50 protein-coding genes, 2 tRNA genes and 1 other RNA gene are annotated in these 54,713 nt (G+C 68.0%); 28 read left to right on the plus strand and 25 right to left on the minus strand.

The window, feature by feature from the left end:
* Positions 1-58 precede the first annotated feature (58 nt).
* Complete coding sequence (locus ON21_RS00985; RefSeq protein ID WP_051020142.1) at positions 59-1,069, minus strand: prephenate dehydrogenase; 1,011 nt, start codon at positions 1,067-1,069, stop codon at positions 59-61.
* Here ON21_RS00985 and ON21_RS00990 point away from each other — a divergent pair.
* From ON21_RS00990 to ON21_RS01005, 4 genes are all read left to right on the plus strand, one after another.
* Positions 1,068-1,607: a tRNA adenosine deaminase-associated protein gene (locus tag ON21_RS00990; protein WP_039794395.1), complete on the plus strand. Its 540-nt coding sequence runs from the start codon at positions 1,068-1,070 to the stop codon at positions 1,605-1,607. The genes ON21_RS00985 and ON21_RS00990 overlap by 2 nt on opposite strands.
* A 43-nt stretch (positions 1,608-1,650) precedes the next feature.
* Entirely contained in the window at positions 1,651-2,085 is a 435-nt protein-coding gene (locus tag ON21_RS00995) for a nucleoside deaminase (protein WP_039794447.1), read from the plus strand.
* Positions 2,086-2,145: 60 nt separating this feature from the next.
* Positions 2,146-2,236: transfer RNA gene (locus tag ON21_RS01000), tRNA-Ser, on the plus strand.
* Positions 2,237-2,310: 74 nt separating this feature from the next.
* Positions 2,311-2,766: a deaminase gene (locus ON21_RS01005; protein WP_039794397.1), complete on the plus strand. Its 456-nt coding sequence runs from the start codon at positions 2,311-2,313 to the stop codon at positions 2,764-2,766.
* Here the strand turns inward: ON21_RS01005 and ON21_RS01010 are convergent, their stop codons facing one another.
* The 5 genes from ON21_RS01010 to ON21_RS01030 form a co-directional block, all read right to left on the minus strand.
* A complete protein-coding gene (locus ON21_RS01010; protein ID WP_245562405.1) occupies positions 2,767-3,486 on the minus strand; it encodes an antibiotic biosynthesis monooxygenase in 720 nt (239 codons plus the stop codon). It abuts the gene before it with no gap.
* A 234-nt stretch (positions 3,487-3,720) separates the two neighbouring features.
* Positions 3,721-5,127, minus strand: a complete 1,407-nt coding sequence (locus tag ON21_RS01015; RefSeq protein ID WP_039794399.1) for an amidohydrolase family protein — start codon at positions 5,125-5,127, stop codon at positions 3,721-3,723.
* Between the two features lie 52 nt (positions 5,128-5,179).
* A complete protein-coding gene (locus tag ON21_RS01020; protein ID WP_039794400.1) occupies positions 5,180-5,797 on the minus strand; it encodes a carboxymuconolactone decarboxylase family protein in 618 nt (205 codons plus the stop codon).
* A 1-nt stretch (position 5,798) separates the two neighbouring features.
* Complete coding sequence (locus ON21_RS01025) at positions 5,799-6,110, minus strand: hypothetical protein (RefSeq protein ID WP_157170678.1); 312 nt, start codon at positions 6,108-6,110, stop codon at positions 5,799-5,801.
* A gap of 68 nt (positions 6,111-6,178) precedes the next feature.
* A complete protein-coding gene (locus tag ON21_RS01030) occupies positions 6,179-6,466 on the minus strand; it encodes a DUF6191 domain-containing protein (protein WP_039794404.1) in 288 nt (95 codons plus the stop codon).
* Between the two features lie 170 nt (positions 6,467-6,636).
* On the opposite strand from ON21_RS01030, the gene ON21_RS01035 reads away from it, so the two are divergent.
* Positions 6,637-6,837: a hypothetical protein gene (locus ON21_RS01035; RefSeq protein WP_039794406.1), complete on the plus strand. Its 201-nt coding sequence runs from the start codon at positions 6,637-6,639 to the stop codon at positions 6,835-6,837.
* Positions 6,838-7,128: 291 nt separating this feature from the next.
* Positions 7,129-7,311 carry a hypothetical protein gene (locus ON21_RS01040; RefSeq protein WP_039794449.1) on the plus strand — a complete coding sequence of 61 codons (183 nt, stop codon included), beginning with the start codon at positions 7,129-7,131 and terminating at the stop codon, positions 7,309-7,311.
* Positions 7,312-7,371: 60 nt separating this feature from the next.
* Here the strand turns inward: ON21_RS01040 and ON21_RS01045 are convergent, their stop codons facing one another.
* Positions 7,372-9,666, minus strand: coding sequence for an MMPL family transporter (locus ON21_RS01045; RefSeq protein WP_039794408.1), 2,295 nt, complete (start codon positions 9,664-9,666; stop codon positions 7,372-7,374).
* Positions 9,667-9,869: 203 nt separating this feature from the next.
* Here ON21_RS01045 and ON21_RS01050 point away from each other — a divergent pair, with 203 nt between their 5' ends.
* The 5 genes from ON21_RS01050 (at position 9,870) to ON21_RS01070 (ending at position 15,509) form a co-directional block, all read left to right on the plus strand.
* A complete protein-coding gene (locus tag ON21_RS01050; protein WP_039794409.1) occupies positions 9,870-10,460 on the plus strand; it encodes a TetR/AcrR family transcriptional regulator in 591 nt (196 codons plus the stop codon).
* A 37-nt stretch (positions 10,461-10,497) separates the two neighbouring features.
* Positions 10,498-11,001: an RrF2 family transcriptional regulator gene (locus ON21_RS01055; protein ID WP_039794411.1), complete on the plus strand. Its 504-nt coding sequence runs from the start codon at positions 10,498-10,500 to the stop codon at positions 10,999-11,001.
* Positions 11,002-11,088: 87 nt separating this feature from the next.
* Positions 11,089-12,822 (plus strand): ABC transporter ATP-binding protein, encoded by a 1,734-nt coding sequence (locus ON21_RS01060; RefSeq protein WP_039794412.1) that lies wholly within the window; start codon positions 11,089-11,091, stop codon positions 12,820-12,822.
* On the plus strand, positions 12,819-14,723 hold the full coding sequence (locus ON21_RS01065; protein WP_039794414.1) for an ABC transporter ATP-binding protein: 1,905 nt from the start codon (positions 12,819-12,821) through the stop codon (positions 14,721-14,723). Before ON21_RS01060 ends, ON21_RS01065 begins: the two co-directional genes overlap by 4 nt.
* A gap of 351 nt (positions 14,724-15,074) precedes the next feature.
* Positions 15,075-15,509 carry a DoxX family protein gene (locus tag ON21_RS01070; RefSeq protein ID WP_039794416.1) on the plus strand — a complete coding sequence of 145 codons (435 nt, stop codon included), beginning with the start codon at positions 15,075-15,077 and terminating at the stop codon, positions 15,507-15,509.
* A 168-nt stretch (positions 15,510-15,677) separates the two neighbouring features.
* Here ON21_RS01070 and ON21_RS01075 read toward each other — a convergent pair whose 3' ends face one another.
* Positions 15,678-16,184: an SgcJ/EcaC family oxidoreductase gene (locus ON21_RS01075; protein WP_039794417.1), complete on the minus strand. Its 507-nt coding sequence runs from the start codon at positions 16,182-16,184 to the stop codon at positions 15,678-15,680.
* A 61-nt stretch (positions 16,185-16,245) separates the two neighbouring features.
* Here ON21_RS01075 and ON21_RS01080 point away from each other — a divergent pair, with 61 nt between their 5' ends.
* On the plus strand, positions 16,246-16,713 hold the full coding sequence (locus ON21_RS01080) for a MarR family winged helix-turn-helix transcriptional regulator (RefSeq protein ID WP_039794418.1): 468 nt from the start codon (positions 16,246-16,248) through the stop codon (positions 16,711-16,713).
* Between the two features lie 70 nt (positions 16,714-16,783).
* Positions 16,784-18,037 carry a tRNA guanosine(34) transglycosylase Tgt gene (tgt, locus tag ON21_RS01085; protein ID WP_039794419.1) on the plus strand — a complete coding sequence of 418 codons (1,254 nt, stop codon included), beginning with the start codon at positions 16,784-16,786 and terminating at the stop codon, positions 18,035-18,037.
* Positions 18,038-18,107: 70 nt separating this feature from the next.
* On the opposite strand, the gene ON21_RS01090 is transcribed toward tgt, so the two are convergent.
* The gene (locus ON21_RS01090; RefSeq protein WP_086006335.1) at positions 18,108-18,887 is read right to left on the minus strand and encodes a queuosine precursor transporter; all 780 of its coding nucleotides are present in this window, start codon (positions 18,885-18,887) and stop codon (positions 18,108-18,110) included.
* Between the two features lie 29 nt (positions 18,888-18,916).
* On the opposite strand from ON21_RS01090, the gene ON21_RS01095 reads away from it, so the two are divergent.
* Positions 18,917-19,435 (plus strand): DUF4190 domain-containing protein, encoded by a 519-nt coding sequence (locus ON21_RS01095; protein ID WP_039794452.1) that lies wholly within the window; start codon positions 18,917-18,919, stop codon positions 19,433-19,435.
* 76 nt (positions 19,436-19,511) lie between these two features.
* On the opposite strand, the gene ON21_RS01100 is transcribed toward ON21_RS01095, so the two are convergent.
* From ON21_RS01100 to ON21_RS39815, 3 genes are read right to left on the minus strand one after another with little or no spacing between them, the layout of a single operon-like run.
* Positions 19,512-20,207, minus strand: a complete 696-nt coding sequence (locus ON21_RS01100) for an RDD family protein (RefSeq protein ID WP_039794420.1) — start codon at positions 20,205-20,207, stop codon at positions 19,512-19,514.
* Between the two features lie 46 nt (positions 20,208-20,253).
* Positions 20,254-21,171 carry a tRNA glutamyl-Q(34) synthetase GluQRS gene (gluQRS, locus tag ON21_RS01105; protein ID WP_039794421.1) on the minus strand — a complete coding sequence of 306 codons (918 nt, stop codon included), beginning with the start codon at positions 21,169-21,171 and terminating at the stop codon, positions 20,254-20,256.
* Between the two features lie 56 nt (positions 21,172-21,227).
* A complete protein-coding gene (locus tag ON21_RS39815) occupies positions 21,228-21,710 on the minus strand; it encodes a DUF309 domain-containing protein (RefSeq protein ID WP_039794423.1) in 483 nt (160 codons plus the stop codon).
* Between the two features lie 421 nt (positions 21,711-22,131).
* On the opposite strand from ON21_RS39815, the gene ON21_RS36670 reads away from it, so the two are divergent.
* Entirely contained in the window at positions 22,132-22,341 is a 210-nt protein-coding gene (locus ON21_RS36670; RefSeq protein ID WP_083880336.1) for a DUF397 domain-containing protein, read from the plus strand.
* A 100-nt stretch (positions 22,342-22,441) separates the two neighbouring features.
* Here ON21_RS36670 and qcrB read toward each other — a convergent pair whose 3' ends face one another.
* Complete coding sequence (gene qcrB / locus ON21_RS01115) at positions 22,442-24,082, minus strand: cytochrome bc1 complex cytochrome b subunit (protein ID WP_039794424.1); 1,641 nt, start codon at positions 24,080-24,082, stop codon at positions 22,442-22,444.
* Positions 24,083-24,247: 165 nt separating this feature from the next.
* Here qcrB and ON21_RS01120 point away from each other — a divergent pair, with 165 nt between their 5' ends.
* Positions 24,248-25,723 carry a WS/DGAT domain-containing protein gene (locus ON21_RS01120; protein ID WP_157170679.1) on the plus strand — a complete coding sequence of 492 codons (1,476 nt, stop codon included), beginning with the start codon at positions 24,248-24,250 and terminating at the stop codon, positions 25,721-25,723.
* A 12-nt stretch (positions 25,724-25,735) separates the two neighbouring features.
* Here ON21_RS01120 and ON21_RS01125 read toward each other — a convergent pair whose 3' ends face one another.
* The 4 genes from ON21_RS01125 to ON21_RS01135 all read right to left on the minus strand — a co-directional run bounded on the left by ON21_RS01125 (position 25,736) and on the right by ON21_RS01135 (position 27,818).
* Positions 25,736-26,374, minus strand: a complete 639-nt coding sequence (locus ON21_RS01125; protein ID WP_157170680.1) for a hypothetical protein — start codon at positions 26,372-26,374, stop codon at positions 25,736-25,738.
* Between the two features lie 59 nt (positions 26,375-26,433).
* A complete protein-coding gene (locus tag ON21_RS01130; protein ID WP_039794428.1) occupies positions 26,434-26,913 on the minus strand; it encodes a type 2 periplasmic-binding domain-containing protein in 480 nt (159 codons plus the stop codon).
* Between the two features lie 12 nt (positions 26,914-26,925).
* Positions 26,926-27,060: a hypothetical protein gene (locus ON21_RS40555; protein ID WP_281032623.1), complete on the minus strand. Its 135-nt coding sequence runs from the start codon at positions 27,058-27,060 to the stop codon at positions 26,926-26,928.
* 673 nt (positions 27,061-27,733) lie between these two features.
* Positions 27,734-27,818 (minus strand) — tRNA-Ser (locus tag ON21_RS01135).
* A 127-nt stretch (positions 27,819-27,945) separates the two neighbouring features.
* On the opposite strand from ON21_RS01135, the gene ffs reads away from it, so the two are divergent.
* Together ffs and ON21_RS01140 are read left to right on the plus strand one after the other, a co-directional pair.
* An RNA gene (gene ffs, locus ON21_RS36450) (signal recognition particle sRNA small type) lies at positions 27,946-28,040 on the plus strand.
* A 223-nt stretch (positions 28,041-28,263) separates the two neighbouring features.
* On the plus strand, positions 28,264-29,553 hold the full coding sequence (locus tag ON21_RS01140; protein WP_039794429.1) for an aspartate aminotransferase type Ic: 1,290 nt from the start codon (positions 28,264-28,266) through the stop codon (positions 29,551-29,553).
* A 98-nt stretch (positions 29,554-29,651) separates the two neighbouring features.
* Here the strand turns inward: ON21_RS01140 and ON21_RS01145 are convergent, their stop codons facing one another.
* Both ON21_RS01145 and ON21_RS01150 read right to left on the minus strand, forming a co-directional pair.
* Positions 29,652-30,092, minus strand: coding sequence for an SRPBCC family protein (locus ON21_RS01145; RefSeq protein ID WP_039794430.1), 441 nt, complete (start codon positions 30,090-30,092; stop codon positions 29,652-29,654).
* A gap of 8 nt (positions 30,093-30,100) precedes the next feature.
* Positions 30,101-30,907 (minus strand): methyltransferase domain-containing protein, encoded by an 807-nt coding sequence (locus ON21_RS01150; protein ID WP_039794431.1) that lies wholly within the window; start codon positions 30,905-30,907, stop codon positions 30,101-30,103.
* A 172-nt stretch (positions 30,908-31,079) separates the two neighbouring features.
* On the opposite strand from ON21_RS01150, the gene ON21_RS01155 reads away from it, so the two are divergent.
* The 3 genes from ON21_RS01155 (at position 31,080) to ON21_RS01165 (ending at position 34,108) form a co-directional block, all read left to right on the plus strand.
* The gene (locus tag ON21_RS01155; protein WP_039794432.1) at positions 31,080-31,655 is read left to right on the plus strand and encodes an HhH-GPD-type base excision DNA repair protein; all 576 of its coding nucleotides are present in this window, start codon (positions 31,080-31,082) and stop codon (positions 31,653-31,655) included.
* 125 nt (positions 31,656-31,780) lie between these two features.
* Positions 31,781-32,491 (plus strand): DUF8020 domain-containing protein, encoded by a 711-nt coding sequence (locus ON21_RS01160; protein ID WP_039794433.1) that lies wholly within the window; start codon positions 31,781-31,783, stop codon positions 32,489-32,491.
* A 342-nt stretch (positions 32,492-32,833) separates the two neighbouring features.
* Positions 32,834-34,108, plus strand: coding sequence for an ROK family transcriptional regulator (locus tag ON21_RS01165; protein WP_039794434.1), 1,275 nt, complete (start codon positions 32,834-32,836; stop codon positions 34,106-34,108).
* Positions 34,109-34,169: 61 nt separating this feature from the next.
* Here the strand turns inward: ON21_RS01165 and ON21_RS01170 are convergent, their stop codons facing one another.
* Positions 34,170-35,798: a DUF2207 family protein gene (locus tag ON21_RS01170; protein ID WP_039794435.1), complete on the minus strand. Its 1,629-nt coding sequence runs from the start codon at positions 35,796-35,798 to the stop codon at positions 34,170-34,172.
* 286 nt (positions 35,799-36,084) lie between these two features.
* Here ON21_RS01170 and ON21_RS01175 point away from each other — a divergent pair, with 286 nt between their 5' ends.
* Complete coding sequence (locus ON21_RS01175) at positions 36,085-37,005, plus strand: neutral zinc metallopeptidase (protein WP_039794436.1); 921 nt, start codon at positions 36,085-36,087, stop codon at positions 37,003-37,005.
* A 132-nt stretch (positions 37,006-37,137) separates the two neighbouring features.
* Here ON21_RS01175 and ON21_RS01180 read toward each other — a convergent pair whose 3' ends face one another.
* The 4 genes from ON21_RS01180 to ON21_RS01195 form a co-directional block, all read right to left on the minus strand.
* On the minus strand, positions 37,138-38,454 hold the full coding sequence (locus ON21_RS01180; protein ID WP_039794437.1) for an ammonium transporter: 1,317 nt from the start codon (positions 38,452-38,454) through the stop codon (positions 37,138-37,140).
* Between the two features lie 88 nt (positions 38,455-38,542).
* Positions 38,543-39,232 (minus strand): TetR/AcrR family transcriptional regulator, encoded by a 690-nt coding sequence (locus ON21_RS01185; protein ID WP_039794438.1) that lies wholly within the window; start codon positions 39,230-39,232, stop codon positions 38,543-38,545.
* Positions 39,229-41,475, minus strand: coding sequence for an MMPL family transporter (locus tag ON21_RS01190; protein ID WP_039794439.1), 2,247 nt, complete (start codon positions 41,473-41,475; stop codon positions 39,229-39,231). Before ON21_RS01190 ends, ON21_RS01185 begins: the two co-directional genes overlap by 4 nt.
* A gap of 79 nt (positions 41,476-41,554) precedes the next feature.
* Positions 41,555-42,373 carry a hypothetical protein gene (locus tag ON21_RS01195; RefSeq protein WP_039794440.1) on the minus strand — a complete coding sequence of 273 codons (819 nt, stop codon included), beginning with the start codon at positions 42,371-42,373 and terminating at the stop codon, positions 41,555-41,557.
* A 451-nt stretch (positions 42,374-42,824) separates the two neighbouring features.
* Here ON21_RS01195 and ON21_RS37800 point away from each other — a divergent pair, with 451 nt between their 5' ends.
* The 5 genes from ON21_RS37800 (at position 42,825) to ON21_RS01220 (ending at position 50,716) form a co-directional block, all read left to right on the plus strand.
* Positions 42,825-44,966, plus strand: coding sequence for a DNA polymerase III subunit gamma and tau (locus ON21_RS37800; protein WP_245562408.1), 2,142 nt, complete (start codon positions 42,825-42,827; stop codon positions 44,964-44,966).
* A 29-nt stretch (positions 44,967-44,995) separates the two neighbouring features.
* Positions 44,996-45,703 (plus strand): hypothetical protein, encoded by a 708-nt coding sequence (locus ON21_RS37805; RefSeq protein WP_039794442.1) that lies wholly within the window; start codon positions 44,996-44,998, stop codon positions 45,701-45,703.
* A gap of 318 nt (positions 45,704-46,021) precedes the next feature.
* Complete coding sequence (locus ON21_RS01210; RefSeq protein ID WP_039794443.1) at positions 46,022-47,236, plus strand: acetyl-CoA C-acetyltransferase; 1,215 nt, start codon at positions 46,022-46,024, stop codon at positions 47,234-47,236.
* Positions 47,237-47,350: 114 nt separating this feature from the next.
* Positions 47,351-49,501, plus strand: a complete 2,151-nt coding sequence (locus ON21_RS01215) for a 3-hydroxyacyl-CoA dehydrogenase NAD-binding domain-containing protein (protein ID WP_039794445.1) — start codon at positions 47,351-47,353, stop codon at positions 49,499-49,501.
* Between the two features lie 114 nt (positions 49,502-49,615).
* Entirely contained in the window at positions 49,616-50,716 is a 1,101-nt protein-coding gene (locus ON21_RS01220; protein ID WP_083880337.1) for an esterase-like activity of phytase family protein, read from the plus strand.
* Here ON21_RS01220 and ON21_RS01225 read toward each other — a convergent pair.
* A complete protein-coding gene (locus ON21_RS01225) occupies positions 50,713-51,195 on the minus strand; it encodes a MarR family winged helix-turn-helix transcriptional regulator (protein WP_051020146.1) in 483 nt (160 codons plus the stop codon). The genes ON21_RS01220 and ON21_RS01225 overlap by 4 nt on opposite strands.
* Before the next feature lie 421 nt (positions 51,196-51,616).
* Here ON21_RS01225 and ON21_RS01230 point away from each other — a divergent pair.
* Positions 51,617-54,713, plus strand: a 3,097-nt coding sequence (locus ON21_RS01230; RefSeq protein WP_039794446.1) for a serine/threonine-protein kinase, incomplete at its 3' end; no start/stop codon positions are given.

Consider the following 54,713-nt stretch of genomic DNA (forward strand, 5'->3'; position numbering starts at 1 on the left):
ACGATCAGCAGCGGCCGGACCGACTCCGGCATGCCGGGAGTGGACGGTCCTCGCACGCTCAGTTCAGCCGGGTGAGCACCCCACCGCGTTCGCCCGCCGCCCGCAGCTCTTCCAGCCAATCGCAGTCACCGGGACGGATGTCGGTGATCTCCCAGCGGCGCGCGGATTCGTAGCGTTGCCGCGCGTCGTGCCCGGCTTCGACGAGATCCGCCAGGGACTGCTTGTCGCGCAGGCTATCGCGCGCCGCGCCGAGCACGGTGAGTGTTTCGTCCAGAACTTCCAGTAGCGCCGCCGCATTCGGTTCGCAGATCGCGCGAACCAGGTCGGGTGCCGTGCCCGCGACGCGGGTGCCGTCGCGGAACGACCCCGCCGCGAGCCCGAGCGCGAGATCGCCTCCGGCGGCGCCGGCCACAGCGAGTGCCTCGGCCAGCACATGCGGCAGGTGGGAGATGCGGGCCACAGCGCGGTCGTGTTCCGCGGCCACCACCGGTACCACCACCGAGCCGCAGTCCAGTGCCAGTCGCACCACGCGGGTCCACGGGTCCACCCGCGTGCCCTGGTCGACGCCCACCGCCCACACCGCATCGCGGAACAACGCGGGATCGGTGGCGGCCCAGCCCGATTCGGACGTACCGGCCATCGGATGCCCGCCGACGTACCGCTGGGCGAGGCCGTGCTTGCGCACGGCCGCCGCGACCGGCCCCTTCACGCTCACCACATCGGTGATGGCGCACTCCGGCGCGTAGTCGGCGATCGCCGAGAGCATGTGGTCCACCGCGGGCATCGGCACCGCAATGACGACGAGCGCGTCGGTTTCCGCGGCTCGCCGCAGCGCGGCCGGTAGGTCTTCGGTGACGTCGAATCCGTCGGCGCGGGCGGCCTGCGCGCCCACGGCGGAGCGGTTGTACCCCCAGCTGCCGTACCCCGTGGCGACGGCCGCGCGCAAGAGCGACCCACCGATCAAACCGGTCCCGAGGACGCACACGGGTGCTTTCTTCGCCGAAGTCACCGGAACAGATTGGCATACGACTTCAACATTTCCGCTCGAGCAGACTACCGTTGCGGCCATGGCAGCACAGCGCTCGGGCACGAACAGGGCGGCGTCGGACGATTACGACGACGTGGAAGGGTTCGCAGTGGCGGTTGTCCGCGAAGAAGGCAAATGGCGGTGCAGCCCGCTGAGCCGGGACACGCTCACCGATTTGTCCGCCGCGGAAAACGAACTGAAGGCTTTGCGCAGCTCCGGAGCGGTGTTCGGATTACTCGACATCGACGACGAGTTCTTCATCGTGCTCCGGCCCGCGCCGAGCGGGACCCGGATGCTCCTCTCGGACGCCACGGCCGCGATCGATTACGACATCGCCGCGGACGTCCTAGAGGCCCTGAACGTGGAAATTCCCGACATCGATCCGGATGAGCTGGACGACGTGGAGCCGTGGGAGGAGGGCGACCTCGGTGTGCTCGCCGATCTCGGCCTGCCCGAACCGGTGCTGAGCGTCATCCTGGCCGAGACCGATCTCTATCCGGACGAGCAGCTCGGCATGATCGCCCAGCGTCTCGGCTTCGCCGGTGAATTCGCCGCGGTGCTGGACAAGCTGCCGCGCTGACGTGGGCGTTCTCCCGGACGACCCGTTCCCCTCGGACACCGACATGGTCCGCGCGGCCATCGACGCCGCGGCGGCCGCGGGGGAACGGGACATACCCGTCGGCGCAGTGGTATTCGACTCCGCCGGAAGGGAACTCGCGCGCGCCGCGAACGCGCGGGAGGCACTGGGCGATCCGACCGCGCACGCGGAGATCTTGGCGCTGCGCCGCGCCGCCGCCGTCCACGGCGACGGATGGCGGCTGGAGGGCGCCACGCTCGCCGTGACGCTGGAGCCGTGCACCATGTGCGCCGGTGCGCTGGTGCTGGCGCGGGTGGGCCGCCTGATCTTCGGTGCGTGGGAGCCGAAGACCGGCGCCGTCGGCTCGCTGTGGGACGTGGTGCGTGACCGCCGTCTCAACCACCGGCCCCAGGTACGCGGCGGGGTCCTCGCGGACGATTGCGCGGCCTTGCTCGACGGTTTCTTCCGCGCCCAGCGCTGAGCCCACCCCGGGTCAACAGGCGATTTAGTGATCCGGCGCGGGTCCGGTATGGTTGTCGGCGGTGGCGTGTCCGAGCGGCCTAAGGAGCACGCCTCGAAAGCGTGTGAGGGGTAACCCCCCTCCGAGGGTTCAAATCCCTCCGCCACCGCCACAGCCCCTCATCTGTTCGCTCAGATGAGGGGCTTTTCTCTTCTTTCGCAGGACGAGCCGAAGGAGATCGAACCGGTGACCGAGCCCGACCACCACTACTGGATGAACCGGGCCATCGAACTCGCGCGTTTGTGCCCGGTGGCCGAGGGCGCGTTCTCGGTGGGTGCGGTGATCGTCGCCGACGGTGCGGAGATCGCCACCGGCTACTCTCGCGAGTCCGATCCCAAGGAGCATGCCGAGGAGGCCGCGCTGCGCAAGGTCGACCCGGCCGACCCCCGGCTGGCGCGCGCCACGATCTACAGCACGCTGGAGCCCTGTTCGGAGCGGGGGACAAAGAACCGGCTGCCGTGCACGGACCGGATACTGCGGGCCGGTATTCCGGTGGTGGTGATCGCGTGGCGCGAGCCGTCGACGTTCGTGGTGAACTGCGTGGGAGTGGAGAAACTGCGGGAGGCGGGCGTCACGGTGGTCGAGCTCGCCGATCTGGCCGAGGCGGCGATGTCGATGAACCGGCACCTCGACCTGTCCTGATCAGTCGTAGTCCCAGTACTGCAGCCAGCGCACCGAGGCGAACAGCAGCAGCGTCAGCGCGTAGAGCACGACGACCACCGCCGCCCCGACGACGCTGATCCGCGGGCTCGCGCCGTCGACCGGATCGAGCCACCGGCGGAATCGGCGGGCGACTGCGGGGGAGAGGAAATAGCTCATCAAGCCCACGCTGACGATCTGGCTGAGCCACAACGCCAGCCACGGCTGCACTCCGAGCCGATCGAGCACCGGGCCGAGGAATCGGGACAGCACCATCACCGTCGGGTACAACACCAGCAACACGAGCATGGCGATCTTCCAGGTCGGCGTCATCCTGGTCTCGCCGTCGACCGTGCGCACGGTCGAGCCGAACGGTGTGGTGTGCGCGTCCACGGTGAAGTCTTCGGTCAGCTCCGCGCGCAATTCCGGTAAGGCGGCGGCGCGTTCGTCCGAGGTCAGCCATTCGGTCAACTGCCGTTGCGTGCGGAATCGGAGCACCGAGAACCAGCGTCCTCCGTCGGCCGGGAAGAGCGCGGCGCCTTCGAATCCCGGGAATCTCGAACTCACCGCGACGAGCTGTGCCTCCGTCGCCTCGAATTCGGGTTCTTTGTCGCGCGCGACGCTGTGCCGGAATACGCAGATGCCCGGTGGCGGAGACTCGCCTTCTACGATGATCAGATCCGAGCTCTTGTAATGGAAGCCGCGCGATGCACCGTCGGACATAGTGGCCGCTCGTTCGCCCGAGTCCAGGAATTCGTGCAGTAACGGCTCGGAACTGAATGTGGCGCTGAAACCCGGTTCGAGCAGCGGGCTCTCGGTCACAGCGATGGAGGAAGATATGAATCCATGCATGGCGCGGGCGGTTTCGGTCAACTGCGCCAGCCAGTCCCGGAAAGCCGTGTCGTGCTCCGGTCGATGGAAGACCGTTACTACGGTAGCCGCGGCGTTCATCGACGTTTATGCGATGTCGACGCGACGGCCGCGCACGTATACCTCGGTGATCGCGGGCTCTCGGATACCCATCAGCAAGGCGAACAGTGTCTGATCCCGGGCCAATACGGGGTCGTCGGAGCGAACGCCGTATGCCAGCGTGCTTTCCAGCGCTGGAACACGCGCCGGTTCGACCACGATGAAATCGGCTTCCTTACCGACGTCGAAATTCCCGAAACGGTTCTCCATATCCAAGGCACGTGCACCGGCCAGCGTGCCGGTGAACAGCATTTCCGCGGGATGCATCGACACGCCCTGCTCGCCAGGCTCGGAAATGTGCACTTTGAACGCGGCGGAAAGTACCTGTGGAATAAGCCATTCGTCGCCGCCGCCGTAATCGGTGCCCGCGGCCACCGTGACGCCGGAGGCGAGCGTCCGCTTCCACGGCATCGTGCCGGAACCGAGGAACTGCTGCGACACCGGGCAGTGCGCGACCGACGTGCCGGTTTCGGCCATCCGCCGCAGCTCGGCATCCTGGCAGTGCACGCAGTGGGCGAGAATGGTGCGCTTGCCGAGCATGCTCTTGCCGCCCACCGCCGACCCGGGCAGGAACTTCCCGTCGTAGGTGTCCAGATAGGTCGCCACGTCGTACGCCTGCTTGGTGGCGTCGACTTCGCCGGTGCCAGGGCGGTTGTTCTCGTTGAGGTGACTGTGGAAATAGACGCCGCGTTCGCGTACCGAATCATAGAGGTCGCCCAGGTTTCTCAGCGTCGCGCGAGTGACCGCCAGCGAGAATCGCGGGACGACCGCCACGTGCAGCAGCGCCGTGTCCACGTCACCTGTGTCGGCGGCATGCCATTTGTCGATCTCTTCGCTCGTCAATCGGATGGCGTCGTCTTCGGTGGTGATCAGCGGTGCCGCCGCATCCGCTCCGGTCGTTTGGATTCCCCGGCCGGCGACAATCCGCAGACCACGCCGCCGGGTCTCGGTGAACAGGGCGTCCTGCGCATGCGGGAACGCCGAGCCGAAGACCATCGCCGCCGTGGTCCCCGCGGCGATGCGCCGTGCACAGAACTCGGTGGCCGCCGATAGCGCGAATTCTGGATCGTCATAACGGGATTCTGCGGGGTACATACACAATTCGAGCCACTCCAGCAGCTGGCCGCCGCCGTAGGCATCTCCCGCGAAGGTCTGTGGGAAGTGAATATGCGTGTCGACGAATCCGGGAAGCAGGAATCCTGGACGATGATCGCACACCTCTCCGGCACGATGCTCGGCCGGGATATCGGAGCGCGGTCCGCAGAACACTATCCGGCCGCTTTCTCCGATTATCAGAGCACCGTCCGGCAGGTCGGCCAACGCGTCGGCCGCATCACCGGTAGCGGGACTCCCGGCGATGTGGAAAATGTGCCCCAAGTGGACTTGGCTCACCATTCGAGGAAAACACATATCGACCCGGCACGCGAGCGGATCGGGTGAAATACGGTCAGACGCCGCGCGAGAACAATGTCACCGGAGGCGGCATGCGGTAGCCGGCGAGTTTGATGAAGCGGGCGCTCACGCTGCGCTGCCCGTCTTCCAGCGGGCCCGCTCCGACCGTGTTCATCATCCGGTTGATCACGTTGAAGCAGGTGCCGACCCAGACGGCCTCGTCGAACGCTTCCCGGGAGACACCCGCCAGCCGGACCACCGCGGCGTCCTCGGCGGTCAACCCACCGGGATCACGAGCCATCTTCGCGAGAAAGCCGAGCATGACGCGCGCCTCGGGACGCAGCGGGGAATCCGCGCCGTCGGCCAACGCTCGGGTCACCACGTCGGCGTCGATGTAGGCGCCCGCGATCGCCTCGTGCGAGGTGGCGCAGAACGGGCACTCGTTGGCCTGCGAGGTGTGCGTCGCGAAGATCTCCCGTTCGGCGACGGTCCAGTACGACGGTCCGCGCATGATGTCCTGGATCAACTCCGACAGCGGCGATCCGAAGAACCTGTGCCGGTAGAACAGCACTTTGAGCACGGCGGGAACCTCTACGCCGCTGAACCGCCGCATGGTCCACAACACGAGCTTGGTCGGCCGGTCGTGGCCGGATCGCACCGCCTCGAGCCACATCTCAGTTCCCCTCCCAAGCCAGGCGCGCGGCGCGCAGGCGCCGGTCGGCCGCGCCGTATGCGGCGGCCGCGGTCGCCTCGAAGATCTCGTCGTCACTGTGCCCGGCCGCTTTCAGCGCCGCGATCTCCTGCTCGGTGACCCGATAGGACCGGTCGGCCACCAGGTCGGCGAAGGCGGCGAGTTCCGCCGGCACGTCTTGGCCGGAGTCCACCGTCCCGGCGGCTCTGGCTTTCAGTGCCCGGCGCACGCGGCTCGGCAGCCGCCCCGGGGCGGACTCGAGGTGCTCGCCGAATCGCTGCCATTTCTCACTCATCGAGCCACGCATGAGCGTCATTCTGTCCGACGACGGTCGCCTTCGCTGAGAATCAAGGGCGCGCAGCGCTACTCGCTGCTGTCCCTGCGCAACACGACCTTGCGACCCGCCAGGTCGACCCCGATCAGCGGCGGCGCGCCCTGCTCCTGCTCGTCGCGCATCATCGACACCGATTCGCGGTGGTCGAGCTCCATGCGCTTGGTCGAGTAGAACAGCGCGGTGAACTCGTCGGTGAACGTGCCGGAGATCGGGGTGCGGCGGCGCCTGCGGCGTTTGTTCACGGTCAGCTCGTAGACGGCCACCAGCACGAGCAGGATCACCCAGCCGGGGATCATCCACTGGAACAGCGCTGCCATGCCATCGAAGCTACCAGCCGACGCCTCCGCCGGAGCGGGGCGAAAATTGTCCGTTTCACGACGGGTAACCGACGTGATCGCGGGTATACGCCCGATACGCAAGTGCGGGAAGGACGCGATGCCAGATGCGCCGTCGGACAATCCGCGCGGGAACGATGCGCGAGAGAAACATGAGAATCGGAAGTGTAATCGTCTTGATCTGGTTGCTGATCGGCGTGGTCGCCGCAGCACAACGGCACTATTTCGACAGCGGGCCGGTCAACTGCGCCGGTTTCGGCACGATCGCCGTCACGGTGATCGCGGGACCGCTCAACTACATGGGCGTCAACCCGAAGGTCGCGGATTGCAATGTCCCGCAACCCAGCCCGTAACTCGATCGAGTGAGTCGGACGGCCGGGTGGTACGCCACCCGGCCGTCCTTTTCGTCCGCCGTGCGAGCCATGATCCTCGGCAGTGAACTAAATATTTGCTGATCATGCGAAGTGCCGCCACATACACGGATTTGTTGGATAGCTGTCGGTGTGTCCGGGTATCCCCCCTCGACGGGGAGCACGGAAGGAACCGATGAGATGCGCGATTACGGACGTCGTGAGCGTGATTTCGAACGTCGTGCGCGTGCCGGGCGCGGCCCCGGCGCAGGCTCCCGGCTGCTCGGGTTCCTGATGCTGGCCTGGCTGGTGGTCGGGTTACTCGCGGCCGGTCAGCGGCATTACTTCGACAGCGGCCCCCCGCTGAACTGCGCAGGCTGGGGCACGATCGGTCTCACCGCCCTCGCGGGCCCGCTCAACTACGTCGGCGTGAATCCCAAGGTCGGCGACTGCGAACTGCCGCAACCGAGCGGGTGAGACGCACTCGGCCCCCGCATCCTTAGTCCGGATGCGGGGGCCGAGTCGTGGGCTTTCGGTTCAGCTGACGCCGACCGGCACCTTCGCCGTCTCGGCGGAACGCCGCTGCAACTCACGCAGCTTCGAGCCCTCGACGTCGATGTCGGGCAGGATGCGGTCGAGCCACTTCGGCATCCACCACGACCACTTGCCCATCAGCACCAGCAGCGACGGAATCAGCACCATGCGGACGATGAACGCGTCCAGCAGCACGCCTGCCGCCAGGGCGAAACCGAACGACTTCGCCGTCACGTCGGTCTCCAGCAGGAAGGAACCGAACACCGAGATCATGATGATCGCCGCCGAGGTCACCACGCGCGCGCCGTGGTGGTAACCGGCGACCACCGCCTCCTTGGCCGACTTGCCGTGCACGAACTCCTCGCGCATCCGGGTCACCAGGAAGACCTGGTAGTCCATCGCGAGGCCGAACACCAGGCCGATCAGCATGATCGGCATGAAGCTGACCAGCGGATGCGGATCCTCGATCAGGCCGAGCTTGCCCTCCTGGAAGATCAGCACGGTCGCGCCGAAGGTCGCCGCCATCGACAGCAGGAACCCGAGCGCCGCGGTGAGCGGCACCAGGATCGACCGGAACACCAGGATCAGCAGGACGAACGCCGCGCCCGCCACGATCGCCAGGTAGGGCACGATCTTGCTGAGCAGCACGTGGTCGACGTCGGCGTAGATCGCGGTGGTGCCGGTGATGCCGTACTCGATGCCGTACTCGGCCTTCAGCTGGCCTTCGGCCTCCCTGGCGTCGCGCACCAGGTCCTTGGTGGCCTGGTTGTTGGGCCCGGACTTCGGCACGCCGTTCAACATCGCGCCCTGCTGGTCCTGGCTGAACTGCGGCTCGGTCACGTAGTCCATGTCGGGGTAGGACGCGAGCTTGTCGCGCAGCGCCTTCACTGCGGCGTCCCGGTTCTCGGCGGGGACGGCGCTCAGGTCGGCGACCACGTTCAGCACGCCGTTGCTGCCTTCGCCGAAGCCTTCGGTCCGCAGCTCGTAGGCCTTCCTGATGGTGGAGGTCTTCGGCATGCTGTCCTCGCCGGGCAGGCCCAGGTTGAGGCCGGCCGCGGGGGCGGCGAGCGCGCCGAGCACCACGATGCTCAGGATCAGCGCGGCCCACGGCGCGCGGCCGATCAGGCGGCCGAAACGCATGCCGTTGGTGACCGAGTTCTCGTCCTCGGGATCGTGCTGGGCGACCACCGGCAGCTTCGGCTTGAACAGGAAGCGTCCGAACGCGCCGATCAGCGCAGGCATCAGCGTGATCGCGGTGAGCACCGCGAAACCGGCGGCGATCGCACCGCCCAGGCCCATGAACGTCATGAACTGGACACCGACGATGCTCAGGCCCGCGAGCGCGATGATGACGGTCAGACCGGCGAACACCACGGCGGAACCGGCCGTGCCGAGCGCGATGCCCGCGGCCTCTTCCGGCGAATCCTGCACCACGAGTTCGTGCTTGTACCTGGACACGATGAACAGCGCGTAGTCGATGGACAGCGCGATGCCGATCATCGAGGCGAGGAAGGTGGTGAAGCTGGGAATCTCGATCACCGAGGTGCCGAGCATGATCAGCGAGGTGGCCGCGCCGAGGCCGACGATCGCGGTGACGATCGGGACGAACGCCGCGACGATGGCGCCGAACGCGACGACCATCACGACCAGCGCGACGGCCATGCCGATCATCTCGGACTTGCCGCTGGGCGCTTCCTGCTTCTGCGCGATCGAGCCGCTCATCTCGACCGTCAGCCCGGCGTTGCGCGCGTCGGCGGCGACATCGTAGGCAGCTTCGCGGTGGGCGTCGGTCACGTCGGTGAACTTCGCGATCGTGAACGGGACATTGATCACCGCGACGGTCGCGGGCGCGGTCTTGCTGAGCACGTTCAGCGGGGCGCCACTGCACTGCGCGGGGTCGGGATTGCTCAGGCAGCCCATCTTCTCGGTGGCTTCCACCGGGTTGGTGACGGGCTTGCTGTGGTCGACGATGTCGAGCTGGCCGAGCTTGGCGATGAACGCCTCCAGCGCCGCACGGTTCGCCGGATCGGTCAGCTTCTGCCCCTCCGGCGCGGCGGCGACGTAGGTGCCGGTGACCGCGTCGAATTTGAACGCGGCGGAAGCGCCGGGGAAGTGCTTGTCGAGGATTTCGTTGGCACGCTCGGAGGGCAGGTTCGGCATGCTGAAGTCGTTGCTCATCGGCTTGCTGAGCTGGGACCCCAGGCCACCGAGGAGCACGAACAAGATGAGCCAGACGGGAAGCACTATCCATTTCCGGCGGAAGGCGAACTTCCCCCATCTGTACAGGTAAACGGACACGAGTGGTTACTCCTAGCGATGACTGGGATCGTGCTGGTTCCGCGTGTAGACAGCACTCGCGGAGGTGCCCTGCCTGCCTCCGCCTCCACTGACGCTTTCTGCCTACCGTGCGGTAGGTAGACTACCCAGGGTCTAAGCGGAGGTACAACCTCTATTCTGCGTGCGACCTTCGCTCGGTGCGAAGGTGATGAGAGGATCATCGAATGGCTGTGCGTGACACACCCGGCGCTGTAGCCGCAGGTGGAGGCACTAAAATCGCGATTCGGGACGCCGCGGTGAAGCTGTTCGGAGCCAAAGGATTCGAGCAGACGAGCCTGCGCGAGGTCGCGGATGCGGTGGGAATCACAAAGGCGTCGCTCTACTATCACTACGCGTCGAAGCTCGATCTGCTACTGGCGATCATCGATCCGATCGTCGATCACATGCGTTCGGTGGTGGACGATCTCGACCGGATGCCGCACAACGCCGAGAGCATTCGCCAGGTCCTGGGGACCTATCTGCGCGGCCTGATCCATCACCGTGACGCCGGGGCGCTGGTCGTGCGCGACACGGTCGCCATCATCAACGCCATGGCCGACCGCTACCCCGATCTGAAGAACACCAGCAAGGCGCTGCGCGAGTGGCTGGCCGGGCCGGACGCCACCGAGGAGGCGCAACTGCGCGCCTGCGCCGCGCTCGAGGTGATCGGTGTGGCGCTGGTGTCCAAGGAACTCGTGCCTGGTGCGGACGACTCGCTGGTGGAATCGTCACTGCTGAACGCCGCGACCTGCGTGCTCGCAGGCGGCGGCGCGTAGATTCGAGCCATCCCCCCCGATGCCAGGAGTCGCCGCTGTGCACATCACCGCGAAGGTCGATTACGCGGTGCGGACGCTGCTCGAGATCGCCAGTGCGCCGCGGCTGGACCACTCCGTGGGCGGGCTCGGCGCACCCGTCGTGCAGGCCGCGCCGGTGGTCAAGGCCGAGGCGATCGCCACCGCCCAGCGGATTCCGCCCAAGGTGCTGGAGTCCGTGCTCGGCGAATTGCGCCGCGCGGAACTCGTGATCAGCAGGCGCGGCCCGGACGGCGGCTATTGGCTGGCCAGGCCCGCCGCCGACATCTCCATCGCCGACGTGATCCGCGCGATCGAGGGTCCGCTCGCGTCGGTGCGCGGCGCGCGACCGGAGGACGTCCACTACGCCGGTGCGGCCGAGCCGTTGCAGCGGGTGTGGATCGCGCTGCGGGTCAATATTCGCGCGGTGCTGGAGAACGTCACCATCGCCGATATCGCGAGCGACCGGCTGCCCGGGTTCGTCGACGCGCTGACCGAAGACCCCGGCGCCTGGGCGCGCCGTTAGCTCCGCACACCCCGACGGGAGAGCATTCATGCAGGTCAGAAATGTCCACGGCGTATCGCGCCGCCAGCCGGTAGCCTGCGATTCATCATGCTGATCCGACTGCTCCGCACGCATCTGTACCCGTACCGCGCCCAGCTGGCGGGGGTCGTTGTGTTGCAGCTGATTTCCGTGATCGCGATGCTGTATCTGCCGAGCCTGAACGCGGACCTGATCGACAACGGCGTCACCAAAGGTGATCTCGGCTACATCTGGACCACCGGCTTGTGGATGCTCGCGGTCACCGGCGTGCAGATCGTCGCCTCGGCCGCGTCGGTCTATCTCGGCGCGCAGGCGGCCATGGGCGCGGGCCGCGATCTGCGCGGCGGGCTGCTGCACCGCGTCGGCACGTTCTCCGCACGCGAAGTGGGGATGTTCGGCGCGCCCTCGTTGATCACCCGCAATACCAACGACATTCAGCAGGTTCAGCTGCTCATCGTGATGTCGGCGACCATCCTGGTGATGGCGCCGATCATGTGCGTTGGCGGCATCATCATGGCGTTGCGTGAGGATCTCGGCCTGTCCTGGCTGCTGCTGATCGCGGTGCCCGCGCTCGGCTTGTCCATGGCCGTGCTGATCTCCAGGATGGTGCCCGGCTTCCGCGACATGCAGGCCAGGATCGACGAGGTGAATCGGGTACTGCGCGAGCAGATCACCGGTATCCGGGTGGTGCGAGCCTTCGTGCGAGAGCGGCAGGAGATCTGGCGGTTCGGCCTGGCCAACACCGAACTCACCGACACCGCGCTGCGGGTCGGCCGGTTGATGGCGCTGATGTTCCCCACGGTCATGCTGATCAGCAATGTGACCGCGGTCGCGGTGATCTGGTTCGGCGGACGCGCGATCGACGCGGGGCACATGCAGATCGGTTCGCTCACCGCGATGTTGTCCTACATCATGCAGATCCTCATGGCCGTGATGATGGCCTCGTTCCTGGCCATGATGGCGCCGCGCGCCGCGGTCTCGGCCGACCGGATCGGCGAGGTGTTCGACACCGAGTCCTCGGTGCACCCGCCGCGCCTGCCGCAGCCGTTCACCGACGACCCGGCCGTCGTCGACTTCCGGTTCGCCGAGTTCGCTTTCCCCGGCGCGGAGAAACCGGTGCTGAAAGCCATCCGGTTCCAGGTGCGCCCGGGCACCACCACCGCGATCGTCGGCTCCACCGGCGCGGGGAAGACCACGCTGATCAACCTGATCCCTCGGCTGATGGACGTCACCGACGGCGCCGTCTACGTCGGCGGCACCGACGTGCGCCACATCGACTTGGAGGTGTTGCGCTCGCAGATCGGCCTCGTCCCGCAGAAGGCGTACCTCTTCTCCGGCACGGTCGCGAGCAACCTGCGCTACGGCAACCCGCACGCCACCGACGAGGAACTGTGGCGCGCGCTGGAAATCGCGCAGGCCGCCGACTTCGTCCGGGAGATGCCGGAGGGGCTGCAGACCCCGGTCGCCCAGGGCGGCACCACCGTTTCCGGAGGTCAACGCCAGCGGTTGGCCATCGCCCGGGCGCTGGTGAAGAAGCCGCGGGTGTATCTGTTCGACGACTCGTTCTCCGCGCTGGACGTGGCGACCGACGCGAGGCTGCGCGAGGCGCTGAAGCCGGAGACCGCGGACGCCTCGGTCCTCATCGTCGCGCAGCGCATCGCCACCATCCGGGACGCGGATCAGATCGTGGTGCTGGAGGACGGCGCGATGGCGGGCATCGGCACCCATGAGCAGCTCCTGCGGGATTGCTCGGAGTACCGGGAGATCGTCGAGTCGCAACTGAGTGCCGAGGAGGCGCGATGAGACCCGGAATGCCCACGCCCGGTGCGCCGGGCACCAAGGCGAAGTCGTTCGTGCCCTCGCTGAAGCGATTGCTGCGCAGGCTCGCGCCGGAGCGGTTGCAGGTGGCGCTGATCGTCGCGCTCGTCATCGTCTCGGTGGTGCTGAACACCATCGGCCCGTACATCCTTGGCAAGGCGACGAACCTGGTCTTCGACGGCGTGGTCGGCAAGCAGCTGCCGCCCGGTGTGTCCAAGGACCAGGCGATCGAAGCCCTGCGGGCCAAGGGCGACAACACGTTCGCCGACATGCTCGGCGCCATGGATGTGGTGCCCGGGGTAGGGGTGGACTTCGGCGCGGTCGGACGGGTGCTCGCCCTGGTGCTGGTGCTGTACATCGGCGCCGCCGTCTTCGGGTGGCTGCAGGCGTACCTGCTCAACATCGTGATCAACCGGACGGTGAAGCGGCTGCGCAGCGAGGTCGAGGACAAGATCCATCGGCTTCCGTTGCGCTACTTCGACTCCGCGCCGCGCGGTGACGTGCTCAGCCGTGTGACCAACGACGTCGACAACGTCTCGCAGAGCCTGCAGCAGACCATGAGCCAACTGCTGGTCTCGGTGTTCTCGGTGCTCGGCATCCTGGTCATGATGTTCTGGATCTCCTGGCAGCTCGCGGTGATCGCATTGCTCACCGTGCCCGCCGCCGTCGTGGTCACCGCGCAGATCGCGAAGCGGTCCAAGCCGCACTTCGTGGACCAGTGGAAGTACACCGGCCTGGTCAACGCCCAGGTCGAGGAGGCGTACACCGGGCACGAGGTGGTCACCGCGTTCGGCCGCAACCGCGAGGTCGGCAAGGAATTCGACCAGCGCAACGAGCAGCTCTATCAGGCCAGCTTCAAAGCGCAGTTCATCTCGGGCCTGATCATGCCCGCGATCATGTTCCTGGGGAACGTGAACTTCGTGCTGGTCGCGCTGGTCGGCGGGCTGAAGGTGGCCACGGGCAGCCTCTCGCTCGGCGAGGTGCAGGCGTTCATCCAGTACTCCCGTCAGTTCAGCCAGCCGCTGACCCAGCTCGGCGCGATGGCCAACCTGCTGCAATCCGGTGTCGCCTCGGCCGAGCGGATCTTCGAGATCCTCGACGCCGAGGAGCAGAGTCCCGACCCGGTGATGGCCGACGCGCGCCCCGTCGACCGCGGCCGGGTGGAGTTCGAGGCCGTCTCGTTCCGCTACGAACCCGACAAGCCGGTGATCGAGCGGCTGTCCCTGGTGGCGGAGCCGGGACACGTGGTCGCCATCGTCGGCCCCACCGGCGCGGGCAAGACCACGCTGGTGAACCTGCTCATGCGGTTCTACGAACTGGACGCGGGCACGATCACCATCGACGACGTCGACATCACCGAGATCACCCGCGACCACCTGCGCTCACGCATCGGCATGGTGTTGCAGGACACCTGGCTGTTCAAGGGCACCATCCGGGATAACATCGCCTACGGCAGCCCGAACGCGAGCGAAGAGGAGATCCTCGCCGCGGCGCGCGCCGCCTACGTCGACCGCTTCGTGCACGCGCTGCCCGACGGCTACGACACCGTCATCGACGAGGAGGGCTCGGGCGTCAGCGCGGGCGAGAAACAGCTGATCACCATCGCGCGCGCGTTCCTCGCCAAACCGTCCATCCTGATCCTGGACGAGGCGACCAGCTCGGTGGACACCCGCACCGAGCTGCTGGTGCAGCACGCCACCGCCGCCCTGCGCCGCGACCGGACCAGTTTCGTCATCGCCCACCGCCTGTCCACCATCCGCGACGCCGACCTGATCGTCGTCATGGAAGCGGGCCGGATCGTCGAACACGGCTCGCACGAACGCCTGCTCGAGGAGCGCGGGGCGTACTACCGGCTGTACAACGCCCAGTTCGCGGGAGCTGTGTAAATCGGCCGCGACTGCACCGCGGACGCGGCGGCCGCGCAAACGCGAGCCGGGCCGCGAACGGCGGATGCTCGGTCTCGCTTCGCTCGAAACCTGGTGTTGCGGTGCATGGGCCTGGTGAACCCGGCGGCCACCGCCGACAACGCCGGGCCGCCTTCCCGGCTCCGCGGCCGTCCGCTGGGCGCGTCGTGCACGGCGGGAGCTGGTCGCCCACACCGTCGTCGCAGGTCCTACGTGCGGGAAAAGGCGCAGCGGAGAAATTATTCGCCGGGACCGATGAATCCGCGCGAGTGCCGCCGTCCTATCAGGTGAACGCGCTACCGGACAGCGCGACCGACCCTGGAGGAACGACCAATGACCACCATCGCCGCCGCGACCACCGACACCGCCGTGCGCCCCGGCAAAGTCCGCAACCGGGTCCTGTGGGGACTGCAGATCTTCCTGGGCCTGTTCTTCATCGTCGCCTCGGGCTTGCCGAAGGTGCTCGACATGGTTCCCGAGGAGAACATGGCGGCGATGCGTGAGGCCGGTATCGGCTCGCCCTGGTTCATGTACTTCGTGGGGGCCTGCGAGATCGCGGGCGGTATCGGCCTGCTCGTGCGGCGCCTGAGCGGACCGGCCGCGGTCGGCCTGTCGGTCCTCACCCTGCTGGCCGCGGCGACCAACCTCTTCCTGACCGATATGCCGGCCTACGCGCCCTTCCCGCTGGTGCTGTCGGGGATCTTCGCCTGGATCGCCTACGAGCGCCGCGACTCCATCCTCGCCCTGCGCTCGTTGGTCACTCGATGACAACACGCTAGGCACGCCAAACGATCGGCAGGCTGCGGCCCGCCGATCGTTTGCGGCGTTGCCCGGCAAGGGCGTTCAGGGTCGGTCCGCCCCTTGCCGGCAACACATCCGCTCGTCCGCACGGCCATTCACCTCCCGGCCGAGCACTCGACCTCGGAGATCGAGCACTCACGAGCGTCGCGCGCCGAGGCCGAGGCGGCGGGCCAGGCGGGTCATGAGCTGGGACATTCTCGATGGGAAGGAGTCCGGCTCCGGGATGCGGACCGGGCGGACGCGGCCGTTGTGGAGTGCGGTGATCTTCCAGCCCTGGGCGGTGCGAACGGTCACCAGTGTCTGACGGGACCGGCGACGCTCGGGCAGGCGAGAACGCCATGGCATCAGCACCGATGCCGTGCCGTGCACGATCGCCGCGTCCGGACTGACGAAGCGGATCGACTCGAGCTCGCCGACCAGTGCCGAACCGGCCAGGACGCCGCGAAAGAGCTTGTCGTGGTTGGCCTGGTGCTCGCTGCGCCCGGTGGCTCGGGTGCCGTCGTAGGAGACGTAGTCGGAGTCGTCGGTGAACAGGGCCGCGTAAGCGGCGGCGTCGTTGTCGGTCCAGGCCTGCATGAGGTTGTCGAACAAGCTGCGCAGGGCGAGATCGTCGGTGCGGCGCTGATCGAGTGTCGCGTCCATGGGTCGTACCTTTCGATGCTAAGATTCGATCGTCGAAATGTACGATAGGCGAAAGTTTCGAATGTCGAAAGATGAACTGATCGATGCGATCGCGCAGGAGTTGCGGCTGCTACAGCAGAGCTTCGACGCCTTCGACGAGGCCGCGGCCGTGCGTCTGGGACTGAACCGCACCGACCTGCGCTGTCTGGACATCGTGCTGGGTCGTGGGCCGTTGGCGGCGGGGGAGCTCAGCGCCGCGCTGCGACTGAGTCCCGCTGCCACCACCACCGTCGTCGACCGGTTGGTGCGGGCCGGATTCGTCTCGCGCGCACCAGATCCCGGCAATCGACGGCGGATACTGGTCGAGGGCACCACGCGTGCCGTGGAGGTGGCGCGAGAGATCTTCGAGCCCGTCGGGGCGGCCGGGGCCGAGGCTCTCACGCGATTCGACACCGACGAGTTGCGCGTCGCACTCGACTTCCTGCGTACCGCGCTGCGGGTGCACCAGGAGCAGACCGAGCGGGTGTCGCGCCTCGGCGAGTCCGACTGACCGGAGCCTGTGCCAGTGGCGAGCGGTGGCCTGGTTCGGGCGGCGTCCACCGAACTGCGAGGATAGCGGGGTGTCCGGTCCCGAATCCTTCTCTTTCGCCGTCGGTACCCGCTTGGATGGGCGGCACGGCCGATCCGGCGTGATCGCCACGCCGCACGGGCCGATCGCCACGCCCGCCTTCATCCCGGTGGGCACCAAGGCGACGGTCAAAGCGGTGCTGCCGGAGACCATGCGGGAACTCGGCGCCCAAGCGCTGCTGGCGAACGCCTACCACCTCTACTTGCAGCCGGGCGCCGACATCGTGGACGAGGCGGGCGGGCTCGGCGCGTTCATGAACTGGCCGGGTCCGACCTTCACCGACAGCGGCGGGTTCCAGGTGATGTCGCTGGGCGTCGGCTTCAAGAAGGTGCTCGCGATGGAGGCGGTCGACGTGCGCAGCGACGACGTGATCGCGCCGGGCAAGGAGCGCTTGGCCACCGTCGACGACGACGGCGTCACCTTCCGCTCCCACCTCGACGGCTCCGTGCACCGGTTCACGCCCGAGGTCTCGATGGGCATCCAGCACCAGCTCGGCGCCGACATCATGTTCGCTTTCGACGAATTGACCACGCTGCTCAACACCCGTGCCTACCAGGAACGATCGGTGCAGCGCACACATGAGTGGGCGCAGTGCTGCATCGACGAGCACGAGCGGCTGACCGCGGCGCGCACGCACCGTCCGTATCAGGCGCTGTTCGCCGTCATCCAGGGCGCTCAGTACGAGGACCTGCGCAGGAAGGCATGCCGCGGTCTCGAATCGATTCGTGGAAATGCCGGAACGGGATTCGACGGCTACGGCATCGGCGGCGCGCTGGAGAAGCACAACCTGGGCGCCATCGTCGGGTGGTGCTGCGACGAGCTGCCCGAGGACAAACCGCGCCACATGTTGGGCATCAGCGAGCCGGAGGACATCTTCACCGCCATCGAGAACGGCGCGGACACCTTCGACTGCGTGAATCCGTCCCGGGTCGCCCGCAACGCCGCGATCTACGTCGACACCGGTCGGTTCAACATCAACACCAGCCGCTTTCGCCGGGATTTCACCCCCATCGACGAGCACTGCGACTGCTACACCTGCGCCAACTACACGCGCGCCTACATCCATCACCTGTTCAAGGCCAAGGAGATGCTCGCGGCCACGCTGTGCACGATTCACAACGAGCGGTTCACGGTTCGCCTGGTCGACCGCATCCGCCACAGCATCGAGGGCGGCTACTTCGACGAGCACAAAGCGGAAACGCTGGGCCGCTGGAAAAGTAAGGGAGGGCGCGGCCCGAACGGATGATCGGTGGCTCGACAGCGTCTTCGATCGTCTCGTGCGGCCCGCGCCCTCTGGGGTGTCGCCGGGAACTTCGTCAGGTGTGCAACGGATCCGCTCGGGTAGGCGCGTAACTCGGTTCGTGCTTCTTGAGCAACGCGATCACCCGGTATGTGATCGGGAGCACGAACACCTCGCAGAGGGTCTTCCAGATGAAGCCGACGATCACGTAGTTCACGAACTGCTGCCAGGTATCGATGCCGATGGCGCCCGCGGCGATCGAGCAGAAGATCAGCGTGTCGGCGAGCTCGCCGACGATGGTCGACCCGATCAGCCTGGCCCACAGATACCTTTCCTTCGTCCGTTCCTTGATCAGCACCAACGTCGCGGAATTCAGCAGCTGGCCGACGAAGTACCCGGCCAGGCCCGCGGCGACCAGGCGCGGCGTCGTCCCGAGGACGGTGCGGAACGCCTCTTGGTTCTCGTAGAAGCTCGCGGCAGGCAACCGGATCGCGATGGCGAAGCACACGACCGTCAGCAGCAGGATGGCGAAGCCGTAGTAGATGGCGCGCCGGGTGGCGCGGAAGCCGTACACCTCGCTCAGCACATCGCCGAGGATGTAGGCGAGCGGGAACAGGAAGAAGGCGCCGTCGGTGGCGATCGGAAGGATTTGCAGCGGCCCGAGCGACACCGACCGGTCGCCGAAGAACTCCACCCCCTTTGTGGCGCAGATGTTGGAAATGATCAGGGTTGCCGTGAACAGGGCCACGATCGGTGCGTAGTACCCCCGCGCTACCTGGGCAAATGCCGCGTGGTCCGCGGGGCGCCCAGGCCCGCCGTGCTCTTGCGTGGTTTTCGACTCACTCACCCGCATCATCCAACCAGGTTGTGGAATACCCTGTAGCCATGACGAATCCCGGGGACTCCGACGAGTGGTGGAAGCAGTACGGCGGCCAAGGCGTGTCGCCGGAGTCCGGGGGACAGAATTCGGTCCCGCAGTATCCGAGCCAGGGGCAGCAGCCGTCGGGCTACCCGTCGGCGCCGCAGTACCCGGTGCAGTCGTCCGCGCAGCCGATGACGCCGCCTCCGCAGCCGCAGTACCCGTCCTACCAGCCGCCCGCGCAGCCGTACGGGCAGCCGCAATACGGCTACCAGACTCCGTACCAGCCCTACGGGGTCCCGTCGCAGGGCACCAATGGCATGGCGATCGGTGCGCTGATCTCGTCGCTGGTCGGGTTCGTCACCTGCGGGCTCGGCTCGATCGTCGGCATCATCCTCGGCGTGATCGCGTTGAACCAGATCAAGCAGAACGGCCAGGAGGGGCGCGGTATGGCGCTCGCGGGCATCTGGATCGGCGTCGGCGCGATCGTGCTCGCCATCTTGTGGTTCGTCGTCGTGATCATCGCGGGGACGACCAGCGCGTAGCGGCGCGGTTCGGCGAAAACATCAGGGGCGCACCCGATTGGGTGCGCCCCTGTGTGTTCGTGCCCGCCGCGGCGGATCAGGCCTTCACGACCTGGGTGCCGCCGGCGAACTTGTCGTGCCAGCCCTGCTTGTTCGGGTCCTGCGAGATGGTGACCATGATGTAGATCGCCAGAACGAGCGAGACGAGGCCGCCGACGCACGGGATGATGTTGGCCGCGACGAAGATGTTGCGCTTCAGCGAGGTAACGGGTTCGATCTTCGCGGCGCCGCCCGGAGCGAGCACCTTCAGACCGAGGATCTTCTTACCGAGCGTGGTGCCCTGCGAGGTCTCCATGCCGACGAAGTAGCCGACCTGGACCAGGGTCCACACCACGCTGAGGCCGATGGTCAGGCCCAGCGAGTTGTTGACCAGGGTGTACAGGATGATGTACGGGATGTAGAGGATGAGCGCGTCGATGACACGCGCACCGATACGAGTGCCGAGGTCGCCCGGCTGGCCGCCGTAGTTGTTGAAACCCGGCTGCTGCGGGTACTGGCCGAACGGCTCCTGCCCGTACTGCGGCTGCTGGCCGTACTGGGGCTGCTGGCCGTACTGCGGCTGCTGCTGGCCGTATTGGGGCTGCTGCCCGTACTGCGGCTGCTGGCCGTACTGGGGCTGCTGCTGGCCGTATTGGGGCTGCTGTCCGTACTGGTCGCCCCCCTGTGGGTACGGCTGCCCGTACGGCTGCCCGCCCTGCGGATACTGGTTGGGGTCGTACCCACCGCTTGTCATAGTTGTTTGTCCTCGTCGATTGATCAGTAGTTGGACGATGCGTACGTTACGGACATGGGCTGCTTCGCAACAACCCGTCCACGTCGAATACCGACGGTTCACGGGGTAGCCGCCGGGTGTCGAAACGCTCGAGTAGCTCGGACGACGATGTCGCGCTGAAGCCGAGCGAAGCGGCCAGTGCCGAGACTACTTCCTCCGGCGTGTTGCCGAGCGCCAATCGTTCGCGGAGTGTCACCGCCCCATCCCGTTTCGCCAGCCGCCGCCCTTCCGTGTTGAGCACCAGCGGCACGTGGGCGTAGTGCGGCACAGGCAGATCGAGCAGCGTCGCGAGGTATGCCTGCCGCGGGGTCGACGGCAGCAGATCGTCGCCGCGGACCACCTGGTCGATGCCCTGCGCGGCATCGTCCACCACGACGGCGAGGTTGTAGGCGGGAACGCCGTCGCCGCGCCGCAGCACCACGTCATCGATCGGGCCCCGGTAGCGACCGTGCAGCTCGTCGTACACCTCGAACTCGGTGGCCTTGGCGCGCAGGCGCAGTGCGGCCGGGCGGCCCTGTGCGCGCAGCCGCTCACGCTCCAAGGGGATCAGGGTGCGGCAGGTACCGGGGTAAGCGCCCATGGGTCCGTGCGGCGCCGTCGCGGCTTTCTGTATTTCTCTTCGCGTGCAGAAGCATTCGTAGGTCAGGCCGGCGGCGGTGAGGCGTTCGATGGCCGCTTCGTACTGCGGCAGTCGATCGGACTGGCGTACTACGGGCCCGTCCCAATCGACGCCGATCGCCGCGAGATCGTCGAGTTGCCGCTGCTCCGCACCGGGACGCACCCGGTCCAGGTCATCGATCCGGAGCAGGAAGCGGCGGCCGGTGGACCGGGCGAACGCCCAAGCCAGCAGTGCGGTGCGGAGATTGCCCAGGTGCAGGTCTCCGGACGGGCTCGGCGCATACCGGCCCGCACCCGGCTCAGTCACGGGCTCGCCTGGTGGACGATGAGATGCGCACGTCGGCCATGGTAGAAGCGAGCCGATCAGCCGCGCAGACGCGGCCGCAGGTCGGCGTCCGCCGGTTCGCCGCCCGCCTCGAGTGTGGCGAGCAGGGCCTCGGCGTGGGCGACCAATCCGGGAAGGTCGATATCGTAGGGCGCCTCCCCGCCGTCGGTTCGGTATGCCGTCAACCGCGACACCGCGCGGGCGAGCAGTGTACGCGCCCCCTTCGGATTTCCGCGCTGTATGTGTGTTAGTCCGACAGCGAACTGCGCGAGCGCCTGCCACAGCATCCGCTCGGCGAACGGTCCGTTCTTCCATGCGGCCTCTAAAACCTCGTGTGCATTGAATGCAAGTCCCTCGTCCAGCAGTTGCTGGGCGAAGGTCAAGGTTTGCTGGGGTGGAAGATCGAGATCGTCCGGAATTCGGGCAACTCCGGTGCTGCCCGCGGGCAGCGGACGCCCGAGGCGGTCGCGCGGACGGGCATTACGGGCGCGACCTGCGTCGTCTCGATCGCGTTCGACCATAGGCTCCATCATGCACGGCCGCTGTGCGTCCGTCGACGCGGGCCCGCGCCCCCGGGTGAATTGCCGCCGATAACAGAGCAATCACATCCGCTAAAAACATTGTGGTACGCCAGTGTTTGGAATGAATACCAAGGGTCGGCAATGTTCCCGCAACTCTGCTGCTTCGCAAACGTGTGTAGTTGCGATGATTGAATAGGCAAGAGCCGGGCAAACTTTCGAGGGACCTGCTAGTGTTACCGCGCGGGGACGGGCCCCGTGCGAGGTTAATTTCCTCTCGAACTCGATGTGCGATATAGACGCACCGGGAAGTGGGCTCCGGCAAAGGGTGCACCACGGGATTCGACTTTCAGTCGGGTACCGATGCTAGCTGGAACGATGTCAGGAGAAATCTCGCTCTCGACGCAGCAAAGGAGCTAGTACCGTGGAGGTTGGTTGGACGGGCGCTGTATGGCGCAAGAGCACATACAGTGGTCCGGATGGAGCTTGTGTGGAAGTCGCTTTTCTCGTCGACGGCCGTGTCGCCGTTCGTGACACCAAGGACAGTGGACGTGGACCGGTCTTGGCGTTTGCGCCGGGCGAGTGGGATGCATTCCTAGGGGGGGTCTCGACGGGAGCGTTCCGGTGCGGCTGAACTGCTTCGGAATCGCCTGAACAAGGCAAAGCGGGCCCCGGGTCGTATGGACTCGGGGCCTTCGCGGTTTTTCGGACAGGTTGCGCGCCGTGTCGAATGTTCAGTGGGCGGAACCATTTCCGTCGCCGTTCGCCCGTTCCTGGACTTTGCGCAGCACCGCGAGCTGCTTGCGTTCCTCTTCGTGCTCGATCTCGAAGTGCTTCGCGCTCTCGTCCCGGGGATCCGCGCGCAAGAAGCTGCCGGTACCCGGCTTGCCGGCCGCACCGAGCTTGCTCATCTTCTTCGGTACGGGCGCGCCCTGGTACTCCAGCGGAACCGGGTGACCGTGCCGGTCCACCGGGCCCAGCGGCTGGTGCACCTCGATGTACTCACCGTGCGGCAGGCGCTTGATCACACCGGTCTCCACACCGTGCTCGAGCACCGTGCGGTCGCTGCGCTGCAGGCCGAGGCAGATGCGGTAGGCCAGGAAGTAGGCGATCGGGGGCGCGAGCAGAAGGCCGATGCGTCCGGCCCAGGTCGTCGCGTTGAGGGAGATGTGGAACTTGTACGCGATGATGTCGTTGACGCACGACAGCGTGAGCACCGTGTAGAAGGCGATGGCCATCGCGCCGATCGCCGTGCGAACGGGCACGTCGCGGGGGCGCTGCAACAGGTTGTGGTGCGCGCTGGTGTCGCCGGTCAGCCGCTTCTCGATCCAGGGGTAAGCGGTGAGCACGACGAAGACCAACCCCATGATCACGGCGACCCAGAACACCGCGGGCACCGTGTAGCGGCCCAGATACAGCTCCCACGGTGGCATCAACCGCGCCATGCCGTCGGTCCACATCATGTAGAAGTCCGGCTGCGAACCCGCTGAGACCTGCGAGGGGTTGTACGGACCGAGATTCCAGATCGGGTTGATCTGGAAGATGCCGCCCATGAGGCCGACGATGCCGAGGGTGAAGGCGAAGTACGCGCCCTGGTCGGCGGCGAACACCGGCACGATCCGGGCGCCCACCACGTTGTTCTCCGTGCGGCCGGGGCCGGGGAACTGGGTGTGCTTCTGGTACCACACCAGCGCCACGTGGGCGGCGATCAGTGCCAGGATGATGCCGGGGAACAACAGCACGTGTGCCACATACAAGCGCGGGATGATGATGTCGCCCGGGAAGTCGCCGCCGAACATCAGCCAGTGCATCCAGGTGCCGATGATCGGGATCGAGATCGTGATGCCGGAGAACGCGGCGCGCAGGCCGGTGCCCGACAGCAGGTCGTCGGGCAGCGAGTAGCCGAAGAAGCCCTCGAACATCGCCAGGATCAGCAGCAACGAGCCGAGTACCCAGTTCGCCTCACGCGGCTTGCGGAACGCGCCGGTGAAGAAGATGCGGAACAGATGCACGATGATCGACGTCGCGAACAGCAGGGCCGCCCAGTGATGGACCTGCCGCACGAACAGACCGCCGCGGACCTCGAAGGAGAGGTTGAGCGCCGTCTCGTACGCCCGCGACATGGTCACCCCGCGCATCGGCTGATACGAGCCGTTGTAGACGACCTCCGTCATGGACGGGTCGAAGAACAGCGTCAGGTAGACGCCCGACAGCAGCAGGATGATGAAGCTGTAGAGGGCGATCTCGCCGAGGAGGAACGACCAATGCGTCGGGAAGACCTTGTTGATCGACCGCTTGACGAACGCGGCGGCCTTATATCGCTCGTCCGCCTCATCGGCTTGGTTGGCGATTTTGCGAGCTAGATCTATAGCCATGGCCGGCACCCCGCCTGGGTGAGTGGTATCCGTTCCTACTACAGACGGTAGCAGAGCCGCGTGCCGGAATCGATGGGGTTTTCCGGACGGAATTGTGGAACAAGATCATTCACATTGCTCCGGCCGACCGGACGCGATCGGGTCCGAGTCGATATCGTTTTACTTGTGAGCGCGATGGCACCGCAGGACGCGACGATGTATTGGCTGTCCGAACGTACGCGCAACGACCTTTTTCTCTTGTATTGCTTCGCCGATCGCGGACTGCCCACAGCGGAACTGCGTGCCGCCGTCGCCGAACGGAGCGCGCGGATCTCCGATCTGCGGGTCCGGCTGCGCGAACTGCCCGCGGACATCGATTACCCGTTCTGGACACGGTGCGAATTCGACGCCGAGCAATTCGTAGAACATGTACTGGTGGAGCGCAGTTGGTCGTGCTTCCTGGGGGTCCTCGGCGATCTGCTCGGCACCGGCGTGGATGCCGCCGTGCACCCATGGCGGCTGCATGTGTTCCGTGCGATCGACGACGCACCGGGGCTGGAAGGCGAGCCCGCGCTGGTGGTGGTGCTCCAGATGTCCCATGCACTGGCCGATGGACGGCGGTCCTCGGCGATCGCGCGCGCGCTGTTCTCGGAGACTTTCGCGGTCGAGGACGGCGACCGGCTGGACCCTGCGTCCGATGGCGGCGTCGAAGCGGTGGATGAGGCTGGATGGCGGCTGCTGCGGTGGCCCTTCGCGGAAGACGTCGCGGCACGTGGGCGGAGCATCGGTGCCGCGGTGTCGGCGGCCGGGGTGCTGGTCGACTCGGCGGTCGGTGTGCTGCGCATGCCGGTCCGGGTGGCGGCGACGGCGGTGCGCGGCTACCAGGCGTTCCGAGCGCAGCGGCGGCTGGCGGAGTTGACCGAGTCTGGTGCGGTGCCGCCACCCGCTTCCGGTTTTCCGCCGAGTGTGCTGAATCGATCTTCAGCGCAAGGCGTCTCGCGGCACGAAGCTCGGATGCTGGTGTTCCCGTCCGCCGACCTGCGGGTGCCCGGCCGGACCGTCACGGTTGTCGTCCTGACCGCGGTATCGCTGGCGCTCGCCCGCTACCTGGCCGAGCTGGGCGAGCCGGTGGAGCGGCTCGGTGCGCAGGTGCCGATGGCTCTTCCCGAGGCAACCCGCCTACGCAACAACTATCGCAGTCTCGGCGTCGACCTGTTCATCGACGAACCCGATCTGCGCCTGCGCGCCGACAAGATCGCCGCAGCGCTCGCCGACCGGCGCGTCCGCGCACGGCACCCGCTGCTGTCCGCGCAGGACCGGGTCACCGCGGCCATGCCGGCCCCACTGCTGCGCCGGGACGTGGACAGCTACCCCCTCGACGCCGTCCCCGACTCGATCGCGGGCCACACCGTCGTCTCCAGCGTCGACCGCGGCCCGGCCGATCTTTCGTTCGGTGGCGGCGCGGTGCGTTTCACGGCCGGGTTCCCGGCCCTCGGCTCCGTCATGCATCTCACCCACGGGGTGCACGGACTCGGCGACACCGTCACCATCTCCCTGCAGGCGGACCCCGAGGTGCTGCCCGACGTGGACGCCTACGCCGCCCACCTTCGTGCCGCACTGCTCGAAGCGCATCTCACGCGGGTCGACGCGGCTCCGGCGTGACGAGTCCGCCGGTCAAGAACGGGCGAGAGCAGGCTGCGGAGCGGCCTGGTGCACCTCGGCGGAGATCTTGATATCCAGTTCGAGCCGGGTGGCGTTGATGACCGAACGCTCCTCCTCGACCGTGTTCTCGATCGCCCGGGACCACAGCGCCTGGATCTCGGTGATCTCCTCGGCGGTGGCCTCGCCGTCGAATTCGATCCGGCGGCGCTGCAAGCTGATGTTCAGCGCCGCGGTGAGCGTGCGCATCAGGTCCTCGCAGCGGTTGGGGATCTTGCGATGCGACAGGACGCGCAGGTTGCTGATATAACCCCGCGAGCCGGTGATGAGCTGCCGGATCTCCGCGTCGACGTCGTCCAGCTCGTCGGCCTCCCAGTGCTCGCAGTGCAACAGCTGCTGGCGGACGTCGCTCGAAATCGACAGCACGGACGAGACCGCGGTCAACACCGATTCCCGCCGCCACTTGTCGTGCTCCCGCCGCTCGGCCGCCGCGTTGGTCGACTCCACGGCGCGCTGCGCCGCGTCCAAGGTGACCCGGTTCCGCTCGTCCGCTGCGGTGAGCGCCGCACGGTTCGTTCGGTTGTTGACCAGCACGCCGACCAACGCCGCAATGGCAACGATGAAGGAACCGAAGAGCGGAAGCCACTGAGTCACGGAGAAGATCATTCCATCGGAATGGGAAGTCGCACAGTCCAGATCGGGCAAACGGGGCGTCAGCTTCGTGCGGCGCCTTTCGGCCATACGACATCGACCGGCACACCACGTTCACGCGCGAGTTCGACCACCGTCCCGGTGCCCGCCTTCTGCCCGGCATCGCCATCCCAAACCGCGACCAGCCGGTCGACCGACCCGACTACGACATCGTTGGCCGCCTCGTACGCTGCACGGCCCGCGTCGTCGAAATCCATCACACGCACGGTGGTCGCGCGCTTCACGAGCTCATCGAACAACTCGGCGTGATCCGGCTTCACCTTCCGCTCGCGGTAGTTCCGTGAGGGCAACACCACCTCGAGCCGACCGCCCGCATCGAGCACCGCCCGCGCGAACACCGAATCAGACCCGCGCGCAATACAACTCACCCCGACCAGATCGCTCGGATCATGCCCATCGAGCAGCGCGCGCACCGCGTCGTACACCAACGGCGCGGTGGCCTCGGTGATGTTCATGTGGCCGGTGACACCGATACGCACCATGCAGATGTGCTCCTATGCTGTCGCGGCAATCAGCGGCCGCATCCGCTCCCGCAATTCGACCACTGCGCCCACCGTCACGTAATGGCCGGTGCGGTGGTACACCCTGGCGAGTTTCTTCGCGACACGGTCGGATGCCCGACGCGGCATGCCTCCTCGAGCTCGCCCTCGATGATTCGGGCCTCGACCATGCCCAACTGATCCAAGGCCGCGCTGCGCCGCCGACCTGGCTTTCGTGACTGAGCGAGAGCCGCAAAGAAACCGTGCCCGCCATCCTCCAGTGCTAAGTTCACTCCGATGAAGCTGCTCGTTATCACTAGCGGCCCTCCGACATGGTCCACTCGCTGGTTTCTGTTGCGCCGCCACGTGCACGCCTGGTTCCGGCGTGAATCCCGCGAGCCCGGCTATACCGGTGAAGGCCAGTGGCATCCTCACCGCGAATACGGCGGTTGGGTCATCCGTCGCCAGCGGGTGGCGTCGGTTCCGCTGGATAACTCCGCCCCTGCACTACACGCGCGCCATCCCCGCCGACGACATGTACGCTCTCGGCACTTGGATGCTGGCGAAGCTGGAGATGTAGACCAGCGCACCGGATATAACGAATCGCGCCCCGCCTCCGAATCAACGGAGGCGGGGCGCGTTATTCGTCGTGCAGGCTGACCGACGCAGGTCACGGAGTCGACGCCGCCCCCGGCGGGCCGCCCTTCAGCGGAGCCACGACCATCGGAACGGGGTCCGCCGATATCTCCTCGATGCGATCGGCCGCTAACGAGTAAAGGCCTGGTCAGAACGGGTAAACCGTCCTGACCAGGCCCTTCTCCAGCGGAGGATAGGGGATTTGAACCCCTGAGGGCGTTAACCCAACCCGCGTTCCAGGCGAGCGCCATAGGCCACTAGGCGAATCCTCCGTGGAGCAGCATACCGGTAGCCCCCGGCCGGTCGCCAAATAGGTGGGGTGACGTGGGAGAAGTGCCTGGTCGAGTCGGGTGGTGGACCCGGAAGATGGGTTTACGCGCGGGAGGCGCTACACTGGCCGACGGATCCCGCGCGGCGCGCATCCTGTGAACCCCCCCAGGGCCGGAAGGCAGCAAGGGTCAACGGGCTCTGCCGGGTGCGCGGGGTCCCCTTTCGAAGGCCTCTCGTGGGTGCCCGGCCGGTGCGGGCCGCGGATGGCCCCGGTCGTTCGCCTCTTCATCCCGCCCTCGGATAACGCCTCCAATTCCGGGCGTCGCACGGGTAACGTGAACACCGTCCGTGGATGCATGTGCGTCTGCGCGGACAACTGTTCGGTCGCCGCCGCACATCGGTCCGGCCAAACCCATCGTCCCCTCGCTGCTTGAAAGGCTGCCCAGGATGCCCCGGCAAACGCAGATCGGTTTGATGAGCCATGAGGAGCTCGTGCTCGAGCACGACACCCAGACCGCGAACTACGCGACGCTCAAGACCGAGAAGCTCACGCTGGACCTGACCAGGGGAAAACCCTCGCCGGAGCAACTCGACCTGTCCGCCGCGCTGCTGCAACTGCCCGGCGACGGCGATTTCCGCGACGGCACCGGCACCGACTGCCGTAACTACGGTGGCCTGCACGGTCTCCCGGAACTGCGCGCCATCTTCGGCGAGCTGCTCAACATCCCGGTGGACAATCTGCTCGCGGGCAACAACGCCAGTCTCGAGCTGATGCACGACGTGATCACCTACGCGATGCTCTACGGCACCAATGATTCCGAGCGTCGCTGGGCCGCCGAGGACACTCTGAAGTTCCTGTGTCCCGCCCCCGGCTACGACCGGCACTTCGCGATCACCGAGGCGCTCGGCTTCGAGATGATCCCGATCCCGATGCGCCACGACGGCCCGGACACCCACGCCATCGCCGAGCTGCTGGCGAACGACCCGCAGATCAAGGGTCTGTGGGCGGTGCCGAACTACTCCAACCCGACCGGCGTCGTCTTCTCCGAAGACGTTGTCCGCGAACTCGTCTCGATGCCGGCCGCGGCGCCCGACTTCCGGCTGTTCTGGGACAACGCGTATGCGGTGCACCCGCTGACCGACACCGCGGCCCCGGTGATCGACGTGCTCGGCCTTGCCGCCGACGCCGGAAACCCGAATCGCCCGATCGTGTTCGCCTCGACCTCCAAGATCACCTTTGCCGGCGCCGGCGTCAGCTTCATCGGCGGTTCCACCGCGAATCTGGACTGGTACCTGAGCCACGCCTCGAAGAAGAGCATCGGCCCGGACAAGATCAACCAGCTGCGCCACCTGCGCTTCTTCCGCGACGCCGACGGCGTGCGCGCGCACATGCAGAAGCACCGCGCCATCCTGGAGCCGAAGTTCGCGCTGGTGTTGAAGATCCTCGAGGACCGCCTCGGCGCCACCAAGGTGGCCTCCTGGACCGAGCCGAAGGGCGGCTACTTCATCAGCCTGGACGTGCTCGAGGGCACCGCGGCGCGGGTGATCGCCCTCGCCAAGGAGGCGGGCATCGCGCTCACCGCGGCCGGTTCGGCCTTCCCGTACCGGAACGATCCGGAAGACAAGAACATTCGGATCGCCCCGAGCTTCCCGAAGCTGCCCGAGCTGGAGAAGGCCATGGACGGCCTGGCCACCTGCGTGCTGCTGGCGGCTACCGAGAAGCTGCTCGGCAAGTAGGCGCGGACCAGCGAACAACGCCCGGCACGGATTCGTGCCGGGCGTTTCGATCTGTCTCGAACGCCGATGGAGGTTGCAGCCCGATCGAGGCGCGCCGCCTACCCGGTCTCCAGCAGTTCCTTCAGTCGCGCCAGATCCGCGCGATTCGCCCGCCGTATCGCCGCTTCCAACACGGGTGCGGTCAGCTTCCGGAAACCTTTCGGTTCGCCCCGGTTGCGCAGTGTCATGCGGGTGCCGCCCTCCGGCGTATCGGCCCAGGTATAGGTCGTCTCCATCGGAAACGGCCCCTGCGCGGTGCGCATAACCAGCCGCACGCCGGCCGCGTAGTCCACCACCTCATAGGTATAGGTCAGCCTGCTGCCCAGGAAGTGGGCGACGAACGTCATCCGCGAGCCCACGCGCAGCGGCGGCTCCGTTTCCCACGTGACACTGTGGATGCGCGAGTACCAGGCCGGAGCGTGCGCCGGATCGGCCGAGTACGCGGCGACCAGCTCGCGTGATCGGTCGATCACGACGTCGGTCAGCACGTCGACGGCCATCGGCCTGCTCAGCGCGGCTTGTGCGCGAGGACGGCGAACATGGTCACCGAGAGGTGGATGTCGCCATTGGCGGCGCCCGCGTCGAGGTCGGCGAGCAGGCGATCGCGCTCCGCCTCGGTGATCGCGCCGCGCGCGACCGCCATCGCCGAGATCCTGGTGATCAGCGAGCCCGCGCCCACGCTGCGGTCCTGCACCAGGGCCTCCGAGCCGATGTCGTCGACCACCAGGCCGGCCTTGGTGAGCAGACCGGGCAGGCGACGGCCCGACAGCGGATTGGTGGTCGCCGACACGAGCGTGTCGATCACCTCGCGGACGACCCGCCGGTCACCGGGGTGCACGATCGCCGTGCCCCAGTCGCTGTCCACCACGACCACGCGGCCGCCAGGACGCAGCACGCGCGCGATCTCGTTGGCCGCGCGGGCGGGGGCGGTGAGGTGCTGGAAGACGCGCTCGCACAGAACGGCGTCGAAGCAGTCCGCGCCGAACGGCACGCCGTAGGCGTCCCCGGAATGGAATTTCGCCGTCGAGCCGGCCTGGGCGGCACGGCGCTCGGCGGAGGCGAGCAGCTGCGGGTCCGGCTCGACGCCGACCGCGCTGCCGTTCGGGCCGACCGCCTCGGCGAAGGTGATGACCTCCGATCCCGTGCCGGAGCCGATGTCAACGGCGTGTTCGCCCGGCCGCAGCGCGAGCGCTTCGTGCGCCCAGGTGCGCAAGCGGCGGATACCGGGCAGCGCGGCCTGTAGGTCGCGCACGTCGACGAGCTGATCCTGACCCGCTCGGTCGAACCGATCGGGGCGCAATGCGTAGGTGTTCATGGGCCCGTGTCCATCCCTGGCCGTTGCCGTCGTCTTGGTCGGTGTCGCCGTCGTCTGAGGCATGGCCTGGAGCCTACGCGGCAGGTCATCTACCCGCGCGTAGGGGATGTGAGGTGGGTCACTATCGCTGCCGACTAGTCTGGTACTGCCCAAGAGACGGAGAGGCGGGACAGTGACGCGCACGCTGTGCCTGGCGCAGGACGCCGAGGCGGACCAGCTACTGACCGAGGACCATTTCGCCACGCTGCTCGGCATGCTGCTGGACCAGCAGTATCCGATGGAGCACGCCTTCCGCGGCCCGAAGAAGATCGCCGACCGGATGGGCGGGTTCGACATCCAGCGCATCGCCGAGGCCGATCCGCAGGAATTCGAGGACCTCGCCGCTACCCCGCCCGCGATCCATCGCTACGGCCGGTCCATGGCCCGGCGCGCCCAGGAGCTGGCTCGCTACGTCATCGACCACTACGACGGCAAGGCCGAGAACATCTGGACCCAGGGCGACCCGGACGGCAAAGAGGTGCTGCGCCGCCTGAAGGACCTCCCCGGCTACGGCGAGCAGAAGGCGAAGATCTTCCTAGCGCTGCTGGGTAAGCAGCGGGGCGTACGGCCGGAAGGCTGGCGCGCGGCGGCGGGCGCGTACGGCGACGAAGGCTCGCGCCGATCGGTTGCCGACGTGACCGACGCCGAATCCCTCGCGCAGGTAAGGGAATTCAAGAAGCAGGCGAAAGCGGCGGCCAAAGCGAAGTAGCCCGGTGCGCGTAACTCCCCGGTTGCCTATTTGAAATCTTCCTGCGTTTTTTCCTCGTTCTCGCAGAGCCCGTGCCCGATGCTTTTGGCTGGTAGGGCTCCACCTGAGATGAGGGATTGCAGGACATGAGGATGAGGAAGCTCGCCGTGGTGGCGGCGCTGGTGACCATTGCGACCGGAGTGGCCGCGGGTACATCGGGCGCCACCCCGGCAGAAGAAAGCGCGGAAAGCGCAATCAATTTCACCGCGCACGCGACCGATACCCAGTCGATCATCGAAATCGACGCGGGCTCGCTGGTGGTCGAGAACGAGGTGCTCCAGGTGAAGGCCTCCAACGGTACCGTGCTCGCCGCGCAGCCGCTGAGGTTTCAGCTCGAGGACTTCGAATTCCCGATCGCCGCAGCGGTTTCCGGCCGCACCGCGACGCTGACGCCGGTGTTCGACCGGGAACACGCGGTCTACAAGCCGGTCGCCCTGCCGTACGAGGACAAGGCGCCGTGGAAGACCGAGTACGACCGTGAGGTCGCCGCTTGGACCCGCCTGACCAGCACGATCGCCGCCGGTGCGACCATCGGAACGCTCGTCGGCGGCCTGGCGGGCGGCGCCATCGGCTGCGTGCTCGGCGGCATCGCGGGCGCGACCGTGGCCTCGGCCGCGATCGTCGGCCTGTTCGGCGCGTTCATCCCGGCGGCCGCCATCGGCTGCCTCGGCGGCATCATCGCCGTCGGCGCGCTGGGCACCCTCGCTGGCCAGATCCTGATCACCGCCCCGGTGGCGATCGGTGCCGCGATCCAGTACTTCACGACGATCAATCAGCCGTTCGTCGCACCGAAGTAATCCTTCCGCCTGAAAAGACTCCGCTCCGCCCGTCTTCCGGGGAGCGGGGTCTTTTTCGTGTGCGTGCGACCTGGGGAAACAATGTGCGGGTGCGCACAACGGCGAGTCTGGGGTTGGTGCGTCGCGGAAATCAGTGTTAATTTTAATGACATGTCTGCCGGCCGATCGAACCTCCTGCGCGTCACTTACGTGACCGCCGCGCTGGGTCTGCGGCTGCCGTTGACGCGCGAACTGTGTCGCCTCTCTTGCTGCAGCTGAGCTGTTTTTCCTGCTCGTTTGCTGCCTCGCCGCCCATGTAGGCACGTCCCGTTCGATTACGGGACTTCAGCAAGGATCTGCACAATGTCCCTTCCCACCCTCGAACGATCCGTCTCCAGGGTTGCGGGCAGCCGTGCCCGCGTCCAGCGCCCGGTCGTCGCCCCCGAACTCCGCATCGGCGACAATCCGGCGGCCGCGGTGCTGCGCGCCGCGACCGGCGGTCCCGTCTCCCGCGACAATGCTGCCCGCACAACGGGTTTGAGCATCGCAACGGTCAATCGTCAGGTGTCCGCACTACTCGCGGCCGGCCTGCTGCGGGAGCGCCCCGACCTGACGGCCTCGGGTGCGGTCGGACGCCCCCGCGTCCCCTTCGAAATCGATCACGACGCCTATCTGACCATCGGCATCCACATCGGCGCCGCGGTCACCAAGATCGTCGCCGCCGACCTGCGCGGCCGCATCCTCGGCGGCCTGGCCATCGCCACTCCGCAGACCGGTCAGGAATTCGCCACCACCACCGTCGCCCGCAGCGCGAAGGCGTTCCTGCAGCGCTGGCACCGGCGTAAGGCGCTGTGGGCCGGTGTCGCGATCGGTGGCCGGGTAGATCCGCTGACCGGCGTCGTCGACCACCCGAAGCTGGAATGGCGTGGCGCGCAAGTCGGTTCGGTGCTCGGTGAGGTACTGGAGTTGCCCGTCTCGGTCGCGCCGCACGTCGAGGCGATGGCGGGTTCCGAGCTGTTGCTGCCCACCGCTGAACCCAAGGATCAGGCGCGCGTCGAGCGGGGCAGCAGCCTGTACTTCTACGTGCGTGAGACCGCCGGTATCGCGGTGACTTTGGACGGCCGCGTGCACACGCCGAGCAACGGCCCCGGGTCGATCGCGCACCTGCCGACGGGCTCGGACGTGGAATGCACCTGCGGACGGCGTGGCTGCTTGGAGGTGACCGTCGGCGATCGGTCGCTGCACTCCAGGGCCGTCGGCCGTGGCATCATCCCGGCGCACAACGGAACCGCGGGCTCGACCATCGCCGATCTGTACCGCGCCGCGGAGGCCGGGTCGGAATCCGCGCGCGAGCTGCTCGCCGAGCGGGCCACCATTCTGGGCCACACCGTCGCGATGGTGCGCGACATGCTCAACCCTGATCGGGTGATTCTCGGCGGTCAGGCGTTCACCGGCTATCGCCCCGCCGTGGCGCATGTGGCCAGGGCGTTCAACCAGGGTTCGACGCTGCCGCCCACCGATATCCGGATCAGCGGATTCGGCGGCAAGGTCCAGGAATACGCCGCCGTGGTGACCTCGCTGAGCGTCCTCTACGCCGATCCGCTGGCGGCGATCCGGCGAACCGCGTTGAGCGACTGAGCAAATACGACGAAGGGCGATCGGACCCGCTGTCCGGTCGCCCTTTTCGTGCGTATAGGGCTTACCGATGCGGGTCGCCCGCGGTAGCGAAGAGGCCTTCCAACGCCGTGATGAAGAACGGGAAGTGGCTTGCGAAGCGTTGCAGGTTGCGGTCGCGTTCGAAGCCGCCGAACCAGTAGAGGCCGGGTTGCGCGTCGGCAGACGGATCGAGGTCGCGGAAGGCGCGGATCCAATTGTCGGCGCGCGCACCGAGCACCGTGAACGGCAGGGCGCGGGAGAACACGGTCTCCTGGTCGATCGGCGGAATCTGTTCGCGCCGGGTGATTTCCAGGCCGCGCTGCAACGCGCGGATCTGCCGGGCGAGTTCCAGCCCCCGGGTCGTCCGCACCGGCAGGTACTTCGGCGTGAGCAGGGTCGCGACGCCGCCGAGTGCGATGGCGACGCCGACCAAGGCATGCCCGGAGGTGAGCGCGAGCGCCACGGTCGCGACGGCACCCGCGGCCACCAGCGCCGCACCGAGCCACACCGCGAGGCCGGGACGGCGGCGATCGAGGAAATTGCCGCGGGCGACGGCATCGGCGACCAGAGCCGTGCGGACCGGAGCGGAGGCCACGCGCCCCGGTTTGCGCAGTTCGCCCAGCGTCACGGCGTCGGCGCCGCCCGGTAGCAACGCCTGGTAGACGGCCTTCTCGTAGTCGCGCAGCTGATCGTCGGGCGTATTCACGCGGGTGATCCGCCAGTCGCTGTCGCTGAGCGGCATGATCCGGAGATACCGGCGCACCGCGAGATCCACCACCGTGGCGGCGATGTCGACCGGATCGACATGCCCGTCCAGCAGCAGACCGGCCTCGCCGGGCAGCGCGCCCTCGGGCGAGGTGAACTGCACGCGATCGCCTTCGCGCAGCAGCGGGTCGAGCGTCTGTGTCCCCTCGCCCACCGTCGCGTCCTCGCGGCGCGCGCGCAGCACGAAGGCGGCCAGCCCCGCCAGCGCCAGCAGCAGGACGCCGAACGCGACGAGCACCGGGGCGGTGATCGCGAAGGGGCCCGCGTCGCCGCCGCGCACGTCGGCGTTGCTGGGCACGGTGCCGGGCGGCAATTGCAGCGTCAGGTCGATCGCGTCGCCCTTGTGCAGGTCGGTTTGTTCCAGGAACAGAACGCCATCGGACTCGATCTTGACGTCGGCGCACGGCCGGGTGCTGCCGGGCGGGCCGAGTTTGCAATCCACGATGCCCATTTCGAAGCTCGGGCTGATCAGCGAGGCGCTGATGGACGCGATGTCGGCGCCGAGCACGCCGAGCCAATGGAACACCTGGGTGCCCGGCGCGTCACTGACGGTGTTCTGCACGGAGTACTGAAAGGTGGACTTGCCCGGCCGCGCCTCGATGGTGAACTGGTCGTTGGCGACCGTCGCTGTCCCCGGGCCTTCGGTGTTCACATCGGTGACCCGGAACACGCGCTCGGCGTCATCACTCACCTTCAGCCGCAGCGGAAGCGACATCCGGAACGAGCCGTCCGGCGGCACCGAGACCTGTTCGACGACTTCGAGGACGCCCTCGCGGTTCAGCTTCAGATCGGCGGTGATGGCCACGCCGTCGGGTGCGGGCTGGGCCAGGGCGACCGGGGCCGCCGCGAACATTGCCGCGATGGCGAGAAGCAGCGCGCCTAGGGCGGCCCCCCGAAAAGTCAGCATGGCTGCCTACTTTAGACAGCTTGCTATTCTGCGTCAGCGGCTGTCGGCGATCACTGAGACGAGGGGGTACGGGGGCGTGACACAACCACCGTACGGACACGGACCGGTCCCGCCCAGGGGGCGTCCGGTTCCTCCGCCGCCCGGCTACGGTGCGCCCAATGGACCACACCCCGGTTACGGTCCGCCACCCGGATACGGCCCGCCCCCCGGTTACGGCCCTCCGCCGGGGTATGCCCAGCCCAGTTACGGCCCGCCGCCGGGCTACGGCTCTCCGGTCCCTCCGCCGATGCCCTATGGCCCGCCCGGGCGGCCTCCTTACCCGCCGCAGCGCAAACGCGGTGGCGGCGGATGGGTGGTGCTGCTGGTCGTCGTCGTTTTCCTGGTCGCGGCCGGGCTGGTGCGCAACGCGATCGCGGTGGGACGCGGCGACAGCGACGCGTCCGGCCCCCGACCGAGTCTCACGTTCGACGCCCAGCCCGACGGCTCGACCGGACCGTCGGAAACCGGCGCCAACCCGCTGCTGACCGACCCGAGCACGACCCTCGTTCCGGCGCGGTGCGATTACTCGCCGTGGGGCACCCAGGTGGACGCCGCCCGCAAGTTCTTCGAAAGCGCCGCGTCGTGCCTGGAGGCGGCGTGGAAACCCGTGTTGCGCGAGGCGAATCTGCCGTTCCAGCCGCCGTCGCTGAACGTGAGCGCGACCACGGCGGGCATAACCACGCCGTGCACCGGCTCGACCAGCAATTTCGCCGCGTTCTACTGCCCGGCGAACAAAACGATCTACATGCCGATCAGCCAGCTGCAGACGGACTATTTCAAGGACAACTGGGTGGTCTACCTCTCGGTCTTCGCGCACGAGTACGGACACCACGTGCAGGCGATGTCCGGCATCCTGCGCAAGGCCAACAGCGAGCGGGCCGATGCCGGGCCGCGCACCGCCAAGGGGCTGGAATTGTCCCGCCGAGTCGAATTACAGGCCAACTGTTTCGACGGCATGTACCTCTCCTCGTCGTCGAAAGGCGGCTCGCTGACGGCTCCGCAGCTCACGGTGGCCCGCAAGGACGCCTATGGGCGCGGCGACCAATCCGGGGACATGCGCGACCACGGGTCGGCCGAGAACGGCGGTCAGTGGTTCGAGACCGGCCTGGACAAAAATCGTGCCGCCCAGTGCAATACGTTCACCGCGTCGGCGAGCTCGGTGAGCTGAGGCGCCGAGCGGGCACCGCCCGCGCGGTGGTCATCCGGCTCGGCTCAGGCCGCAGCGCTCGGTGGACGGGAGCGAGCGATCCCCGGTGCGATCGTCGGCGTCGGTGAACCGCCGCGAGCCCGGCGCTCTGGGTCAGAGCTTCGGATCGTCATCGAGCGGGCGCTCGGGATGTGGACGCCCGAAAAGCCCCTCGCCGAGCCTGCGGGGCGCGTGCCCGTGCACTCCTTCGGCGTATGCCGTCTCGGCGTGCAGGGCGAAGTCGATCCCGGCGGTCTCGTCCTCCTTGCTGACCCGGAAGCCGACGAGCCGGTCGATGCCCTTGCCGAGTGCGAAGGAGACGCCGAACGCGTAGGCCGCGACGACCAGCACCGCCACCAGCTGCTTGCCGAGCTGGGCGAGTCCACCGCCGAAGAACAGGCCCTCGGCGCCGCCGGTCATCACCGCGGTGGCGAGCAAGCCGATCAGCACGGTGCCCACCACGCCGCCTGCGAAGTGCACGCCGACCACGTCGAGCGAATCGTCATAACCCGCCTTGAACTTCCAGCCCACCGCGAACGAGCACACCACGCCCGCGGCCAGCCCGACCAGCACCGCGCCGAGGGTGTTGACCGATCCGCACGAAGGGGTGATGGCGACCAAGCCCGCCACCACGCCGGAGGCGGCGCCGAAGGTGGTCGGCCTGCCGTCACGGATCTGCTCGACCGCCAGCCAGCCGAGCATGCCGAGACAGCCCGCCACCAGGGTGTTCAGGAAGACGGCCGCGGCGAGGCCGTTGGCGGCCAGCGCCGAACCGGCGTTGAAGCCGAACCAGCCGAACCACAGCAGGCCCGCGCCGAGCAGCACGAAGGGCAGATTGTGCGGACGCATCGCGTCGGTGCGGAACCCGATGCGCGGGCCGAGCACGAGCGCGAGGGCCAGGGCCGACGCGCCGGAGGCGATCTCCACCACCAGCCCGCCCGCGTAGTCCAGCGCGCCGAACCGCGCGAGCCAACCGTCCGGGCCCCACACCCAGTGGGCGATCGGCGCGTACACCGCGAGCGCCCACACCGGCACGAAGATCATCCACGCGGAGAATTTGGCGCGGTCGGCGATGGCGCCGCTGACCAGCGCGGCGGTCAGAACGGCGAAGGTGAGCTGGAAGGTGACGAACAGCAGCTCGGGCACCGAGCCGCGCACCGAACCGGGATCGATGCCCGCCATGCCCAGGTGATCGAGGCCGCCGATCAGGCCGCCGCCCGCGTCGGCGCCGAACGCCAGACTGTAGCCGAAAAGTAGCCAGGTCACGGTGACCAGCGGGATCGCGATGAAGTTCATCATCAACATGTTGAGTACGCCGGTCGAGCGCACCATCCCGCCGTAGAAGATGGCCAGGCCGGGTGTCATCAGTAGGACCAGGGCCGTGCTGATCAGCAGCCAAGCGGTGGCCGCGGGGTCGATGGTCGAGGTCACGGGGTATTCCTTCCGCGCAGGTGCGCTGCGAGGTTACCGAACGGTCGCTCACGGGCCGACAGCCGATCGGGAAAACGCGGTCCTCTGGTCAGGTGGAGGGCTGATCCTTCCGGACACCGCGCAGCCACGCGGCGACCGCGTCCGGTGTCGGCGGGTCGGTGCCGACCAGGTCGAGCACGGTGTAGCCGATGCATGCCGCGCCCATCACGCGTGAGGCGGTCGCTTCCGCATCGCCCCAGGGCAGGAAGGGTTTGGCGAGCAGGAGGGAGGCGATGCCGTGACCCACCGACCACAGTTCCAGCACGATCGGCAGCGGGTCGCGTGGCGCGATCGTCCCCTCGTCCATGCACTTGCGCACGGTATTCGCGAAATGCTGGAAAGCCCCACTGGTGAGGACCTGGTCCACCGCGCCTCCGGTTTCGGTGGGCGCGGTCGCCAGCCGGTACTGCTCGGGATGGTCGAGGGCGAAGCGGACGTAGGCCATGCCTTGGTCGTGCAGCTGGGTCAACGGGGAGGTCGCGGGGTCGGTGGCGGCCCGAAGCGCGTCGGCCAGGTCTTCGAAGACCTGGGCGACGACCGCATCGATGAGCTCGTCCTTGTCGGCGAAGTGCCGGTAGATCGACGGCGCGCTCACGCCGACCAGCCTGCTCACCGCCCGGATGGAGACGGCCTCGGCATGCCCGGTCCTGGTGAGCAGGTCGGCCGTGGCCCGCAGGATCTCCTCGCGCAGCTGGGCTCCGGAACCGCGCGGCGACCGCGGACGCCTGCCACCGATCATGCGCGTCCCGCGGTTTCCAGCGGGCGTGCGGCGGCGTCCTCCTCGCCCTCGGTCAGCCCGATCTTGGCGTGCAGGCGGGCCAGCGGCGCGGGCGCCCACCAGTTGGCCGGTCCGAGCAGACGCATGAGCGCGGGCGCGAGCAAGCCGCGGATGAGCGTGGCGTCGGCCAGCACGGTCAACGTGAGACCGAGGCCGAGCAGCTGCATGAACGACACCTTCGCGGTCACCAGGGCCCCGAGCACGATGGCCATCAGCACCGCGGCGGCGGTGAAGATCCGGCCCGTGCGGGCCAGCCCGATCGCGACCGCGCGAGTGTTGTCGTGCGTGGCGAGCCACTCCTCGCGCACCCGCGACAGCAGGAACACCTCGTAGTCCATGGACAGGCCGAAGGCCAGGCAGAACATCAGGATCGGCATGGTCGGCACCAGGTATCCGACCGCGGTGAAACCGAGCAGACCGGACAGGTGCCCTTCCTGGAACACCCACACCATCGCGCCGAAAGCGGCGGCCAGCGACAGCGTGTTCAGCACGAGCGCTTTGATCGGCAGCACGACGCTGCCGGTGAACAGGAACAACACGACGAACGTGGTCAGCGCGATCAGGGCGGCGGCGAGCGGGAGCCGCGCGGCCAGTGCCTGGAGCGAGTCGGCGTTGGCCGCCGCGGCGCCGCCGTAGAGCGCGTCGCCCGGAGCGGGGATCGTCCGGATCGCTTTCAGTTGCCGGTCACCCGCGGGGGAGAAGGGATCCAGTTTGGTCGCGACGCTCAGGTAGGTCCCGGTGTCGTTGATCATTCCGGGCGGAGGTGGCGCGACCCGTGCGCCGGTCACATAGACCCCGGCGGCGGAGAGGACCGCGGGCACGCCCTCCACCTTGGACAGCTCCGCGGCGTATCCGCCGAGCGCCGCGCTGCCGCCGCGATAGCCGTCCAGCACGATGGTGGTGCTGGCGACCGGATCGGCCTGGGGGAACTCGGTGCGCAGGGCATCGCCCACCTGGCGGCTGGCGGCGGAATCCGGCAGCACCCGGTCGTCGGGATAACCGAACTTGACCGAGAGGAACGGCGCTCCGAGCGCGAGCAGCAGGGCGATGATCGCGACCGCGACCGGTGCCGCGTGCCGCATCACCACGCCGGCCAGCCGGTACCAGCCGGTGTCCTCCGGCCGCTGTGGGCCGGGCGCGGGCGCGTCGCGACCGAACAGGCGACGCAACGGAGCCCGCAGGTCGAGGGAGTTCACCCGGTGGCCGAGCAGTACCAGCGCCGCGGGCAGGACCACGATCGACGCGAGCGCCGCCGCGGCGACCACCGCGACGCCCGCGTAGGCGAAGCTCTTCAGGAAGTAGAGGTCGAAAACGCTCAGCACGGCCATCGAGAGCGCGACGGTGAGCGCGGAGAACAGCACGGTGCGCCCCGCAGTCTGCACGGACCGGATGGTGGCCGCGGCCGGATCCAAGCCGTTGGCGAGTTCTTCCCGGAAACGGCTGACGATGAACAGGCTGGAGTCGATGGCCAGCGCGAGACCCATCGCCGTCGTCATGTTCAGCGCGTAGATCGAGACGTCGGTGAACAGCGTGAACATGCGCAGCAGCGCCAGGGTCGCCAGGATGGCGAACACCCCGATGGCCAACGGGAGGGACGCGGCGACCAGGCTGCCGAACACCAGGATCAGCACGATCATCGACAGCGGCACCGCGACGCCCTCGGCCAGCGCGAGGTCGCGGGTGGTCTGCTCGGTGACGTCCTGATAGATCGCGGCGATGCCGCCTTGGCGGACCGTGATGCCGTTGGACACGCCCGCGAACTGCCGTTCCAGTTCGCTCGCGGTCTGCTGCACCTGGGTTTCGTCGCCGTCGATGAAGGCGACCACCAAGGCGCTCTTGCCGTCGGTGCTGCGCAACGCGTTCGCCAGCGGCTGCGGCGTGGTCCAGTAGGACTGAACGCCCTGCACATCCGTGCGGGATTTCAGCGCGTCGGCCAGCCCGGCGCCCGCCGCCTTGGTGGCCGGATCGTCCGCGCCCGCGTCCGAGCTGACCAGCAGCACGAAGTTGGGCGCGGCCCCGGCGAAGTTGTCCGAGATCAGTTGGGCGACGCGGGCGGACTCGGCGTCGTCGGAGGTGAAACCGCCGGATTTCAAGTGCGCGGGCGCGGTGGCGCCGAAGACTCCGCACAGCACGGCGATGGCGAGCGCCGCGGTCAGCACGGCACGCGGAGATCGGGTGATGAATCGGGCCATCCGGGTCAGCATCGCGGCTCCGCTCGCTAGGTTAACGGCGTTAGAGTAACGCCGTTAACCTATGCTGTCGACTCGCACGATGCGCCCGGGATCAGCCGCGGGACTTCCGGATGGCCCGCAGGCCCCTGCGGCCGGGCACGGGAAGGTCGTCGCGCATCTCGACCCACTCCGCGGTGGTCAGCCACAGCTGCTGCGCACGGGCGTCGGCGGTGTTGTGGAAGATCCGGCGGCCACGGTCGTCGCGCAGTTCTTGCGCGACCACCGACCAGCGTGGCGGTCGGCCGTGTTCTGCCTCGTAGTCGGCGAGATAGGTCGCGATCGCGGTGCCGATGGTGTTCACCGGACGCAATGACACCCGGTTGCCGTACTGGGCCGCGTAGAAACGCCGCGCTGCGCACAGGGACCTGGGATTGGCGTTGGAGGCGATCCATCCCGCGCGCTGGGCTCGTTCGATGAGCCAGAGGTGTTTGACCGCGGACGGCGCGATATTGCCGACGCGGGTGCGGATCAGCGTCATGATCTGCTCGCTGCACAGCACGTCACGGCGGGTGGGACCGTAGCCGTGCGCGGTCCAGTGCGCATCCGCCAGTTTGGCGAGCGCCCGGCCGAAGTCGTCGATGCTGCGCTGGGCGCGGCGGCCGAGACGTTCGATGCGCTCGGCCTCGCGGCGCATCTCGTTCTGCGCGGTCAGCGTCCGGATCGCGGCCATGGTGGGCACTTGACCGCGTTCGAGGAGTTCGAGTATGGCGGCGGCGGTGGCCGGATCGGCGGCCGCGGTAACCGGCAGCGAGTCGCGCTTGATGGCGAACTCCTGGGGGCTGATGGCGCGGCTCAGGAGGGCGACGGCGGAGCGGTCGCCTGCGAAATCGGTGCTGGAGAGCCAGGCGGCGGCGATGTCGTCACACGACACGTGGACGGTCCTCCGGTGGAAGTGGGGAATTGGCGCTGGTCACCCATGGGCCGAGCTTTGTTGGTTGTGCCCCGGTCGGGATGAGGGACCGGCCGGGGTCACCAACCTGATGAAGGTTTGGCTACCGAAGTTGCCGTCTGCCACGTTAGCCAGAGGATTGCGTCGCTGTCACCCATGGTGACGGTTTCGTTATTTCCAAAAAGTGGAGGTGAATCGGGGTCCGAGTCCATCTTTTCCGGGCGTGGCGGGGTGTCTCGGCGGGTGCGTCCGGTATTCCCACGTGCAGCATGGACGATAGCTCCAAGATTGCTATCATGCATATCCTGGGCGGTCCACGAAGAAGGCGCTGCGCATGTTGTGACTTGGATCACATCAATTGCGGCCTCTTGATCGCCGGCCGGGGCGGTAGGCGGGAATGTGCATTGTCGGTGGTCGCCGGTAACCTCTGGCCGTGGCTCTGTACCGGAAGTACCGACCGGCAACGTTCGCTGAGGTGGTGGGTCAGGAGCACGTCACCGACCCGCTGAGTACCGCGCTCGACACGGGGCGGATCAGTCATGCCTATCTGTTCTCCGGTCCGCGCGGCTGCGGCAAGACGTCCTCGGCGCGCATTCTCGCCCGGTCGCTGAACTGCGTGCAGGGGCCCACATCGACGCCGTGCGGCACCTGCCCGTCGTGCGTGGCGCTCGGGCCGGGCGGCCCGGGCAACCTGGACGTGATCGAACTCGACGCCGCGAGCCACGGCGGTGTCGACGACACCAGGGAATTACGGGATCGCGCCTTCTACGCACCGGCGGAGTCCAGGTACCGCGTATTCATCGTCGATGAGGCGCACATGGTGACCACCGCCGGATTCAACGCGCTGCTCAAGATCGTCGAGGAGCCGCCTGCTCACCTGATCTTCATCTTCGCCACCACCGAGCCGGACAAGGTGCTGCCGACCATCCGTTCGCGCACGCATCACTATCCGTTCCGGCTGCTGCCGCCCGCCACCATGCGCGGACTGCTCGGACGGATCTGCGAGCAGGAGCACGTGCCGGTCGAAGAAGCGGTGTACCCCTTGGTGATTCGCGCGGGTGGCGGCTCGCCGCGCGACAGCCTGAGCGTGCTGGATCAGCTGCTGGCCGGCGCGGGCCCCGAGGGCGTGACGTATGCCCGCGCGGTCTCGCTGCTCGGTGTCACCGACGTGGCGCTGATCGATGACGCGGTCGAGGCACTGGCCGCCGACGACGGCGCCGCGCTGTTCGGCACCGTCGACCGGGTGATGGAGGCGGGCCACGATCCGCGCCGTTTCGCCGTCGACCTGCTCGATCGCTTCCGCGACTTGATCCTCCTGCGCGCGGTGCCCGACGCCACCGAACGCGGTCTGGTCACCGGCCCCGGCGACGTACTCGACCGGATGCGCGACCAGGCCGAGCGGTTGGGTCCGGCCACCTTGACCCGTTACGCCGAACTGCTGCACGAAGGTCTCGGGGAGATGCGCGGTGCGACGGCGCCGCGGCTGCTGCTCGAAGTCGTCTGCGCGCGTATGTTGCTGCCCTCGGTGTCCGACGCGGAATCCGCCACTCTGCAACGGTTGGAACGGCTCGAGCGTGGTCTTGCCGGTGGGTCCTTCGTCCCGGCCTCTGCCGCGTCGTCCGCGCCCGCGCCCGCGCCGTCCTCGGCGGCTGGTTCGCCGTCGGACCCGCCGCGTCGGCGGGGTGCCGAGGCGCTGGCCGCGATTCGTCGCGAGAACCGTGGTCGCTCGGAAGGCGCTGCTGGAACTGGTGGCGCCGGTCCCGAGGGGCCGGTGTCCGACGCGGGATCGTCCGCTGACGCCCAAATCGCTGATGGCTCAGCGCAGGCCGGTGACGGGCCAGGGCACGGTTCGTCCGGCGGTGCGGCAGGCTCCGGCGTTGCGGCGCCGGGTGGTGGACCCCCTGCCGGTGGCGGGGAATACGCAGGTGGCGCGCTGCCTGCCGGTGGTGGGCGGCAGTTCGCGAACTCTACTGCGGGGCCGGAAGGTGGCGCGGAGCCGTTTGCTCCCATCACCGGACCGGACTCTGTTGCTCCGTCCGCCACTGGAGGGGCGTCCTCGGCGGGCGGGCCGAGCGCGACTTCTGGGCCGAGCGCTTCGATGACCGAGACGGCCGCCGCGTCGGGGTCCATGCCAGGGAAGTCCGCGCAGGCTGACGACACCGCGCGCGGTGGGGAAGGCGCAGCAGGAAGCGTCCCCTCCGAAGCCCTTGCCGCGCAGGGCATCAACCAATCCGCAGCACGGCCTGGATCTGCGATGTCGGCGCAGGCGGCGGGACCTTCGGCATCGGGCGCGGAGGCGGGATCGCTCGCCGTCGGGCGTGATCGCCAAGCCGCCGACTCGGCTGCTGCGCGGAGTTCTGCTGCCGGAGCCGACCGCGGGGCCGTGGACCCGGCTGCGACGCCGAATTTCGCTGTCGGCCGTGATCGCGGGACTGCCGACTCGGTCGGCCCAGGTAGCTCTGCGGTCGGGCGGGACGCTCGGGATCGGGCCGACGCACCGGCGCCCCCGCCTCCGCGCCGGAGTCCGCCGCCGGTGCTGCTCCCGTCCCGAGCGGTAATCTGCTGCGCGAAGTAGAAGCAGCCTGGGCGGACATTCGCGCCAAAGTGCGTGAGTTCGGCGCGGCCGTGCAGGCCATGCTCGCCGGTGCGTCGGTCGCTCGGGTGGAGGGCGAGGTCATCGTCTTCGCTCACCAGCACGCGCCGCTGGCCCAGCGCCTGTCCGATCCGCGCAATCTGGAGGCGGTCCGGTCGGCGGTGCGGGCGGTGCTCGGCCGCGACCACGAGGTGCGCTGGGAAGCGGGCGGAGCGGCGCCACGGCCGGCCGCAGCGCCGCGAGCGGGCGGTGCCGCGAACCGGACCCGCGGGCAGGCGGGCGATCAGCCGGGACGTGAATCCGGCAACGCCGCGGGCCGCGGTTCGACCGCGGCCGCGCCACGCTTCTCCCGCCCGAGCCAGGCGAAGAACGCGAACGCCGACAAGGCGGGCGGCGCGGGACGTTCGCGGGCCGGCGGAGCCGACCAGCGCCCGTACCCGGCGGACGACGATATCCCGCCGCCCGACTACCCCGACCTACCCGACGATCCCGGCCCCGCGAACTATCCGCGCTACGACGCCGGGCCGAGTGTGGACGACGCGGCGGCCGACCTGGACCGGGACCGGGCGCGGGTCGTTCCCGCCTCGACCCCCGAAGAGGAGCAGGAGATGATGGCCGCCGCTGCCGATCCGGTGGCTCCGGGCGATCGCCGCGACCCGGACGAGGTCGCTCTCGAATTGCTGAAGACTGAGCTTGGTGCCACACGGCTGGATGGTTGACAACCACCGTTCTCACGACGTTAAGTTAACCGGAGTTCGCACTCCACGGTAGTATGGACGGGTAGCCGGGAGCTTCGGTACGCCGACGTTCTATGGTATGCCCAGGCGTACGGGCGACCGGGCCGTGCGTCCGTCCTTGTCTGCCTGGTTTTGTACAGCGTTAGGAACGGTCGGGCCGGTCGGCGAGGTCAGCCGCAGCCACGCCGCACCCGCGGTGTCGCCGCACACGCAGCGCTCGGACGGACGAACGTCCGGTCGACAGCTCGAGAGCGCTCGGACGAACGAGTCCGGCCGCCCACATTGAGGAAGGAACACTCCATGACCACAGAGGCCTACATTTACGAGGCCATCCGCACCCCGCGCGGCCGTGGCAAGAAGAACGGCTCGCTGCACTCGGTCAAGCCGATCGACCTGACTGTTGGTCTGATCCAGGAGCTGCGCGGCCGCTTCCCGAACCTCGACGAGGACCGGATCTCCGACCTGATCCTCGGCGTGGTCATGCCCGTCGGCGACCAGGGCGCCGACATCGCGCGCACCGCGGTCACCGTGGCCGGGCTGCCCGACACCGTCGGCGGCTTCCAGCTCAACCGTTTCTGCGCCTCCGGCCTCGAGGCGGTCAACCTCGCCGCCCAGAAGGTCCGCTCCGGCTTCGACGACCTGGTCATCGCCGGTGGCGTCGAATCCATGTCGCGGGTGCCGATGGGCTCCGACGGCGGCGCCTGGGCGCTGGACCCGGCCACCAACTACGACACCTACTTCGTCCCGCAGGGCGTCTCGGCCGACCTGATCGCCACCATCGAGGGCTTCAGCCGTGACGACGTGGACGCCTACGCGGTGCGCTCGCAGGAGCTGGCCGCCAAGGCCACCACCGGCGGCTACTTCGCCAAGTCGATCGTCCCGGTCAAGGACCAGAACGGCATCGTCGTGCTCGACACCGACGAGCACATGCGGCCCGGCACCACCGCCGAGGACCTGGCCAAGCTGCAGCCCTCCTTCGCCGTGATCGGTGAGATGGGCGGCTTCGACGCCGTGGCGCTGCAGAAGTTCCACTTCGTCGAGAAGATCAACCACGTGCACCACGGCGGCAACAGCTCCGGCATCGTCGACGGCGCCGCGCTCGTGCTCGTCGGTTCCGAAGAGGCGGGCAAGGCCTCCGGCCTGACCCCGCGTGCGCGCGTGGTCGCGACCGCCACCAGCGGCGCCGACTCGACCATCATGCTCACCGGCCCGACCCCGGCCGCCAAGAAGGCCCTGGCCAAGGCCGGTCTGACCCTCGACGACATCGACCTGGTCGAGATCAACGAGGCGTTCGCCTCCGTGGTGCTGAAGTTCCAGAAGGACCTGAACATCCCGGACGAGAAGCTGAACGTCAACGGCGGCGCCATCGCGATGGGCCACCCGCTCGGCGCGACCGGCGCGATGATCACCGGCACCATGGTCGACGAACTCGAGCGCCGCAATGGCCGCTACGCCCTGATCACCCTGTGCATCGGCGGCGGCATGGGCGTGGCCACCATCATCGAGCGGGTCTGACCCCCAACCGACAGCTGAGAATTCACGCGGCGTGAGCGTCAGGCCCGGAGGCGGCAGCCTGCGTAACCACGTAGGGCCGCGGACGCCGCCAATTCACTTAGGAGACACAGAGCTGTGAGCGAAACCAACATGATCGGTTGGGAGCAGGATTCGGACGGCATCGTCGTGCTGACGATGGACGACCCGAACCAGGGCGCCAACACGATGAACGAGCTGTACAAGAAGTCGATGACGGCCACCGTCGACCGGCTCGAGGCGGAGAAGGACAACATCACCGGTGTCGTCCTGACCTCGGCGAAGAAGACCTTCTTCGCGGGTGGCGACCTGAAGAACATGATGAAGGTCGGTCCGAACGATGCCCCTGCGCTGATGGAGGAGCTCACCGAGATCAAGAGCGCCCTGCGTCGCCTGGAGCAGCTGGGCAAGCCGGTCGTCGCCGCCATCAACGGCGCGGCGCTCGGCGGCGGCCTCGAGATCGCGCTGGCCACCCACCACCGCATCGCGGCGGATGTGCCGGGTTCGCAGATCGGTCTGCCGGAGGCCACCCTCGGCCTGCTGCCCGCGGGCGGCGGCATCATCCGCACCGTGCGCATGCTTGGCCTGCAGAACGCCCTGATGCAGGTGCTGCTGCAGGGCCAGCGCAACAAGCCGGCCAAGGCCAAGGAGATCGGCCTGGTCGACGAGCTGGTCGGCTCGGTCGAGGAGCTGGTCCCCGCCGCCAAGGCGTGGATCAAGGCCAACCCCGAGGCCGGCGTGCAGCCGTGGGACAAGAAGGGCTTCAAGATCCCCGGCGGCACCCCGTCCTCCCCGGCCTTCGCGGCCAACCTGCCCGCGTTCCCGGCGAACCTGCGCAAGCAGATCAAGGGTGCGAACATGCCTGCGCCGCGCGCGATCATGTCCGCCGCGGTCGAGGGCTCGCAGGTCGACATCGACAACGCGTCGCTGATCGAGTCCCGCTACTTCGTGCACCTGCTCACCGGCCCGGTCGCGAAGAACATGATCCAGGCGTTCTTCTTCGACCTGCAGACGATCAACAACGGCGGCTCGCGTCCGAAGGACGTGCCGAAGAAGGAGATCAAGAAGGTCGGCGTGCTCGGCGCGGGCATGATGGGCGCGGGCATCGCGTACGTCTCCGCGAAGGCGGGCTACGAGGTCGTGCTGAAGGACGTCTCGATCGAGGCGGCCGAGCGCGGCAAGAACTACTCCGAGAAGATCGAGGCCAAGGCGCTTTCCCGGGGCAAGACCACCGAGGAGAAGTCCAAGGCGCTGCTGGACCGGATCAAGCCGACCGCGGACGCGGCCGACTTCGCCGGCGTGGACTTCGTGATCGAGGCCGTGTTCGAGAACACCGAGCTGAAGCACAAGGTGTTCCAGGAGATCGAGGACGTCGTCACCCCCGACGCGCTGCTTGGCTCCAACACCTCCACCCTGCCGATCACCGGTCTGGCGACCGGCGTGAAGCGCCAGGAGGACTTCATCGGCATCCACTTCTTCTCGCCGGTCGACAAGATGCCGCTGGTGGAGATCATCAGGGGTGAGAAGACCTCGGACGAGGCGCTGGCCCGGGTGTTCGACTACACCCTCGCGATCAAGAAGACCCCGATCGTGGTCAACGACAGCCGTGGCTTCTTCACCTCCCGCGTGATCGGCACCTTCGTCAACGAGGCGATCGCCATGCTCAAGGAGGGCATCGAGCCCGCCACCATCGAGCAGGCCGGTCTGCAGGCGGGCTACCCGGCCGCGCCGCTGCAGCTGTCGGACGAGCTGAACATGAAGCTCATGCAGAAGATCGCCAAGGAGACCGAGGAGGCCGCCCAGTCCGGCGACACCACCCTCGGCGCCAAGCGGCACCCGGCCCAGGACGTCATCGACTACATGGTGTCCGAAGGCCGTCCGGGCCGCCTGGAAAAGGCGGGCTTCTACGAGTACGACGAGAACGGCAAGCGCACCGGTCTGTGGCCGGGCCTGCGTGAGCACTTCAAGACCACGGCGGACTTCGGTGTTCCGCTGCAGGATCTGATCGACCGCATGCTGTTCGCGGAGGCGATCGAGACCCAGAAGTGTTTCGACGAGGGTGTGCTCACCTCCACCGCCGACGCGAACATCGGCTCGATCTTCGGCATCGGCTTCCCGGCCTGGACCGGTGGTGTGCACCAGTTCATCGTCGGTTACCCGGGTGGCCAGGAGGCCTTCGTGGAGCGCGCCGACTACCTCGCCAAGACCTACGGCGAGCGCTTCGAGGTCCCGGCCTCGCTGCGTAAGTAGTCTCGCGTCGCAACGCAACGGCGAAGCCCGCCATCGCTTTTCGCGGTGGCGGGCTTCCGCCGTTTTCCGGGCCTGTTCACCTCCGCGTCCGTTCGGCGCGATAGGTTGGCAGCCGTGCCGAGACGTAGTCGCCATGTTCTGATCGCCAGTTGCGCCCTCGCGCTCGCATCGGCCCCGGTGGCGGCCGCCGATCCGGTGGGGGCAGCGCCGTCGGTGCGCTTGCTGGGCGAGCAGGTCGTCGCATCGGGCCTGGAGTTCGGAGGCACCACCGTTGGCGGCCTGTCCGGGATCGATTACTCGGCGCGCACCGGTGATTTCGTGCTGATCAGCGATGATCGATCGAACAAGAACCCAGCGCGGTACTACACCGCGCGCTTCGAGGTCGGCGAGCGCGGAGTGGGACCGGTGACCTTCACCGGCACGCGACCCCTTCTGACCGCGGCGGGCGCGCCTTACGCGCCGATGTCGGTGGATCCGGAGGAGATCCGGGTGGACCCGTGGACCGGCGACTACTACTGGACGCAAGAAGGCGAGCGGGACGGCGCCGTGCTGCAAGACCCGTCGGTGCGTATCGCGCACCCGGACGGCTCCTATGCCGGTGAGCTGCCGATTCCGGAGAACGAAAGGATGCGCCCAGGCTCCGGCCCACAGCAGAATCAGGCGCTGGAGGCCGCGACTTTCCTCGCGGGCGGCACATTGTTCGCCACCGCCACGGAAGGGCCACTGCTGCCGGACGGGCCGTCGCCGACCACGACGAGCGGGGCGCTCACGCGAATCACCGTCCAGGCTCGAACCGGGCCTCTGCTCGCCCAGTACGCGTATCCGCTGGACCCGGTCTTCGCCGAGTCGCGGCCGGAGCCGGGCCGCGGCGCGAACGGTATCGCTTCCATCCTCGCCGCCGATCCGCTGGATCCCACCAAACTTCTTGTGCTGGAACGTTCTTTCTCACCGGGCACGCCCAACAAGATCCGCGTCTACGAGGCCGACCTGAGCGCCGCGACCAACATCCTCGATGCCCCGATCGGCGCGGCGCGCCCGGTGACCAAGCGGCTGCTGGTGGATCTCGACGAGGTCGGGCTCAGCGCCGTCGACAACGTGGAAGGCATGACCTGGGGTCCCCGCCTGCCCTCCGGCGAACGGAGCTTGGTCCTGGTCAGCGACGACAATTTCGACAGCCGCCAGATCACCCAGATCATCGCCCTCGCCGTCGCCTAGTCCGTGGGCCGCAGCTCCTCGGCGGCGGCCTGGTACGCGGCGGCCGCCCTGGTGAAGTAGTCGAACAGCACCTCGCGCTGTTCGGGTGGGTAGCCGCCGATGATCTCGGCGATGCGCTGCCGCGCCGGGGCGAGCACCTCGTCGAGATCGGCGGGCTTGCCGATCAATTCGACGATCACCTTGCGGCGGTCGCCCGGGACCGGCGCGCGGCGGACGTAGCCCGCGTCTTCCAGGCGGTCGATCAGCCGGGTGGTCGGGCCGGTGGTCAGGCCGCTGCGCGCGCCGAGTTCGCCCGGCGTCATCGGTCCGGCCAGTTCGAGGATGTTGAGCGCGTAGAGATCGGTGGCGCCCAGATCGACCGCCCGCGCCCCGGCTTGTCCGTGCAGCATGACCGCGCTCAGGTAGCGCCGGTAGACCTCGTGGGCGTCCGAGCGGAGGCCGCGCGCCGCGGGCTCCCGGCCTGGTTCGGATGTGGACACGAGATTCCTCCGCACCTGACGTCTGCTCATCCAAAGATAGTTCGATAGAGAAGAAAGTTCTCTCGAGAAGTAATCTATCATGGCCGGTTACTACCGCGGGACCGGATTCTCCGACGTCACGTGGTTGGCCGAACCCTCTCTGGGTATCCGCTCGTGTGGACCTGACGTGGCGGTGGTCACAACCGAGGGCGACACCTGCAATGGTGAGCGCGAGAGTCCTTTTCGCGCCGGGCGGCCAGTCTCGACCGGCGCGGAACACGCCGACTCGGAACACACCCGACCTGTTCGGAAACGTCACCCGCGTGATACCGCACCGCGCTACGTTGGAGTATGCGCAGGCATATCGGACACCGCGTCCGGCAGCAGGCGCGGAGTTGGTCGCCGATGTCGCCGATTCGATGTGAGTGTTCGAGGTGATCACATGAATCCACAGACGCGTTCGGGCCGGGTGCGCCCGGAAATTCCTGCGGCCGAGGAGAAGACGCAGCGGCAGACGCCTCCCGACATCGCCGACGAACTGGAGGCGATGGGCCTGTCCGGTGCCGTGGAGATCGGCCGCGGTGGATTCGGGGTGGTGTACCGCTGCATCCAGACCGCGTTGGATCGCGTGGTCGCGGTGAAGGTGCTTCCCTCGGAGATCGACCAGGAAAGCCGGGAACGGTTCCTGCGCGAGGAACAAGCCATGGGCAAGCTGTCCGGCCACCCGAACATCGTCGACATCCTCCAGGTGGACGTGACGGCGACCGGAATGCCACTGATCGTCATGCCGTACTGCACGCATGGATCGCTGGAGCAGCTGATTCGCGATCAAGGCCCGTTGACCTGGGCGGATTCTCTGCGAGCCGGCGTCAAGCTGGCGGGCGCCATCGAGAGCGCGCACCGCGCCCGGATTCTGCACCGCGACGTGAAACCGGCGAATGTGCTGCTCAGCGGCTACGGCGAGCCGCAGCTGACGGATTTCGGCATCGCTCGCATCCCGGGCGGGTTCCGCACCTCCAGCAGCATGATCACCGGCTCGCCCGCGTTCACCGCGCCGGAGGTACTCAAAGGCGACGAGCCGACCATCCGCTCCGACGTCTACGGGCTCGGCTCGACGCTGTTCGCCTTGCTCACCGGGCACGCGGCCTTCGAGCGGCAGGCGGGCGAGCGGGTGGTCGCGCAGTTCCTGCGGATCACCACCCAGCCGGTGCCCGATCTGCGTGAACAGGACATTCCGCCGGACGTCGCCACCGTCATCGAACAGGCCATGTCCCCGAATCCACGGGATCGCCCGGCCAGCGCCTACGAGTTCGGCGAAATGCTGCGCACCGTGCAGCGCGGCCACGATCAGCTGCCCGACGAGATGGCGCTGCTGGAGACCCCGCCGGAGCCCGAAACGACCTCCCAAGGCGCCGGCGAACAGACGGTTGTGTGGACGGGACCCCCTCCCGCGGTCACCGCGCGGCGCAGCTGGCCGCTGACGCTACGGCCCGCCGTCTCTCAGCATCCGATGGCGATGCCGACGGCGCCGCCGACGGCCGTGACCAAGTTCCGCCCGCACACGCCCACGCGCGAGCCGATAGCACGGCCACGTCTGCTGGACGTCCTGCGTGCGGGCGGGCGGCGCAGGCTGACGGTGATCCACGCGCCCGCGGGTTTCGGCAAGAGCACGCTGGCCGCGCAGTGGCGCGCCGAGCTCGCCGAGGGCGATGCCGCGGTCGCCTGGATCGGCATCGACCGGGACGACGACAACGAGATCTGGCTGCTGGCTCATCTGATCCAAGCCATCCGCCGGGTGCATCCGGACGTGGGCGCCGGTCTGGACCAGGTGCTGGAGGAGCGGCCCGCCGACGCCGCCGCGTTCGTGATCCCCACCCTCATCGACGAGATCCACGCGGCGGGCAGGACGGTCGTGGTGATCGTCGAGGATTGGCAGCGGATCACCGACGCGGGCGCGCATCGCGCGATGGAGGCCCTGCTCGACAACTGCTGCCACCACCTGCGCTTCGTGGTGACCAGCCGCGAGCAGTCCGGTCTGCCGACCAGCCGCATGCGGGTGCACGACGAACTGGTCGAGATCGGCTCGGCCGCGCTGCGGCTGACCGAAGCGGAAACCCGTCAGATCCTGGTGGAGCGCAACGGATTCGACCTCACACCCGAGCAGGTCACCGAAATCCATACCGCCACCGACGGCTGGCCCGCGGCCATCCAGCTGGTCGGCCTGTCCCTGCGCGGCAACGCCGATCCCGCTCAGTTGATCGCCACCCTCTCCGAGGGCGACCACGGCATTCGCGAATACCTCGCCGAGAACGTCTTGGACACCTTGGAACCGAAGATGCTCGAGTTCCTGATGTCGATCGCGGTGACCGAACGGGTGTGCGGCTCGCTCGCCGCGGCGCTGTCCGGCGAGCCGGACGCCGAACAGCTGCTCGAGCAGGCCGAGCAGCGCGAGCTGTTCCTGCGGCGCATCGAGCACGACCCCGAGTGGTTCCGGATGCAGCCGCTGTTCGCCGAGCATCTGCGGACCCGGCTCGACCGCGTCCACCCCGGGAAGCTGAAGTCGCTGCACCGCAAGGCGTCCCGCTGGTATGCCGAACACCAGCTGCTGCGCAAGTCCGTCGACCACGCACTGGCGGCGACCGACCTGAAGATGGCGCTGGACCTGCTCGAGGGCGGCGGGATGGACCTGATCGACGGGTCCCGCCTCGCCACGCTGCTGGGCAGCGTGTCGAAACTGCCGATGCAGCAGGTGGCCTCGCGCTCGAAGTTGCTGATGGCGGTGGCCAGGGCGAACGTCAACCTGCAGCAGTCCGGCGCGGCACGGAACGCGCTGGGGAGGCTGTCCAACATCCTGGCCCGCGGCTCCACCGGCGACGCCGATGTGCGCGTGCAGCGCTGCCAGGCGGCCGTGCTCGCCGCGTCGGACCAGATCGCGCGCGACCACACCGAGGGCGTGCTGGATCGGATCGCCGACTGCCTGCGCGAGCCGGACGATCTACCCGCGTGGACGGTCTCGACCGCGGCCAACCTGACGTCATTCGTGCGTCTGTGCGTATTCGACTTCGAGGGTGCGCGGAAGATCCAGGAGTGGGCCGAGGAGTACCACGTACGTTCGAAAGACCCGCTCGGCCTGGTGTTCGGCCGCTGCGGCCAAGGCGCGGCCGCCTACGAGCAACTCGACGTGGCCACCGCCACGCGCTGTTTCCAGCAGGCCTGGGACTCCGCACGGGAACGGTCAGGACCCCGCTCGCACGCGGTGCGCGTGGCCGCGGCGCTGCTCGGCGAGATGAGCTACCGCGGAGGCGATCTGGCCACCGCCGGCCGGCTGCTCGACGAAAGTCACGAGCTGGTCACCCGGGTCGGTCCGGTGGACTTCCTGATCTCGACCTTCGTGGTCGGCGCCCGGGTCAAGGCGGTCGAGGGCGATCTGTTCACCGCGGCCACGCGGCTGGACGAGGGCGCGCGCATCGCCGCCGACAACCGGTTGCCCCGGCTGGCCGCGCACATCAGGGCCGAACGGCTGCGCCTGGGCATGCCGC

The sequence above is a fragment of the Nocardia araoensis NBRC 100135 genome, from assembly GCF_000308435.1.
Taxonomy (GTDB): domain Bacteria; phylum Actinomycetota; class Actinomycetes; order Mycobacteriales; family Mycobacteriaceae; genus Nocardia; species Nocardia araoensis.

Bases quoted from the DNA above. Each gene is read 5' to 3' on its own strand.
- ON21_RS39815 (WP_039794423.1), bottom strand. From the start codon at position 21,710: ATGGTCGAACGCGATCGAGACGACGCAGGTCGCGCCCGTAATGCCCGT.
- ON21_RS01010 (WP_245562405.1), bottom strand. From the start codon at position 3,486: ATGTCCGACGGTGCATCGCGCGGCTTCCATTACAAGAGCTCGGATCTG.
- ON21_RS01170 (WP_039794435.1), bottom strand. From the start codon at position 35,798: ATGCTGACTTTTCGGGGGGCCGCCCTAGGCGCGCTGCTTCTCGCCATC.
- ON21_RS00995 (WP_039794447.1), top strand. From the start codon at position 1,651: ATGGTCCGCGCGGCCATCGACGCCGCGGCGGCCGCGGGGGAACGGGAC.
- ON21_RS00985 (WP_051020142.1), bottom strand. From the start codon at position 1,069: ATGGCCGCAACGGTAGTCTGCTCGAGCGGAAATGTTGAAGTCGTATGC.
- ON21_RS01040 (WP_039794449.1), top strand. From the start codon at position 7,129: ATGCTGGCCTGGCTGGTGGTCGGGTTACTCGCGGCCGGTCAGCGGCAT.
- ON21_RS00990 (WP_039794395.1), top strand. From the start codon at position 1,068: ATGGCAGCACAGCGCTCGGGCACGAACAGGGCGGCGTCGGACGATTAC.
- ON21_RS01160 (WP_039794433.1), top strand. From the start codon at position 31,781: ATGAGGATGAGGAAGCTCGCCGTGGTGGCGGCGCTGGTGACCATTGCG.
- ON21_RS01080 (WP_039794418.1), top strand. From the start codon at position 16,246: ATGTCGAAAGATGAACTGATCGATGCGATCGCGCAGGAGTTGCGGCTG.
- ON21_RS01060 (WP_039794412.1), top strand. From the start codon at position 11,089: ATGCTGATCCGACTGCTCCGCACGCATCTGTACCCGTACCGCGCCCAG.
- ON21_RS01030 (WP_039794404.1), bottom strand. From the start codon at position 6,466: ATGGCAGCGCTGTTCCAGTGGATGATCCCCGGCTGGGTGATCCTGCTC.
- ON21_RS01165 (WP_039794434.1), top strand. From the start codon at position 32,834: ATGTCCCTTCCCACCCTCGAACGATCCGTCTCCAGGGTTGCGGGCAGC.
- ON21_RS01100 (WP_039794420.1), bottom strand. From the start codon at position 20,207: ATGACAAGCGGTGGGTACGACCCCAACCAGTATCCGCAGGGCGGGCAG.
- ON21_RS01075 (WP_039794417.1), bottom strand. From the start codon at position 16,184: ATGGACGCGACACTCGATCAGCGCCGCACCGACGATCTCGCCCTGCGC.
- ON21_RS01050 (WP_039794409.1), top strand. From the start codon at position 9,870: ATGGCTGTGCGTGACACACCCGGCGCTGTAGCCGCAGGTGGAGGCACT.
- ON21_RS40555 (WP_281032623.1), bottom strand. From the start codon at position 27,060: ATGCCGCGTCGGGCATCCGACCGTGTCGCGAAGAAACTCGCCAGGGTG.
- ON21_RS01070 (WP_039794416.1), top strand. From the start codon at position 15,075: ATGACCACCATCGCCGCCGCGACCACCGACACCGCCGTGCGCCCCGGC.
- ON21_RS01065 (WP_039794414.1), top strand. From the start codon at position 12,819: ATGAGACCCGGAATGCCCACGCCCGGTGCGCCGGGCACCAAGGCGAAG.
- ON21_RS01095 (WP_039794452.1), top strand. From the start codon at position 18,917: ATGACGAATCCCGGGGACTCCGACGAGTGGTGGAAGCAGTACGGCGGC.
- ON21_RS01035 (WP_039794406.1), top strand. From the start codon at position 6,637: ATGAGAATCGGAAGTGTAATCGTCTTGATCTGGTTGCTGATCGGCGTG.
- qcrB (WP_039794424.1), bottom strand. From the start codon at position 24,082: ATGGCTATAGATCTAGCTCGCAAAATCGCCAACCAAGCCGATGAGGCG.
- ON21_RS01210 (WP_039794443.1), top strand. From the start codon at position 46,022: ATGACCACAGAGGCCTACATTTACGAGGCCATCCGCACCCCGCGCGGC.
- ON21_RS01025 (WP_157170678.1), bottom strand. From the start codon at position 6,110: ATGAGTGAGAAATGGCAGCGATTCGGCGAGCACCTCGAGTCCGCCCCG.
- ON21_RS01150 (WP_039794431.1), bottom strand. From the start codon at position 30,907: ATGAACACCTACGCATTGCGCCCCGATCGGTTCGACCGAGCGGGTCAG.
- ON21_RS01185 (WP_039794438.1), bottom strand. From the start codon at position 39,232: ATGATCGGTGGCAGGCGTCCGCGGTCGCCGCGCGGTTCCGGAGCCCAG.
- ON21_RS01190 (WP_039794439.1), bottom strand. From the start codon at position 41,475: ATGCTGACCCGGATGGCCCGATTCATCACCCGATCTCCGCGTGCCGTG.
- ON21_RS01015 (WP_039794399.1), bottom strand. From the start codon at position 5,127: ATGGTGAGCCAAGTCCACTTGGGGCACATTTTCCACATCGCCGGGAGT.
- ON21_RS01090 (WP_086006335.1), bottom strand. From the start codon at position 18,887: ATGATGCGGGTGAGTGAGTCGAAAACCACGCAAGAGCACGGCGGGCCT.
- ON21_RS01020 (WP_039794400.1), bottom strand. From the start codon at position 5,797: ATGTGGCTCGAGGCGGTGCGATCCGGCCACGACCGGCCGACCAAGCTC.
- ON21_RS01140 (WP_039794429.1), top strand. From the start codon at position 28,264: ATGCCCCGGCAAACGCAGATCGGTTTGATGAGCCATGAGGAGCTCGTG.
- ON21_RS01145 (WP_039794430.1), bottom strand. From the start codon at position 30,092: ATGGCCGTCGACGTGCTGACCGACGTCGTGATCGACCGATCACGCGAG.
- ON21_RS01175 (WP_039794436.1), top strand. From the start codon at position 36,085: ATGCCCTATGGCCCGCCCGGGCGGCCTCCTTACCCGCCGCAGCGCAAA.
- ON21_RS01130 (WP_039794428.1), bottom strand. From the start codon at position 26,913: ATGGTGCGTATCGGTGTCACCGGCCACATGAACATCACCGAGGCCACC.